Consider the following 57671-nt stretch of genomic DNA (forward strand, 5'->3'; position numbering starts at 1 on the left):
CCCGGTCTCCGGGTCGGCGGCCTCCGTCGCTCAGCGGCGATCGTCGTTCACAGGTCCAGGTGCGGGAAGGCCTGGGCGAGCAGCGTCTCCAGCTCCTTGGCGTGACGCCGGGCCTGACCGACGGACGTGGCCGCGGACTCCCCGCGGGAGACCAGCTGAAGCTCCTGGTCGAGCAGCGGCACCAGGCTGAGCCCCAGGAAGGGCCAGGGACCCTGGTTGACGGGCTCGTCCTGCGCGTAGATGAACTCGGCGTCGGCGGGGTAGGAGTCCAGCTCCTCGCGCAGCTGGTCCACCGGCAGGGGGTAGAGCTGCTCGAGCCGCACGATCGCCGTCGTCTGGTCGTCGTGCTTGGCCCGCGTGGCCACGAGGTCGTAGTACAGCCTCCCCGAGGTGATCAGCACGCGCTTGACCTCGGACTTGTCGACGCCGTCGTCTCCGATGACCTCACGGAAGGTGCCGGTGGTGAAGTCCTCGACGGAGTTCGCGGCGGCCTTGAGACGCAGCAGCTGCTTGGGGGAGAACACCACCAGCGGCCGGCGGGGCCGTGCCACCGCCTGACGGCGCAGCAGGTGGAAGTAGTTCGCACCGGTGGAGGGCATGACCACGGTCATGTTGTCCTCCGCGCACAGCTGCAGGAAGCGCTCCGGCCGACCGGAGGAGTGGTCCGGGCCCTGGCCCTCATAGCCGTGCGGCAGCAGCATCACGACCGAGGAGCGCTGGCCCCACTTCTGCTCGGCGGTGGCGATGAACTCGTCGATCACCGTCTGCGCGCCGTTGACGAAGTCGCCGAACTGGGCCTCCCACAGCACCAGGGCCTGGGGGTTCTCCACCGAGTAGCCGTACTCGAAGCCCAGGGCCGCATACTCGGAGAGCAGCGAGTCGTAGATGAAGAACCGCGCCTGGTCCTCGGTCAGGTTCTTCAGCGGGTACCACTCGTCGCCGTTGACCCGGTCGTGGAACACCGCGTGCCGCTGGACGAAGGTACCGCGCCGTGAGTCCTGACCGGCCATGCGGACCTCGATGCCCTCCATCAGCAGCGAGCCGAAGGCCGCGATCTCGGCGAAGCCCCAGTCGATGCCGCCTTCGCGGGCCATCTTCGCCCGCTTCTCCAGCAGGGACTTCAGCTTCGGGTGGGCGGTGAAGCCGTCCGGGATGTTGGTGTGCACCTCGCCGATGTGTGCCAGCGACTCCTCGGAGACCGCGGTGTCGTCCGCAGCCCGGATCGGGGTGTCCTCCTCCAGCTCCGAGGCCGTCGGGGCGACGATGTCGCCGCCGCCGCTGGGCACGCTGACGGTCGAGACCGGCTGGGTCTGGGCCGCGTGAGTCTCGGTGAAGACACGCTCCAGGCGCTGGCGGAAGTCCTGCAGAGCCTGGTCCGCCTCGTCCTGGGTGATGTCGCCACGACCGACCAGATTCTCCGTGTAGAGCCGACGGGTCGACCGCTTGGCCTCGATGAGGTTGTACATCTTCGGCTGGGTCATCGCCGGGTCGTCGCCCTCGTTGTGGCCACGGCGGCGGTAGCAGACGAGGTCGATCACGACGTCCTTGTTGAACCGCTGCCGGTACTGGAAGGCCAGCGAGGCCACACGCGCGACCGACTCCGGGTCATCCCCGTTGACATGGAAGATCGGGGCCTGGATGGCCTTGGCCATGTCCGTGCAGTAGGTCATCGAACGGCCCGACTGCGGCGCGGTGGTGAAGCCGACCTGGTTGTTGACCACCACGTGGACGGTGCCGCCGGTGCGGTAGCCGCGCAGCTGGGACAGGTTCAGCGTCTCGGCGACCACGCCCTGCCCGGCGAACGCGGCGTCGCCGTGCACCAGCAGCGGCAGCACCGAGAAGGAGCTCAGGCCGTCGGGTCCTCTGTCCAGGCGGTCCTGCTGGGCACGCACGATGCCTTCGAGCACCGGGTTGACCGCCTCCAGGTGGGAGGGGTTCGCAGCCAGGTAGACGCTGGTCGAATTGCCACGGTCAGAGGTGAACGAGCCGCGCGTGCCGAGGTGGTACTTCACGTCGCCCGAACCGATGCCCGCCTCGCGGCCCTCGAACTCGCGGAAGATCTGCGCGTACGTCTTGCCCGCGATGTTGGCGAGGACGTTGAGACGACCTCGGTGCGCCATGCCGATGGCCACCTCGTCGAGTCCCTCGTCGGCGGCTTCGGAGAGGATCACGTCCATCAGCGGGATCAGCGACTCGCCGCCCTCCAGGGAGAAACGCTTCTGCCCGACGAACTTCGTCTGTAGGAAGGTCTCGAAGGCCTCGGCGGCGTTGAGGCGTCCCAGGATGCGGAACTGCTCGTCACGCGACGGCTTCGAGTAGGGGTGCTCGATCTCGTCCTGGAACCACTGGCGTTCCTCCGGAGACTGGATGTGCATGTACTCGATGCCCGTGTTGCGGCAGTAGGTGTCCCGCAGCACGCCGAGGATGTTGCGCAGCGGCAGCATCTGCTTGCCGCCGAACCCTCCTGTGGGCCAGTCGCGGTCCAGGTCCCACAGGGTCAGGCCGTGAGACTCGATCTCGAGGTCCGGGTGCTCCCGCATCCGGTACTCCAGCGGGTCCACCGAGGCCATGAGGTGGCCGCGCACCCGGTAGGCGTGGATCAGCTGCTGGATCCGGGCGACCTTGTTGATCTGGTCCTCAGGGTTGACCTGGATGTCAGCCGACCAGCGGACGGGACGGTACGGGATGCGCAGCGCTTCGAAGATCTCGTCGTAGAAGCCGTCCTCGCCCAGGAGGAGCTGGTGGATGGTCTTCAGGAACTCGCCGGAGCCGGCGCCCTGGATCACCCGGTGGTCATACGTGGAGGTCAGCGTGATGACCTTGGAGACGGCGAGCTTGTTCAGCGTCTTCTCCGAGGCGCCCTGAAACTCGGCCGGGTACTCGAGGGCACCGACGCCGACAATGCAGGCCTGCCCCTGGGAGAGCCGGGGCACCGAGTGCACGGTGCCGATGCCGCCGGGGTTGGTCAGGGAGACCGTGGTGCCGGCGTAGTCGTCGGGCGTGAGCTTGTTGTCCCGGGCGCGCTTGACGACGTCGTCGTAGGCCGCCCAGAAGTCGGTGAAGCTCATGTCCTCGGCGCCCTTGATGTTGGGCACCACCAGGGCGCGCGTGCCGTCGGGCCGGGGCATGTCGATCGCGAGCCCGAAGTTCACATGCGCGGGCTGCACGGCGGCGGGCTTGCCGTCCTTGACGGTGTAGGTGACGTTCATCGACGGGTGGGCGCGCAGCGCCTTGACCATGGCGTAGCCGATGATGTGGGTGAAGGAGACCTTGCCGCCCCGGGTGCGCTTGAGGTGGTTGTTGATGACCACGCGGTTGTCGATCAGCAGCTTCGCGGGCACGGCCCGCACCGTGGTCGCCGTCGGCACGGACAGGGAGGCGTCCATGTTGGCGGCGATGGCCTTGGACATCCCCTTCAGGACGGTGACCTCGTCCTGCTTCGTCTCCTTCGGCGCCTCGTCGCCCCGCGAGTCGGAGGGCTCGGAGGGGATGGGAGTGGTGCCGGAGTCCTTGGACTTCTTGGTGGTGGGCTGCTTGGGCGCCACGGGGCGGGTGCCGGTGGGGGACTTCTCCGTGGCGGGCTTCTGCTGGTGCTCCGGCTCGGCGGGCGTGGCCGTCATCGGGGTGCTCTCCTGCCGGGAGTTCTGCTGGTTCGTCGCAGCGGCCCGACGTTCGGCTGCGGTGCCGTTGCCGGAGCCGCCGGCCGGGGTCGACGAGGCGGAGGAGGCGGAGGCGGAGCTTCCGGAGGCGCCGTTGCCTGCCTGAGCGTCTTCGGCGGGGGACTCGCCCTCGAGTCGACGGAAGATGTCAGCCCACTTGCGGTCCACGGAGTCCGGGTCCGCCTTGTACTTGTCGTATATGTCGGCGACCAACCATTCGTTTCCGGGGAACTCCTCCGCGAGACGGCTGGACGTTAGCTCTGGCACTGTGGATACGCCTCTTCCATATGTGTTGTGTCGGTTCGCCGCACCGTGCGCGTGCATGTCCGGCCGAGATGCTCGGCCGGCGGTGCGATATTCCCACCAGGAGGGTCACGACGACGGCGTCCTCGCCGTCCGCCGGGCTCTCGCCCCGGCTGGCCGGAGACCCTCTCGGTCACCTCGTCCCAGCATAGTGACTTTCCTGACGGAGCCGCCACCGTGCGCGGTATCGTGTCTGATGCCGTGCGACACGTCCTCTGAGGGGCGGTGTCCCCGCGGCGCGAGCGCGAGACCCCGAAGGGCGGACGACCACCCCCATGAAGTTCCTCAACGAGCCCACCACCGACCTGACGTACGCCGACGTCTTCCTCGTCCCCTCCCGGTCCGAGGCGATGTCGCGGATGGAGGTGGACATCTCTGCCGACGACGGCACCGGATCGACCATTCCGCTGGTCGCGGCGAACATGACGGCGGTGACCGGCCGGCGCATGGTCGAGACGATGGCGCGCCGCGGCGGACTCGGAGTGCTGCCTCAGGACATCCCGCTGGAGGTGATCCGGCAGGTCACCGAATGGGTGAAGTCCTGCCACCCGGTCTTCGAGACGCCGCTGAAGGTCGGCCCCCAGGACACGATCCTCGACGTGCTGCACCTGTTGGACAAGCGGAACCATCGTTCGGTCTGCGTGGTGGACGAGGACCTGCGCCTGGCGGGGATCGTCACCGCCGAGGACGGCGAGGGACGCGACCGCTTCTCCTCCGTCGGTTCGGTGATGCGCATGCCGCAGGTGCGGTTCACCACGGCCGAGCTGGGGCTTCAGGAGCAGGCCGGCGCCCAGGACGCCGAGGCTCTGGACGCCGGGCTCCGGCAGGCCTTCCTGGCCATGGACGAGCTCGGCTGCGACTACGCGCCGGTGACCACCTCCGACGGCACCCTGGCCGGCGTGCTGACGCCGCGCGGTGCGCTGCGCTCCACCCTCTTCGCCCCCAACCTGGACTCGGCGGGACGGCTGAAGGTCGCCGCCGCCGTCGGGATCAACGGGGATGTCGCGGGGCGGGCGGAGTCGCTGCTCGACGCTGGTGTGGACGTGCTGGTGGTCGACACCGCCCACGGCCACCAGCGCAAGATGTTCGAGGCGCTGCGGGCCGTCCGCGCCGTGGTGGACTCCCACGCCGAGGGCGGTCCTACGGTCCCCGTGGTCGCGGGCAATGTGGTGACCCCTGAGGGGGTGCGCGACCTGGTCGCCGCCGGCGCGGACATCGTCAAGGTCGGGGTGGGGCCCGGGGCGATGTGCACCACCCGCATGATGACGGCCGTGGGGCGGCCGCAGTTCTCCGCGGTGCTCGAATGTGCGGCCGCGGCCCGCGAGCTGGGACGGCACATCTGGGCGGACGGCGGTGTGCGGCACCCGCGGGACATCGCACTGGCGCTGGCCGCCGGTGCCTCGCAGGTCATGGTCGGCTCCTGGTTCGCCGGGACGTTCGAGAGCCCCGGTGATCTCATCGCCGAAGCCGACGGGCGCCGGTACAAGGAGAGCTACGGCATGGCTTCCGCCCGGGCCGTCCAGCATCGCACCGCCGGTGAGGACGCCTTCTCCCGTGCTCGGAAGAGTCTCTTCGAGGAGGGGATCTCCACCTCGAAGATGTACCTGGACCCGCAGCGGCCGGGTGTGGAGGACCTGCTGGACTCGATCACCGCCGGGGTGCGTTCGTCGATGACCTATGCGGGCGCCCGGGATCTGCCGCGCTTCCGCGAGCAGGCGGTCGCAGGTGTGCAGTCGGCGGCAGGCTACGAGGAGGGCAAGCCGGTCCCCACGACGTGGTGATCCGGGCGGCGGAGGCGCAGCGCCGGGGGACGCAGTGGTGCGGCCCCGGCGTCCCGCGCTACACTGCGAAGTCTTATGGAGTGTCGACAACCGGGCTCGCGCCTGATTCTCACTGTTCCTGCTCGCCTTCCGGTCCCGTCCACCGGTTGCAGGGCCTCGGCCCGCAGCCGTTCCGGACCACCCCGCCTCCCCGACCGTGCTCCGGCGTCCGTACGCCGGTCCGCGGAGTCGCGGAGGTGCAGCTGACCCCGTGGAATGGATTCTCCTGGGCGTCGGACTCCTGCTCATCCTGGGCACCGGATTCTTCGTCGCCGTCGAATTCTCCCTCGTAGCCCTCGACCAGCCGACGGTCCAGCGCGCCATCGACGACGGCGATCACCGGGCGGTGCCGCTGATGCGCTGCCTGAAGTCGCTGTCCACGCAGCTCTCGAGCTGCCAGCTGGGCATCACGCTCACCACGCTGCTGACCGGGTATGTGGCCGAACCGGCCCTCGGGGCCCTGCTGGCCGGTCCGCTGGACGTGCTGGGCGTACCCGACCAGGCGGTCGGTGCCGTCTCGCTGACGATCGCCATGACGGTCGCGACCCTGGTGACGATGCTCATCGGCGAGCTGGTCCCGAAGAACCTCGCGATCGCCGAGTCCTTCGTGATCGGGCGCGCACTGGCCCGCCCGCAGCTGGTCTTCACCGCGATCTTCCGCCCGCTGATCGTGGTGCTCAACGGATTCTCCAACCAGGTCCTCCACCGCTTCGGCCTGGAGGTCAAGGAGGAGCTCTCGGGAGCCCGCACCCCGGAGGAGCTGTCCTCGATGGTGCGCCGCTCCGCCATGCTGGGCACCCTCGACGAGGGCACCGCGGCCTATCTGGACCGGACCCTGCGGTTCTCGGAGCGCACAGCCGCGGACGTGATGTCGCCGCGGCCGCGTATGGTGACCGTGGACGCAGAGGCCCCGCTGACCGAGCTCATCGATGTCGCCCGGCGCACCGGCTACTCCCGGTTCCCCGTGCTGGGGGAGTCCGTGGACGACGTCCGTGGCATCGCCCATCTGAAGAAGGCCGTGGCCGTGCCGCGTGACAAGCGCGCCGGGTTGGTGGCCGCGACCGTGATGACCGAGATCACGCGGATCCCTGAGACCATCCATCTGGACTCGCTGCTCTCGGTGCTCCGGGAGGCTCCGCTGCAGGTCGCCGTCGTCGTCGACGAGTACGGGGGCACGGCAGGCGTCGTCACCCTGGAGGACCTGATTGAGGAGATCGTCGGTGAGGTCGCCGACGAGCATGACCGGCTCACGCCCGGAGTGCTCCAGGCCGCTGACGGAGACTGGTACTTCCCGGGGCTGCTCCGCCCCGATGAGATCAACCCCCAGATCCTCGAACTGGACATCCCTGAGGGCCCGGCCTACGAGACCGCTGCGGGTTTCATGCTCGACCGCCTGGGCCGCGTGGCGGGCGTGGGTGACGAGACCGAGGTCGAAGGGGGCAGGCTCGTCGTCGCGGGGGTCGACGGGCGCCGGATCGACAGGATCCGTTTCGTCCCCGATCCCGAGGCCCGGCGGATAGCCGCCGAGGCCGCCGCTGAGCGTGTCCGGCGGGCAGCGGCGGAGCGTGCGGAGCACATGCGCGCCGCCGCCGACCGGAACGGAGGTGACCCGCGATGATCTCCGACGTGATGGGGATCGTCTGGCTGGTCCTCCTGCTTGCGGGCAATGCCTTCTTCGTCGCCGGCGAGTTTGCGGTGATGAGCGCTCGACGCAGCCAGATCGAACCGAAGGCGGAGGGCGGTTCCACGGCCGCGCGGACCGCTCTCTATGCCATGGAGCACGTCTCGCAGATGCTGGCGATCGCTCAGCTGGGCATCACGGTCTGCTCGCTGCTGATCCTGCAGGTCTCCGAGCCTGCCATCCATCATCTGCTCACCGAGCCGCTGATGTGGCTGGGCCTGAACCCGACGGCGGCCTCCGTGGCGGCCTTCCTGGTGGCGCTGGTGATCGTCTCCTTCCTCCATGTGACGCTGGGGGAGATGGTGCCGAAGAACTTCGCCGTCTCCGTGGCGGACCGCGCGGTGCTCATGCTGGCGCCTCCGATGGTCGTCCTCTATCGGATGCTCAAGCCGGTGATCGTCCTGCTCAACGTCTCGGCGAATCTCGTGCTGCGTCTGTTCGGCGTCACCCCCCGTGACGAGGTCGTCTCGACGTTCACGCTGGAGGAGATGCAGTCGATCGTGGCCGAGTCGACCCGCGGGGGGACGGTCCATGACGACGCCGGCGTCATCGCCGGTGCCCTGGTCTTCGGCGACTACACGGCGGAGTCTGTGATGGTTCCTGTCGAGGATGTGGTCACCGTGCCGGCCGACGTCACACCGCAGCAGGTGGAGAAGGCGGTGGGACGCACGGGCTTCTCGCGCTTCGTCGTCGTCGACGGGGGCGGTGAGATGACCGGGTACGTCCACCTCAAGGACGTGATGAGCCTGCCCGAGTCCCAGGTGGGGGAGCCCATGCCGGTGACGGCGGTCCGATCGCTGGGCAACATGGCCCCGGCGGACGAGATCGAGGACTGTCTGGCCCAGATGCAACGCACGGGCTCACACCTGGCCCGTGTCATCGACGCCGGCGGCGAGACGCGGGGTGTGCTCTTCCTGGAGGACGTCCTGGAGGTGCTGGTGGGGGAGATCCACGACGCCACCCAGTCTCGGGATTCACGCCGCCGGCACCGGGTCGGCGAGGACGGCTGAGGGCGTGCGGGCGGACCACAGAGGACGGCACTCAGTGCGCAGATGAGATTTGTTCTCAACATCGAGCAGGCGTACGCTGTAGTGCGCCGCGGGCGTGCAGCCGCCCGTCCGGTCCATGCCGCGAGACAGAGAGCCCGACCATGACTCAGAGCCGTTCCGCAGACGTCGTCCCCGTCGTGACAAGCCCCCACCGTCGACGTCGGCTCCGGTGCCGCGGGGCGCTGGCCTGGTTGGTGGTGCTGACGGCGACGTCCTTGACGTTGACGGCCTGCGGGGGCGGCGGCGAGACCGCTGACGACGCTGGCTCCAGCGACGGTGAGGACACGGGCCTGGTCATCATCGCCTCCACCGACGTGTACTCCGACCTGGCGGAGAAGGTCGTCGGTGACACCGCCGAGGTGGATGCCATGGTGGACAACCCGGCCATGGACCCGCATTCCTATGAGGCCACTCCCCAGGACCGCCTGAGCATCGAGCAGGCGGACGTGATCATCGCCAACGGTGGGGGCTACGATCCCTTCATCACCCGGCTGGCCTCCTCCGCCGACAAGGACGACCTCGTCTATCAGGTCATCGACGGGGAGAACCATCACGACCATGAGTGGACGGGGAACTACGAGAACGAGCACGTCTGGTACGACTTGGCTCTGATGGCCGACGTCGTCCGCGACTTCGGCGAGCACATGGGTGAGCTTGCCCCGGAGAACGCCGAGCTCTACGCGGACAACGCCGAGTCGACCGCCCAGCAGATCGAGGAGCTGGATGAGCGGAACCGAGCCCTCGACGCCGACGGGCTCAGCTACCTGGCCACGGAGCCCGTCTCGCAGTTCCTGCTGCTCGACGCCGGTTTCGAGGACCTGACCGAGGAGCAGTTTCTCGCGGCCGTCGAGCATGGTGACGACGTCGCTCCGCGCCTCTACCAGGATGCCCTCGACACAGCGACCGGTGAGGACATCGACATGCTGGCCTACAACGAGCAGACTGAGACCAACCAGTCCCTGCAGATCCGCCAGGCGGCGGAGGAGGCCGGTGTCCCGGTGCTTGAGTTCTCCGAGACGCTGCCTGACGACATCGATGACTTCTTCGAGTGGATGGAGCACAACATCGACCAAGTCCAAGAGATCGTGGAGGCCGCCGGTGAGTGATCGCGCCGGGGTCACCCCGGCACTGTCCTTGGGCGGCGCCGGAATCGCCTTCCACGGCCGCACGCTGTGGGAAGGGCTCGACCTCGATCTGGCTCCGGGAGAGTTCCTCGCCGTGCTCGGCCCCAACGGGGCCGGCAAGTCCACGCTGCTGAAGGTCCTGCTCGGGCTGCAGCGCCTCACCGCCGGGGACGTCCGGGTGGCCGGCCGTCCCGTACACCGGGGCAGCAGCGACGTCGGCTACATCCCCCAGCAGCATGCCCTGCCCGCGGAGACGCCGCTGCGGGCTCGCGATCTGGTCGCCCTCGGGTTGGACGGCCACCGCTTCGGCTTCCGGATGCGCCCGCGCGAGCAGCGCCGCGAGGTGGACCGCCTTCTCGAGCAGGTCGGCGCCACCGACTACGCCGAGATGCCTGTCGGGCTGCTGTCCGGGGGTGAGCAGCAGCGTCTGCGTGCGGCCCAGGCCCTGGCGTCCGACCCCGCCGTGCTGCTCTGCGACGAGCCCCTGCACTCCTTGGACCTGCATCATCAGCAGGCGATCACCGACCTCATCCAGCGCCAGGCGGCGGAGCGCGGTGCGGCGGTGGTCTTCGTCACCCATGAGATCAACCCGGTCATCGAGCATGTGGATCGGGTCCTCTACATCGCCCGCGGCAGGCACCGCATCGGCCCGACCCGCGAGGTCATGCGCTCCGAGGTGCTCAGCGAGCTCTACGACGCACCCATCGACGTCATCGAGCATCAGGGACGGCTGGTTGTGATGTCCCATCACCTGGAAGGGCATCACTGCGCTCCTGGGCACGGTGCGGACGCCACGGTCGAGCACGCGGCCGGCGGCGCCGGCTTCGCACCGGAGGACCCGCGGGTCGGGGTCGGGCCGCACGTCCACGACGACGATCATGAGACGCACCGGCACGCCGCCTCGCACGCCGCCTCGCGCGACGGAGCCGCCGACGTGTCACGAGACCGGAGCACAGGGGCCGCCCGATGATCGAACAGATCACCTCCTCGTTCAGCGTCGACGGCTACTGGGAACTGTTCGGTCTGGTCCGGAACTCCGTCATCACCGCGGCCGTCCTGGGACTGATGGGCGGCGTCATCGGTGTGCTGATCATGCTCCGGCGCACCGCCCTGGTGGTCCACGGGATTGCGGAGATCTCCTTCGCCGGAGCGGCGCTCTTCCTGCTCATCGGGCTCGACGTCGTGCTGGGCTCCGCCATGGGTGCGGTGGGCACGGCTCTGCTGATCGGCGTGCTGAGCCTCAAGGACAAGGACACCAGTGCAGTGACCGGTGTCCTGATGCCCTTCGGTCTCGGCTTGGGAATCCTGTTCCTGTCCCTCTATCAAGGCCGGTCAGCCAACCGGTTCGGCCTGCTGACCGGGCAGATCGTCGGTGTGGACGACATGCAGACCCGCACGCTGGTCACCGGGGCGCTGGTGATCACCGCCGTGGTGGCGTTCCTCTGGCGTCCCCTGCTGTTCGCCTCCATCGATCCGCAGCTGGCGCAGGCCCGGGGAGTGCCGGTGAACATCCTCTCGCTGGTGTTCATGGTGCTGCTCGGCGGCGCAGTGGCGATGTCCGTCCAGGTCGTGGGTGCCCTGCTGGTGCTCTCTCTGCTCGTGGTCCCCGCTGCGGCGGCCCTGAAGGTCACCGCTCGCCCGGGGCTGGCAGTGGCGCTCTCGATGGTCTTCGCGCTCGTCTCCGCCGTCGGCGGAATCATGCTGGCTGTCACCGGTCAGATCCCGATCAGCCCCTACATCACCACGATCTCGTTCCTGATCTATCTGGTGTGCCTCTTCGTCGGCCGCGGGCGACGCCTTCGACGTCAGCAGCAGGCGGCGCGCGTCATGGCGGCCCCGGACGGCGGCCGTCCCGGAGGCGGCGGGGCGATCGGTGAGGAGCCTGCCTCGACGTCGCCGGCGGCTCCTGTGCGGGCCTGACGCTCACTCCTTCTGAGGTGCTCAGTGCGGCGACGCTCTGGGGCGTGTCAGGCCGTGCTGGCCTGCTGCGCCTGCCGTGCCGCGCAGGTCTCGCACAGGCCGAAGATCTCGAGGGTGTGCCGCACGTCGGTGAACCGGTGGTGCTGCGCGAGCGCCTCCGTCCAATCCTCGATGTCGGGCGCCTCGAACTCCACTGCCAGCCCGCAGCCGCGGCAGACCAGATGATGGTGGTGCTCGTCGCGGGCGCAGAGCCGATACACCGCTTCGGTGTCGTCCGGGCGCAGGACGTCCACCAGGCCCTCCTCCTGATGGGCCTGCAGGATCCGATAGACGGTGGCCAGAGAGACCTTCTCGCCGCGGTCCTCTAGGATGCGGTGCAGGTCCTGCGCGCTGACGAAGTCCTCGAGCGAGTTCAGTGCGGCCCAGACGGCCCGCTTCTGGCGGGTGGAGCGCCCCCGCACAGGGGGCGTCGTCGCGTTCTCAGCAGTCACAGGTCTCGTCCTCGCTCGGGTGAGGTGGTCTCAGGGATCCCTCCAGCCTAACAGCGGCTCACGGGGCGTCCGGGTGGCGCCGGGCGGACGAGCTGACTCCCTCGCACCCTTGACTCCGGTATGTGACCTCCAATACTTTATCGATAAATCATTGTGGTCTGCACAACACGTCGGAGGGAAGCTCATGAGACGACGATCCCGCCTGGCCGGACTCGCCGCCGCAGCCCTGGTGCTGCCGCTGGCGGCCTGCGGCGAGGGAGAAGGCGAGGAGCCGCTCCAGTTCTGGAACCTGCTCAGCGGGGACGACGGTCGCTTCATGCAGCAGATCGTCGCCGACTACAACGCCACGGACCCGGAGATTCCGGTCTCCTTCCAACCCGCGCCGCGGGACGACATGTACATGCGGATGTACTCGGTGGCCCGGGCTGGTGCTGACATCCCCGATGTCGTGCTCGTCCACAATCTGGCCATTGCGGAGCTGGCGAGCAACGAGATCCTCACGCCGATCGAGCCGCTCCTGGAGATGGAGTCCGGGCTCACCGCGGAGAACTACCTGGAGCCGGCCTGGCAGGCGGGGGAGTATGACGGGGCGCAATGGGCGGTGCCGTTGGACCTCCATGGCCTGGTCACGTATTACAACGATGAACTCCTGGAGGACCTGGATCTCGAGCACATCCTCGATGACGATCTCGTCACGGTCGAGGAGATCATGGATCTCGAGGGCCAGCTCCCTGAAGGGGTGTACGCGACGACGACCTTCTTCGCCCCCCTGCTGGTCTACAACTGGCAGTACAACATCGGCGAGGGCGTCGGGGACGGCGCCGAGGACATCGACTTCTCTGCGGAGCCCTATGTGCAGGCCCTCGAAGCCATCCAGGGCATGCAGGAGGCCGGGCTGATGGCCCCGGAGGACGCTGACTCCGCCCAGGTCTTCCGCAGCGGACGTGCGCTCTTCCACCCCTCCGGGACCTGGGAGATCAGCGGCCACGACGACGTCGAGGGTTTCAGCTGGGATCTGACGCACAGCATGCAGATCGATCCGGTGAACGCCGTGAACCACTTCGAGTCCCATGCCTTCGTCCAGATGGCCGACGACGACCGCGATCCCGAGCGGGATCGAGCAGTCGCGGACTTCCTGGAGTTCGTCCGCACCCATTCGCTGGGCTGGGCCGAGGCGGGGCAGATCGTGGCCAGTCGGGACACGTTCGACAGCGAGGCCTACCAGGATCACCCCCAGTCCTTCTTCACCCGTCCGGAGAACGAGGAGCTGCTGGTCACGGACAACTTCGAGTACGCCCCCTACGTCGGGGAGGCGATCTGGGACGAGACGCCGAACGTGGCCTTCGGACGGCACAGCATCGAGCAGGCCGTCGAGCGGATGAACGAGACCACCCGGGCCCGCATCGAGATGGTGGAGGCACCATGACCATGACCACGACCACGACCACGACTGCACGAGCGCAGCGCGGCGGAGACCGCCGCGCGACCCGGCCGCCGAGCCGTCTCCCGCAGGGCCTGCGGGCCTGGTTCCGCGTGATTCCCTTCATGGGGCCTCACCTGGTCCTCTTCGCCGTCTTCGGGCTCTTCCCGGCCTGCTTCGGCATCTACGTGGCCTTCACGCAGTGGAACCTCATCGGGGATCCGCAGTGGGTCGGCCTGGACAACTTCCGGGTTCTCTTCGACACCGACCACGCCTTCCACCGCATCTTCATGAACGGCCTGTGGAACACGATCCTCTTCGTGGTCGTGGGCGTTCCGCTGCTGATCGCTGTGCCCCTGGTGCTGGCTGTCATGCTGTCCCGCAAGGACCTGCGGGGAGCCAATGTCTTCCAGGGCATCTTCTTCGTGCCCGGCCTGATCGCGGTCTCCGCCGCGGCGATCGCCTGGAACCTGGTGTTCAACCGCGAGTTCGGGCCGATCAACCACTATCTGGGCACGGACATCAGCTTCACGACGACTCAGCCCTGGGCCTGGACGACGATCTTCGTGCTCACCGTCTGGGCCGGCATCGGGGGCAACCTCATCATCTATCGCTCGGCGATCTCCGCCGTGCCCCAGGAGCTCTATGAAGTGGCCTCCATCGACGGCGCCGGGGCGGTGCGCTCCTTCTTCAACGTCACGCTGCCCTCGATCCGGCTGCCGCTGCTCTACACCACGGTGATGACCACCACCGTCTCCTTCAACGTCTTCGCCCAGCCGCTGATGCTCACGAACGGCGGTCCCGCCGACAGCACCACGGTGCTGATGATGGAGGTCCGCGACCTGGCCTTCGGCGGCGGTCCCTCGATTGCGGGCGTCGCCTCCGCCATGGCCGTGCTCCTCGGGCTGGTGCTCATGGCGATCTCCGCGATCCAGTTCTTCATCATGTACAGGAGGACCGATGTCTGACACGGCCGTCATCCAGACCGACCAGCGGGCGCCCGGACGTGGCGGCGCCGATGGCGTCCCCGGGCAGCCGCACCCGGTGACGGGGCGTCCTCGGCCGGGGAAGGGCTCGAACCTCGGCAGCCCCATGCGCTCCAAGCTGGCCCTGACCATCACCTACGTGGTGCTGCTGGCGCTGGCCCTCATCTGGCTCCTGCCGGTGGTCTTCGCCCTGTCCACCTCCTTCAAATCGCCCACCGAGTTCGCCTTCGAGTCCTTCCGGCTGCTGCCGGCCCAATGGGTGGCCGACAACTACGTCTCGCTGCTCAACGATGTGGCCGGGTACCCGGTGCTGCGGTGGTTCTGGAACTCCATGTTCATCTCCACCATGCATGCGCTGCTGACCGTCGTGGTGGTGTCCATCGCCGGCTACGGATACTCCCGTCTGGACTTCCCGGGCAAGGACGTCCTGTTCTTCACGCTGCTGGCCATCTCGCTGTTCCCGGTCATCGCGAACCTCATTCCCCTCTACGAGATCGTGTCCCGACTGGGATGGGTGAACTCTCCGTGGGCGATGATCGTCCCCGGCCTGGCGGGAGTGGCGAACATCTTCCTGGTGCGGGCCTTCCTCGCCGGGATCCCCAAGGAGATGGACGACGCCGCGCGCATCGACGGTGCCGGCGACTTCCAGATTTTCTTCCGGATCGTGCTGCCGATGATCCGGCCGATCCTCATCGTCATCTTCCTGTTCGCCTTCACCGGCTCCTGGAACGACTTCCTCTGGCCGTTGATCGTGTTCAACGACGTGGACCAGATGCCCATCACGGCAGGGCTCCAGCTGCTGCAGAACATGCTGGCAGAGTACGACCGAACAGGGCAGCTCATGGCCTCGGCGGTGATGGCGATGATTCCGACCCTGATCCTCTTCCTGGTGGCCCAGAAGTACTTCGTCAGCTCGCTGAGCATGTCCTCCGGGATCAAGGGGTGAGCGCCATGGGCCTGCTCCGCCGCTCTCGGCCTCCGGTGACGGACGCAGCGGGTGCGCCGTGTGATCCCTCGGACGGGCCCGCGGCGCATGAGGCACCTGTCCGTGGTGACCGTCCGCCGCGCCGCCGCGCAGAGCGGGCGCTGCTGGCCGTCGCCGCCGGGTGGAACGGACTGTTGGCCGTGCTGACGCTGTTTCCGTATCAGTATTGGTTCGCCTCCAGCGGCTACCAGGGGCTGGAGGACGCCGAGGCCCTCGGCTCGGCGTCCATGGTCACCGAGGTGGCCGCCGTCGTGCGCACCTACGGCATCGCCGTGCTCCTCGGGGCGCTGCTGACCGCCGTGGTCGCATGGCGGTTGAAACTCCAGCACAGCCGCGCGGTCACCTGGTGGCTGATCGCCTGTGTGGTCGGGACATTCCTGACCCGGGATGTGGTCAGCGTGCTGCTGTTCAGCGTCTGCCTGGCCGTCTACCTCTCGAGGTCCCGGGCGCTGCGACTCCACGCCCAGGCTCAGCGGCAGGCGGACGTGACCGCCTCTCACCCACTCACCCCCGACCAAGGAGACCGATGACCTCCCCCGTGACCTCTCCCGCGACCACTGCGGCGGGACCTGCCGACGTATCCGCACCCGACCCTGTGCCGGCCCCCGCCCTGACGGCTGTAGTCGACGTCGACGTCCCAGGCCCCACCATCAGCCGCCATGTCTACGGGCACTTCGCCGAACATCTGGGCAGGTGCATCTACGACGGGTTCTGGGTGGGGGAGGACTCGGAGATCGAGAACATCGGCGGCATCCGCGCCGATGTGGTGGAGGCGCTGCGCGCCATCGCGATCCCGAATCTGCGGTGGCCCGGTGGATGCTTCGCCGACGAATACCACTGGACCGATGGGATCGGCCCCCGTCGTGAGCGCCCGCGGATGGTCAACACTCACTGGGGTGACGTGGAGGAGAACAACCACTTCGGCACTCATGAGTTCATGGCGCTGTGTGAACTCCTCGGCACCGAGCCCTACATCTCCGGCAACGTCGGCTCGGGGACCGTGAAGGAGACCAGCGACTGGGTCGAGTACCTGACCCGCGCCGGGGACTCGCCGATGGCCCGACTCCGGGGTGAGAACGGGCGTCAGGAGCCCTGGAACGTGACCTTCTTCGGCATCGGCAACGAGCCCTGGGGCTGCGGAGGAAACCTCACCGCGGACCAGTTCAGCACCCTGGCCCGGCAGCATGCCACCTATGCCCGGGACCACGGGAAGGACCGTCTGTATCGGGTGGCCGCCGGGGGCAACGAGGCTGACTATGCCTGGACCGAGGTGCTCATGAAGCAGCTCGCGAGCGGGCTGGGAGACCCCGCACCGCGGGACCTGTACCAAGCGATCTCCTTCCACTACTACACGATGTCCGGCTCCTGGATGGACAAGGGCTCGGCCACGGAGTTCACAGACCGGGAGTATTGGGCGACGATGGCCCGCGCCCACCGGGTGGGGGAGCTGATCGCCGGCCATGCCGCTGTGATGGACGCCTATGACCCGACGAAGAAGGTCGGGCTCGCCCTGGACGAGTGGGGGACGTGTTGGAACGTCGAGCCCGGCACGAATCCCGGCTTCCTGCACCAGCAGAACACGCTGCGCGACGCGCTCGTGGCGGCAGTCCACTTCGAGGCCTTCCACTCTCACGCCGATCGTCTGCGGTTGGCCAACATCGCCCAGACGGTCAACGTGCTGCAGTCGATGGTGCTCACCGACGGGCACCGGCTGGTGCTCACCCCGACCTATCACGCCTTCGCGATGGACGTGGGTCATCATGACGCCGCCCATCTGCCCGTGCGTCCGGTCGGGGACGTCGCGCAGCGAGAAGCGGACGGGCGGGTCGTGCCCACGGTCACCGCCACGGCTTCCACGAAGGCAGGAGCCGTGACCGTGACCGCTGCGAACCTTGATCCTGATGCCGGTGCGACGGTGGAGCTGCGGCTCCGGGGCCATGGGCCGCTGGAGCTCGGCCAGGCGTCGGTCCTGACCGCAGGAGACCCTCGGGAGCACAACACGGCCGAGGAGCCGGAGCGGGTGGCGCCCGTGCCCTTCGAGGGGGCGACCTGGTCGGGAAGCACGCTGCGTCTGGAGCTTCCTCCCACCTCCTATGTGAGTCTTCGTCTGGTCGGCTGAGGCCCGGGTCCGATGAGCCGAGGCGGCGGATCTCTGGATCGAGGGATCCGCGTCGACCCCTTGACGCTGTGAAACGATTCAAATACTGTCACGATAAACCTGTGATGCACGCCACAGGAGCTCGGGCCCTCCTGGCGGGGAAGGCCGCTGCAGGAGGCCCGGGCCGAGACCAGACGCACCGCATGAGCGGTCCGCGCCGTCCGCACGGTCGGCGTCGGGAATCGAAGGGGAGAAGCACATGACCACCAGGAACTCTGCCATCGACACCGGCCCATCGGCGCCTCGGCCCCGCTGGACGCGCCTCGCCGCCGTCGGCTGCGCCGGCGTCATCGCCCTCACCGCCTGCGGGGGCGACAGTGGGGCAGCCTCGGGGGAGGGCGGCGACGTCACGCTGCGGTTCGCCTGGTGGGGCGCAGAGCACCGCAACGCCCTCACCGAGGAGATCGTCGCACTCTACGAGGAGCAGAACCCGCATGTGACGATCTCCACCGAGTACTCGGACTGGGAGGGGTACTGGGATCAGCTGGCCACGCAGACTGCCGGAGGAGGCGCGCCCGACGTCATCCAGATGGACGACACCTACCTGCGTGAATATGCCGACCGCGGTGCGCTGCTGCCGATGGACGACCTCGACACCTCCGGGTTCGAGCAGGACGTGGTCGACAACGGCACCACCGAGGACGGCCTGATGGGCATCACCACCGGGATCAACACGATGGCAGTCCTGGCCAACCCGGACCTCTTCGAGGATGCGGGGCTGGAGATCCCCGACGACACGACGTGGACCTGGGAGGACTACGCCGACCTCACCTCCGAGCTCAATGAGACGCTCGGTGACGGCTACTGGGGTGATGGTGGCGTCCCGCAGACGGTGGACCTGCAGATCTGGCTGAGGCAGCAGGGCAAGAACCTGACCACCGACGACGGAGAGCTCGGCTTCACCGTCGAGGACGCCGAGGAGTACCTCGAGTTCCAGCAGGAGCTCGTGGAACGGGGATCTTACCCGCCGGCCTCGATCATGCAGGAGGAGTCCAATGCGGCCCCGGGGGAGTCGATCTTCGAGCAGAGCGAGCAGGCCGTCGGTCGGTGGTGGAGCAACATGGTCCCGGGACTCTCGGATCTCGCCGGCGTCGACTTCGAGCTGCTGCGCTACCCCTCGGCCACCGGAAGCAGTGAGGACAACGGCCTGTGGTTCAAGGCCACGATGATGTTCTCGGTGACGTCCCAGACGGAGCACCCGGAGGAGGCGCAGGCGTTCGTGGACTTCCTGGTGAACTCCGAGGAGGCCGCGGAGATCACGGGCATGGATCGTGGTCTGCCGGCCAATGAGGTCAGTCGGGAGGTGGTGCTCGACCAGCTGGAGGGCCAGGAGCTGGCCGTGGCAGAGTTCATCGAGGAGGTCGAGGATGAGATCGGCGAGGCTGAGCCCGTGCCGGCCCTGGGATTCTCGGGTCTGCAGGACATCGCCTACCGCTACTGCGACGAGGTCTTCTTCGACCGGTTGAGCCCGGCGGAGGCGGCGGAGCGGATGCACGCAGAGATGCAGGACGCGATCAGCTGACCGCAGGGCCTCGGCGGGGGCAGCGCGGGAGATTGCTAGCATGCCAAGTGCGCGCGGCTCCGGCCCAGGAGCGTGATCGGCGGCAGGACGGCGAACAGGAGGCACTGCGGTGGCCACGGTGAGGATGAGCGACGTCGCGCGGGCCGCAGGGGTCTCCACCATGACGGTGTCCAACGTCGTCAACGGCCGGCCCGGGGTCAGCGAGGAGGTTCGGCGGCGGGTGCTGCGGCAGCTCGCCGAGACCGGCTATCGGATGAACGTCTCGGCACGGAATCTGCGGTCCGGGCACAGCGGCGTCATCGGGCTGGCCGTCCCCGGCCATGATGTGCCCTACTTCGCCGCGCTGGCGACCCACGTCGCCCAGGAGGCCGAGCGGCGCGGATATCGGGTGGCCGTCGAGCAGACCGGGGCCAAGGAGGCGGGCGAGGTCGCCGCCATCCGCTTCTCGCAGGCGATGGACTATGACGGACTCATCCTCAGCACCGTCGGCATGGACCTGGAGAAGCTCGACGTCGGCCAGGCGTTCCCGATCGTCCTGCTGGGGGAGCGGGAGAATCCCACCGCGGCAGACCATGTCAGCATGGCCAACCATGCCGGCTCACGGGCGGCGGTCGAGCATCTGGCAGCTCAGGGTGCGGGCCGCATCGCCTTCATCGGAGGGCCGGAGACGGCCGAGCAGACGATCCACAGCCTGCGTCTGGGAGGCTGGAGGGAAGGGCTTCAGGATGCGGGCCTCGCCTGCAGTCCTGAGCTGATCTTCGAGGCCCCCGAGGTCACGATGGAGGCCGGACGACGCGCAGGCCGGAGGGTCGCCGAGAGGATCCTCGCCGATCGTGCCGCGGGCCGGGACCCGATCGAGGCGGCGTTCGCGATCACCGACTCGGTGGCTCTCGGTGCGGTCCGTGGCCTGGCCGACGGAGGGCTCCGCGTGCCGGAGGATCTGCTGCTGGTCGGCTTCGACGACATCCCTGAGGCCGCGATGGCGGTGCCGTCGCTGAGCTCCGTGGCCCCTGACATGTCGTGGACTGCGCGGCGCGCTGTGGAGCTGCTGCTGGAGCGCCTCGCAGGTCAGGACGGTCCGACGGCAGGCTCCCCGCCGGCCGGGCGGGAGGAGACCATCCCGTGGATCCTCCAGGTGCGAGAGTCCTCCTCGCCGGTACGATCGAAGCAGGAGCGTCAGCCGACCGACCCGACAGGAGCCGCATCATGAGCACCGTGTTCACCAAGATCATCCAGGGAGAGCTGCCCGGTCGCTTCGTCTGGCAGGACGAGGTCTGCGTGGCGTTCCTGAGCATCGCTCCACTGGCCTACGGGCATACGTTGGTGGTCCCGCGTCAGGAGATCGACCGGTGGACCGATGCCGACGCCTCGTTGGTGGCCCATCTGATGCATGTCGCCCACCGCATCGGCAAGGCCCAGGTGGAGACCTTCGGCTCGCAGAGGGCCGGTCTGACGATCGCCGGATTCGAGGTCGATCACCTTCACGTGCATGTCTGGCCCTCGAACTCGATGGCGGACCATGACTTCGACCGGGCGATCAGTGCACCCGACTCCGAGGCCATGGATGAGGCCGCAGAGAAGCTGCGTGTGGCCCTGCGCCTGATGGGCGATGCCGACTCCGTGCCCTCCGACTGAGCGCCACGCCCATGGCGAGCAGCTCCCGGCGCCCCTCCGGGCGGGCGCCGTCGATGATCGACGTGGCCCGGGCGGCCGGGGTCTCGCATCAGACGGTCTCTCGGGTGCTCAACACCCCGGACGCCGTCCGCGAGGACACCCGACGTCGGGTCGAGCAGGCGATGCGCGGCCTGGGGTATCGGCGCAACAGCACGGCACGGGCCCTGAAGACCCGCCGGACCGGACTCATCGGCGTCGTGAGTCCCGGCGACTCGACCTTCGGTCCCAGCCGTATGACGCTCGCGATCGAGGAGGCCGCCCGCGAGGCCGGCTATGCGACAGCGCTGAGCGTGGTCCGGGACCCGGATCCGACCTCCGTGGACGAGGCGCTCGAATTCTTCCTCGACCGCGGCATCGACGGAATCGTCGTCATCGCCCCGGTGGTGGCGATGGCCGAGGCGGCCCGGCAGATCTCCCGGACCGTCCCGGTGGTCGTGCTGGCCTCCGCCGCCGAGCAGACCCCCGACATGCAGGTGCTCGGGATCGACCAGGTCGCCGGGGCGCGGATGGCCGTGCGGCACCTCCGGCAGGGCGGACGGGAGCGCATCGCCCATGTCTGCGGCCCGGAGGAGTACCACGACGCCCAGGGACGGATCATCGGATGGCGCGAGGAGCTGCGTGACGCCGGGCTGCCGCTGCTGCCGCTGGCTCGGGCCGGGGGATGGTCGGCCGCCGACGGTCATGCCGCCGCCCGCAGGGTGCTCGCCCGCAAGGGCGGCGATCAGGGGGGAGGCGAGGCCCCTGATGCGATCTTCGCGGCCAATGACCACCTCGCGCTCGGCGTCGTGCAGGCAGTGCGGGAGGCTGGGCTGAGCGTGCCCGAGGATGTCGCGGTCGTCGGCTTCGACGACGTCGACGGCGCCGACTTCTTCTCCCCTCCGCTGACCACGGTCCGCCAGCCCTTCGAAGAGGCCGGGGCCGCGGCCCTCGGGTCGCTCTTCGGAGCAGGCGCGGGGGGCCCCGACGGCGCCACCGTGCCCCTGGTGCGTCGAGAGGCGTCCTCCGGATCGAGCCGCGGGCCGTCTCTGATCCAGCCGCGCCTGGTGGTCCGCGCCTCGGGTTGAGGCCGACCGCCGGCGCAGGGTGGGGTGGCGCAGGCCACATCACAATGTTAACGTTAACATCGTCGTGTCCGGCGTCACCCGCCTCGAGACGCCGTCTCGGGTGGCCGATGCGCCCTCCGCGGAGGGGCCGGACGTCCTGACCTCACCCGCCCACCTGATCCTGAAGGAGCGCACACTCGATGACCTCCCCCGACTCCGTGGTGATCGGCGTCGACTTCGGCACCCTCTCCGGCCGCGCCCTCGTGGTGCGCGTCTCCGATGGCGCTGAGCTCGGCACCGCCGTCCATGAGTACCGTCATGCGGTGATGGACTCCGCCCTGACCGCCCACCAGGGCGAGCCGCTGCCTCCGGACTGGGCGCTGCAGAACCCTGCCGACTACGTCGACGTGCTCAAGGACGCGGTGCCGGCCGCGCTGCGCGCCGCCGGCGTGTCCGCCGAGCAGGTGATCGGGATCGGCACCGACTTCACGGCCTGCACCATGGTGCCCACCACGGCTGACGGTACGCCGCTGAATGAGGTCCCCGAGTTCGCGGGACGGCCCCACGCCTACGCGAAGCTGTGGAAGCACCACGCCGCACAGGGTCAGGCCGACCGCATCAACGACCTCGCCCATTCCCGTGGCGAATCGTGGATCAGCCGCTACGGAGGCTTCATCTCCTCCGAGTGGGAGTTCGCCAAGGGCCTGCAGATCCTCGAGGAGGATCCGGAGGTCTACGCCGCCGTCGACCGCTGGGTGGAGGCCGCCGACTGGATCGTCTGGCAGCTGACCGGACGCTACGTGCGCAACGCCTGCACCGCCGGCTATAAGGGCATCCGCCAGGACGGGCAGTATCCGTCGAAGGACTTCCTCGCCGCGCTCAATCCGGAGTTCGCCGACTTCGTGGAGACCAAGCTGGACCACCAGATCGGCCAGCTGGGTGACCGGGCGGGAGGCCTCAGCGCGCAGGCCGCCGCCTGGACCGGACTGCCGGAGGGCATCGCGGTGGCCGTGGGCAATGTGGACGCCCATGTCACGGCTCCTGCCGCCGACGCGGTCGAGTCCGGTCAGATGGTGGCCATCATGGGTACCTCCACCTGTCATGTGATGAACGCGGACGTCCTGGCTGAGGTGCCGGGCATGTGTGGAGTCGTCGACGGCGGCATCCTCGCCGGCGCCTGGGGATACGAGGCCGGCCAATCCGGCGTGGGAGACATCTTCGCCTGGTACGTGGCCAACCAGGTGCCCGGTGAGTACGCAGAGGAGGCCGAGTCCCGCGGACTGAGCCTGCACGAGCTGCTCACAGAGAAGGCCGAGGTCCAGCCCGTGGGGGCCCACGGGCTGGTGGCGCTGGACTGGCACTCCGGCAACCGATCGGTCCTGGTCGACCATGAGCTCTCCGGAGTGGTGGTGGGCCTGACCCTGGCCACACGGTCCGAGGACGTCTACCGCGCGCTGCTGGAGTCCACGGCCTTCGGCACGCGCACCATCATCGAGGCCTTCGACTCCTCCGGAGTGCCGGTGCGCGAGCTCGTCGTCGCCGGAGGGCTGCTGAAGAACCGCTTCCTGATGCAGCTCTACTCGGACATCACGCGGCTGCCGATCTCCACGATCACCTCCGACCAGGGGCCGGCGCTCGGCTCGGCCATCCATGCCGCCGTCGCCGCGGGAGCCTACGAGGACGTCCGGGCGGCGGCACCGATCATGGGCGGGCGCATCAAGGAGGCCTACACCCCGGACCCCCAGGCGGCGGCCGCCTACGACGCGCTCTTCGCGGAGTACAAGGCCCTGCACGATCACTTCGGGCGCGTCGGGGACGACATCATGCGGCGCCTCAAGCGCATCCGCCGAGAGGCCCATGCCGGGGCGCGGGACGAGGCCGGGCCAGCAGCACGGCAGAGGGCACAGACCCAGGAGGTGACGGCATGATCCGCCTCGCCGAGCAGAGCGTCCGAGTCCAGGAGGCCGTGGCGCGTGCGCGGGAGCGGGTCGCCGCGCTGCACGCGGAGCTGCCCCGCAACGAGCTGGTGGTCTGGACCGCCGGCAATGTCTCAGAGCGCGTCGTGCTGCCTGACGCGGCGGAAGGCGCGCCCGAGCTGTTCGTCATCAAGCCCTCGGGGGTCTCCTACGATGACCTCTCCGCCGACACCATGGTCGTCTGCACCCTGGACGGGGAGAAGATCGACGACGGCACCGCCGACGCGCTGGGCCCCTCGTCCGACACGGCCGCCCACGCCTACGTGTACCGGCACATGCCGGAGGTCGGAGGGGTCGTCCACACGCACTCCACCTTCGCCACCGCCTGGGCGGCGCGCTCCGAACCGATCCCGTGCGTGCTTACCATGATGGCCGACGAGTTCGGCGGGGACATCCCGGTGGGTCCGTTCGCGCTCATCGGCGACGACTCTATCGGCCGGGGCATCGTCGAGACGCTGCGCGAGTCCCGCTCGCCGGCGGTGCTGATGGCCCAGCACGGACCCTTCACGGTGGGGCGGAACGCCCGCGCCGCGGTGAAGGCCGCCGTGATGTGCGAGGAGGTGGCCCGCACGGTGCACTTCGCCCGGGCCCACGGGGAGCCGCCCCGCATCGACCAGGCGCAGATCGACTCCCTCTACGACCGCTACCAGAACGTCTACGGGCAGGCCTCAGGGTCCTCCCGCTGAGTCGGCAGGACCCGTACCCGCCGCCTGACCACGCCTTCACACCATCAGGAGAACCCCACCCATGACCTCACCCTTCACCGGCAAGACGATCTGGTTCCTCACCGGATCCCAGGACCTCTATGGGGACGAGACGCTGCGCCAGGTCGCTGAGCAGTCCCAGCGCGTGGCCTCCACCCTCGACGCCGCCGACGACATCCCCGTCACCATCGAGTGGAAGCCGGTCCTCAAGGAGCGCGACGCCATCCGCCGGGCGGCACTGGAGGCGAACTCTGACCCGGACTGTCTGGGGGTGATCGTCTGGATGCACACCTTCTCGCCCGCGAAGATGTGGATCCAGGGCCTCGACGCTCTGGACGTGCCGCTGCTGCACCTCCACACGCAGGCCGACGCCGCGCTGCCCTGGTCCGAGATCGACATGGACTTCATGAACCTCAACCAGGCGGCCCACGGGGACCGCGAGTTCGCCTACATCGCCAGCCGCATGGGCACGGCGCGCAAGACGGTGGTCGGCCACGCCTCGGACACCCGCGTGGCCCGGCGCATCGGCACCTGGGCACGCGCCGCCGCCGGATGGGACGCCCTGCGGAATCTGCGACTGGCCCGCTTCGGGGACAACATGCGCAACGTCGCCGTGACTGAGGGGGACAAGACGGAGGCCGAGATCAGGCTGGGCGTCTCGGTGAACACCTGGGCCGTCAACGACCTCGTCGAGAGGGTGGAGTCGGTCTCCCCGGCTGAGGTGGACGCGCTGCTGGCGGAGTACGACGAGCGCTACGACGTCGCTGCGGAGCTCCGTGCCTCCGGTGAGCGCCGCGAGTCGCTGGCCTACGCCGCGCGACAGGAGATCGGCATGCGCTCCTTCCTCGAGGAAGGCGGCTTCGGCGCCTTCACCACGAACTTCGAGGACCTCGGGGGTCTGCGACAGCTGCCGGGCCTGGCCGTCCAGCGGCTGATGGCCTCCGGCTACGGATTCGGCGCCGAAGGCGACTGGAAGACAGCGCTGCTGGTGCGCGCCGCCAAGGTCATGGGCCACGGCCTGCCCGGAGGAGCCTCCCTCATGGAGGACTACACCTATGAGATGACGCCGGGGAAGGAGAAGATCCTCGGGGCCCACATGCTGGAGATCTGCCCGAGCCTGACCTCCGCGACACCTCGGGTGGAGGTCCATCCGCTGGGCATCGGCGACCGCGAGGATCCGGTGCGGATGGTCTTCGACACCGACCCTGGACAGGGCGTGGTGGTGGCCATGGCGGATCTGCGCGAACGATTCCGGCTCACCGCCAACGTGGTGGACGTCGTCGAGCCGGACGAGGAGCTGCCGAACCTGCCGGTGGCGCGCGCGGTCTGGGAGCCCCGCCCGGACTTCGCCACCTCGGCGGAGTGCTGGCTCACCGCCGGTGCGGCCCACCATACGGTGCTCTCCACGGCTCTGGGTCTGGAGGCCTTCGAGGACTTGGCGGAGATCGCGCAGATGGAGCTGGCCGTCATCGATGAGAGCGTGACCACCCGCGGATTCGCGCAGGAGCTGCGGTGGAACGCGGCATACCACCGGCTGGCTCAGGGACTGTGATAGACAACACCTAGGACGATCCAGGTTCGACACTCACACCGGCTCCCATCAGGGCCACGAATGGAGGAGACATGCGTTCCACTGCGACGACCATCCTGGGGGCGGGAGCTGCACTCGCCCTGCTGCTCACCGCCTGTGAGGGCGAGGGCGCCGGAGGCGGCGGAGGCGGGGGAGATGCCGACGCCGCACCGGAGGACATGACGGTGGGTGTGGCGATGCCCACCCAGACCTATGAGCGGTGGCTGCAGGACGGGGGCAACATCGAAGAGGGGCTGGAGGACCTCGGCTACACCGTCGACCTCCAGTACGCCGACGACGACATCCCCACGCAGTCCCAGCAGATCGATCAGATGATCACCCAGGAGGTCGACGCCCTGATCGTCGCCTCGATCGACGGCTCCGCACTGACCAGTCAGCTCGACGCCGCCGCGGCGGCAGGAATCCCCGTGATCGCCTATGACCGGCTGCTGACCAACTCCGAGGACGTGGACTTCTACGTCACGTTCGACAACTACGAGGTCGGCGTCAACCAGGCCCGGTCCCTTCTCTACGGGCTCGGCATCCTGGATGAGAACTTCGACGAGGCCGATGATGCGCCCGAGGGCCCGTTGAACATCGAGCTGTTCGCCGGCTCGCTGGACGACAGCAACTCCCACCACTTCTGGCAGGGCGCGATCGACACGCTCGAGCCCTATCTGGAGGACGGCACGCTGGAGATCCCCTCCGGTCAGGACACGATCCAGCAGGCCGCCACGCAGCGGTGGGAGCAGGAGACGGCCCAGGAGCGCATGGAGAACCTGCTGACCACCCACTACAGCGGAGACACCGAGCTGGACGGCGTGCTCGCCCCGGCCGACCCGCTCTCCCGGGGGATCATCACGGCGCTGCGCAATGACGGCCAGGGTCCCACCATCGAGGAGGGCATGCCCATCGTGACGGGCCAGGACGCCGAGATCGCCTCGATCTCCCTGATCGAACAGGGCATCCAGCACTCCACGATCTTCAAGGACACCCGCCTGCTGGCCGAGGAGGCCGTCCGAGCCGCCGAGGCCTACCTCCAGGGGGAGGAGCCGGAGCCCAACGACACCGAGACCTACGACAACGGCGAGATCGTCGTGCCCTCGTACCTCCTCGACGTCGAGATGGTGCTCCAGGACAACTACGAGGAGATCCTGGTGGACTCCGGCTACTACACCGAGGAGCAGGTCGAGTCCGGCCAGCTCTGATCCGGTGAGGTCCCGGCCAGGAGTCTGGGTCCTGGTCGGGACGTCGTCGTCGCAGGGCACCGTCCGGGGCTGCGGCCCCGGACGGACCTGCCGGGGACGATTCCGATGGCGCAGAGAGGGAGACCAATGACAGTACGGACCCATGTGGAGGATCCCATCCTCCAGATGCGCTCGATCACGAAGCGATTCCCCGGAGTCGTGGCGCTCTCGGATGTGTCGCTGACCGTCCAGCGCGGGGAGATCCACGCCATCTGCGGGGAGAACGGCGCGGGGAAGTCCACCCTCATGAAGGTGCTCTCCGGGGTGTACCCGGCGGGGAGCTATGACGGCGAGATCCTCCTGGAGGGGGAGCCGGTCTCCTTCAGCGGGATCAATGATTCTGAGGCTCGGGGTATCGTGATCATCCACCAGGAGCTGGCCCTCGTGCCGCATCTCTCGGTGGCGGAGAACATCTTCCTCGGCAATGAGCAGTCCACCGCCGGGGTGATCAACTGGCACGAGACCAACGTGAAGGCTGTGGAGCTCATGGAGCGGGTCGGCCTCAGGGAGAACCCGGTGACACCGGTGGGAACCCTCGGGGTCGGCAAGCAGCAGCTCATCGAGATCGCCAAGGCGTTGTCGAAGAACGTGCGACTGCTGATCCTCGACGAGCCGACCGCCGCGCTGAACGATGACGACTCCGAGCACCTGCTGGGGCTCATCCGGGACCTCCGCGAGGAAGGGGTCACCTGCATCATCATCTCTCACAAGCTCGGCGAGATCGCCGCCGTCGCGGACTCCACCACGGTGATCCGGGACGGCAGCACCATCGAGACCCTCGACATGCACGACGGCTCCACTCCTGAGCAGACCACCGCGCGGATCATCCGCGGCATGGTCGGCCGGGACGTGGAACACATGTACCCGGAGCGGGAGGTGGAGATCGGCGAGGAGATCTTCCGGATCGAGGACTGGCACGTCACCCACCCCACCCAGCCGGATCGCGTCGTCGTCGACGGCGCGTCCCTCTATGTCCGGGCCGGAGAGGTCGTGGGCATCGCCGGGCTGATGGGAGCCGGGCGGACGGAGCTCGCGATGAGCGTCTTCGGACGGTCCTGGGGCCGGGAGATCACCGGCACCGTGTCCATGCACGGGAAGCCGGTGCAGATCCGTGACGTCTCCGACGCGATCGAGCACGGCATCGCCTACGTCAGCGAGGACCGCAAACAGTATGGTCTCAACCTGATCGAGGACGTCCGGCGCAATGTCACCGCCGCGGGCCTGAAGAAGCTGGCTCCGGCCGGCTGGGTGAACGCCAACGAGGAGATCGCCGTCGCCGAGCGGTATCGCAGCTCGTTGAACATCAAGTCCCCCTCCGTGCTCTCCGTCGTGGAGAAGCTCTCCGGGGGCAATCAGCAGAAGGTGGTGCTCAGCAAATGGCTCTACACCGAGCCGGAGCTGCTCATCCTCGATGAGCCCACCCGAGGCATCGACGTCGGCGCGAAGTTCGAGATCTACTCGATCATCAACGAGCTCGCCGCGGCAGGCAAGGCGATCCTGGTGATCTCCTCCGAGCTGCCCGAGGTCCTCGGACTCTGCGACCGCATCTACACGCTCTCCGTGGGACGCATCACCGGCGAGGTGGATGCCGCGGAGGCCACCCAGGAGGGGCTGATGGAACTCATGACCAAGGAGACCGACCGATGACGGGCACGTCGAACCTGCGGGAGCTGCTGACCCGCAACATGCGCCAGAGCGGCATCTACATCGCCTTCGTGTTCATCGTGCTGCTGTTCACGGTCCTCACCGGAGGCACTCTGCTGAGCCCAGGCAATCTGACCAACCTGGTGCTGCAGTACTCCTACATCCTGATCCTGGCGATCGGCATGGTGATGATCATCGTCGCCGGCCACATCGACCTCTCCGTAGGGTCGGTGGTCGCGTTCACCGGCGCGGTCTCGGCGGTGGTCGTGATCCGAGAAGGCATGCCCTGGTGGGTGGGCGTCCTCGCCGCCCTGATCACCGGGGCGCTCGTGGGCGTCTGGCAGGGCTTCTGGGTGGCGGTGGTCGGGATTCCGGCGTTCATCGTCACGCTGGCCGGCATGCTGATCTTCCGCGGCCTGACCATGCAGACGCTGGACAACGTCTCGCTGTCCCCGTTCCCCTCGGAGTATCAGTACATCGCCGGCGGGTTCCTCAACGGGCTGCTCGGCGGCCCCGGCTATGACGTCTTCACCCTGGTCATCGGTGCTCTGGCGGCGGTGGGCTTCGCCTGGTCCCAGTGGCGGAATCGGATGCGCAAGCTGGAGTACCGGCAGCCCGTGGAGGCCCTGTGGCTCTTCGCTGTGCGGGTGCTGCTGGTGGCGGCCATCATCATGGCCTTCGCCTGGCGCCTTGCGAACGCCCGGGGGACGCCGGTCGTGCTGATCCTGCTCGCCGCGCTGGTGCTGCTCTACGGGTTCGTCACCCAGCGCACCGTCTTCGGCCGGCACATCTATGCGATGGGCGGCAACCTGCAGGCCGCCAAGCTCTCCGGTGTGAAGACCCGCCGGGTGAACTTCCTGCTGTTCATCAACATGGGCCTGCTGGCTGCGGTGGCCGGGATCGTCTACTCCGCTCGCTCCAACAGCGCCCAACCCGGTGCCGGCTTCATGTTCGAGCTCGACGCGATCGCTGCAGCCTTCATCGGCGGCGCCGCCGTCACAGGAGGCGTCGGCAAGGTGCAGGGCGCCATCATCGGTGGTCTGATCATGGCGGTGATGTCCAACGGCATGCAGATCATGGGCATCGACCAGTCCACGCAGAACGTGGTGCGTGGTGTGGTGCTGGTGCTCGCGGTGGCCTTCGACGTCTGGAACAAGAAGCGGGCCACTGCCGACCGCTGAGCACCGCCGTCGCGCTGAGGAATGCCGCGCAGGGCGGCATTCCTCAGCGCGCCCCCCGAGCGATGGCCCGGCGGATGCGTTTGGCGGAGACGGTCTGGGCCGTGCCCAGCTGCTGGGCGAAGAGGTTCACACGCAGCTCTTCCAGCATCCACTTCACCGCGGCCAGGTCGGCGGGCACCGGAAGCTGCGAGGGCACGGCCTCCACGGCGGCGTCGTATTCGTCCTCCAGCTGCTGGACCGTGGCCATGTCCTGGGCGTCCCGGGTGATCGCCTGACCGGCTTCGAGCCGATCCAAGCGCAGTGCCAGGGCACGCAGGTAGCGGGGCAGGTGCCGCAGCTGGGCTGCCCCGGTGCCGGTGACGAATCCGGGGTGCACCAGCACCTCCACCTGTGCCTGCATGTCGCTCACAGCGGGCTTCAGGGCCGGAGAGGTCGCTGCGTCCAGGCGGGCCTGCAGCTCGGCGGCGGCACCGAGCACCTGGGCGATGACGTCGGTGAGCTCCAGCACCGTCTCGATCAGCTCGGCCCGGGCGTGACGAGAGATCCGGTCGAAGGCCTCTGCGGTGAACGGCAGCTCCTCGGGGACCAGATGGTCCAGGGCCGCCGTCGTGCAGTCGGCCACCAGGGACTCCACGGTCCCGTGGGGCGAGCGGCCGAAGGCCAGCCGTTCCCGATTGCTCAGGTGCTCGACGACGTAGCGCTGGGGAGAGGGCAGCACCTCCTGCAGCAGGGCGACCACGCCGTGTCGGTGGATGCGCAGCTGATCGGCGGCAGAGTCCTGAATCGTGCAGCGGACCCCCCGGCGACCGGGCTCCTCAGCGGTCAGGGCGGGATAGCCGGTGACCTCGCGCCCTGCCACCTGTCGGGTGATCTCACGAGGGAGGTCGCCGAAGGTCCAGGTGGTCTGCTCGCGCTGCGTGGGCACCGGGGAGGCAGACTGCCTCGTGTCGGCCCGCCCACGGGGTCGAGGGCCTCCCGAGGGCGTGTTCTTCGGCCCGTGGCCTCTGTGGCCTCCGTGTCCAGCGGGGGAGCCGTCGGACGGGTGGGGAGCTTGAGCCCCTGCCGCCGTCGACGCCGTGGCGTCACCTGCTGCCAATGAACGAGCGATGGCCTCGCGGTTCTGCTCGGCGAAGCGCAGCTGCAGCTCTCCCAGGTCCTGCGAGGTGTCCAGCACTCGGCCGCGCTCGCTGACCACGGCGTAGGTGAAGCGAAGATGGGCGGGAAGCTGGTCGAGCCCGAGGTCCGAGGCCTCGACCCGGACCCCGCGGAGGCGCTGGAGCACTGCGGCCAGCGACGGCGCCAGCGGATCCTCGCCGGCGCTGAACTCCTCCTCGAGCCGCTGCCGGGCCTGGGCGGCGACGTCGGGTGCGGGTACGAAGTTCTTCCGCAGCTGTTTGGGCATGGAGCGGATCAGCTGGGTGATCAGCTCCGTCCGGAGGCCCGGGATCAGCCAGTCGAACTGCTCGGGCCGCAGCTGGTTGAGGAAGAGGACCGGCACCTTCACGGTGATGCCGTCGGCCGTGGTGCCGCGTGCGTCGTCGGTGAAGGTGGCGGGGTTGAACTCGTAGCGCAGCTCGAGGGGAAGGCCGTCGAGCTCCAGGTGCTCCGGGAACTCGTCGACGTCGACCTGCTCCGCGGTCTCGGCCAGGAGCCGGTCCTGGGGGAGGTCGAGGAGCTCGGGCGTCTCGTGGCGCTGGGTCTTCCACCAGGAGTCGAAGTGCCTCTGCGAGACCACGTCCTGCGGCAGGCGTTCGTCGAAGAAGGCGAAGAGCTCGTCGTCGGAGGCTCTGAGATCGCGCCGCCGGGTGCGGTTCTCCAGCTCCTCGATCTCCTGGAACCGCTGACGATTCCGCCGGTCGAAGTGGTGGCGGGTGGTCCAGTCGCCCTCGATGAGCGCATGCCGGATGAAGAGCTCGCGGCTGAGCTCCCGGTCGATGCGGCCGTAGAGCACCTGCCGGTCCGCGACCACGGGCACCCCGAACAGCGTGACCTTCTCGGTGGCGACGGCGGCGCCCTTCCTCGCCGACCAGCGCGGCTCTGAATGGCTGCGCGTGACCAGGTGCGGAGCCTGCTGCTCGATCCAGGCAGGATCGATGCGTGCGACCGTGCGGGCCCACAGCCGGGAAGTCTCCACCAGTTCGGCGGCCATCACCCAGTCGTGGTTCTTCTTGAACAGTCCCGACCCGGGGAAGACGGCGAAGCGGGTGCCCCGGGCGCCCTGGTAGTCACGGGTGCGCGGGTTGTACAGTCCGATGTGGCTCAGCAGACCGGACAGCAGGCTGCGGTGGACGATGTCGTGTCGGGCGGCGGGATCCACGGGCATCTGGCTGCGTCGACGGGGTCGGGCGATCGGGCCCAGGTCGGCCTGTCGGGCGAGATCGGCGAGCTGGACCACCAGGTCCTGCCATTCGCGCACGCGCAGGTAGTTGAGGTGCTCGCGGCGGCACATCTTCCGGAACTGATTGCCGGAGAGCTCCTGCTGCTGCTCGAGGAGGTGCCGCCACAGGTTCAGCAGGGCGGAGAAGTCCGAGGTGTCGTCCGCGAAGCGGCGATGCATCTCGTCGGCCTGCTGGCGGGTCTCCGCGGGCCGTTCGCGAGGGTCCTGGATCGACAGGGCGGCCACGAGCACAGTGACCTCCTCGAGGCAGCCGTGGCGCCCCGCCTCGACCATCATGCGTCCGAGCCGAGGGTCCACCGGCAGTTGGGCCAGGGCGCGTCCGACGTCGGTGATCGTGCCGCGGCGCGGCCCTCGCGAGGACCCGCCCGTGCCGGCGGCGTGGAGTGCTCCCAGCTCGGTCAGGAGGCGGACGGCGTCGTTGACGGCCTTCGCGTCGGGCTGCTCGACGAACGGGAAGTCCAGCAGCTCGTCCGGGGTGCGCGTGATCCCCATGGCGGACATCTGCAGCAGCACCGATGCGAGCGAGGTGCGCAGGATCTCGGGGTCGGTGAACTCCGGGCGGGATTCGAAGTCGTGCTGCGAATAGAGGCGGATGCAGATGCCGTCGCTGGTGCGGCCGCAGCGTCCTGCGCGCTGGTTCGCGCTGGCCTGCGAGATGGCTTCAATGGGCAGACGCTGCACCTTGGTGCGCGTGGAGTACCGGGAGATCCGCGCCGTGCCCGTGTCGACGACGTACTTGATGCCCGGCACCGTGAGCGAGGTCTCGGCGACGTTGGTGGCCAGGACGATGCGTCGTCGGCCTCCGGGGGTGAACACGCGTTTCTGCTCCGCCAGGGAGAGCCTGCCGAACAGCGGGAGGATCTCGGCGCCCGCCAGGCGACGGTCGCGGCGGACGACGTCGGCCAGCGCGTCGGCGGCGTCGCGGATCTCCCGTTCGCCGGGGAAGAAGATCAGGATGTCGCCGTCCGGCTCCTCGGCGAGCTCCTGCACGGCGTCCCCGACGGCGTCGATCATGTCGCGCTCCTCGGAGGAGCCTGCTCCGGCGGACGCATCGTCGAACTCGTCCTCGGGCTCCGGGTCCTCGGCGTCGCGCAGGGGCCGGTATCGGACCTCCACCGGATAGGTGCGTCCGGAGACCTCGATGATGGGGACTGTCGGATGCTCCGGATCCGAGCTGAAGTGCGTGGCGAACCGTTCCGGGTCGATCGTCGCGGAGGTGATGATCACCTTCAGGTCCGGCCGCTTCGGCAGGATGGACTTCAGGTAGCCGAGGATGACGTCGATGGTGAGGCTGCGCTCGTGGGCCTCGTCGATGATGAGCGCAGAGTAGCGGCGCAGCAGCGGGTCGCGACGCAGCTCGGCGAGCAGGATGCCGTCCGTCATGAGCTTCACCGCGCTGGTCTCGGAGACCTCTGAGGTGAAGCGCACCTGGTAGCCGATGTCGGCGCCGATGCTGGTGTCCAGCTCGTCAGCGAGCCGTTCCGCCACGGTGCGAGCCGCGAGTCGGCGGGGCTGGGTGTGCCCGATGACTCCGCGGTGCTGCAGCCCCAGCTCCAGGCACATCTTGGGCAGCTGGGTGGTCTTCCCGGATCCGGTCTCACCGGCGACGACGATCACCTGATGTTCTCGCAACGCCTCCAGAAGCGTCTCCCGTTCCCCGGTGACGGGCAGGGCGGCGGGATAGTTGAGCTCCTCGACCGAGAACTGTCGGCGCTCGACGGCGGGACGGGGGCCCCTGCCCCGTGCGGAGGATCGCGAGGGGCGTCGTGAGGAGGTGCGCGTGGATTCAGGCATGACGACTCGAGTCTATCGAGTCTGATCGACCCGGACCGTCAGCGGTCGGCGCCTGCACAGGTCGGCGATCCTGCCATCCGTGGGAGCATATGTGCTGATCACTGGGTCGGTCTCGTGAGGGTCAGGGAGCGCAGGCTCGTTCCAGACTCTGGACGATCGACCTCCGTCGGAGCAGAGGAGGACCAGGATGCGCGGAACCGGGCGCAGAATCCGAGCACGCAGGAACGGCAGGGTCGGCGGATCGACGGGCCCTCGGGCGGCGGGATCGACGGGCCTGACTGTGCTCGCCCTGCTGATGGGCGCCTGCGGGGCGACCAACGCCGGTGACGCAGGAGGCGCCGGTGACGCAGACGGCTCGGCGGAGGAGAGCTTCTCGATCGGTATCGCCCAGCCGGTCGCGCATCCCTCCCTGGACGCCACGCGCGAGGGCTTCAAGGAGGCGTTCGAGGAGGCCGGAGTGGAGGTGGACTGGGAGGAGCAGAATGCTCAGGGGGACGCGTCCACCGAGGCGACGATCGCCGCGCAGCTGGCGGGCGGGGGCCATGACCTCATCGCCACCATCGCCACCTCGCAGTCGCAGCAGGTGGCGACAGCCACTCAGGGCGGCGACACCCCGGTCCTGTTCATGGTGATCACGGATCCCGAGGCGGCGGGTCTGGTCGACTCCTGGGAGGAGCCTGGGGGACACATGACAGGGACCTCTGACCTGAACCCCGTGGATGATCAGCTCGAGCTGATCACCCGGGTCGACCCATCGGTGGAGACCGTGGGAATCCTCTACGCCTCGGGCGAGACGAATTCGCAGGTGCAGGTCGACCTGGCCGAGGAGGCCGCAGAGGAGCTGGGGCTCGACCTCCGGACGGCCACGGTGACGAATTCGGCGGAGGTCCAGCAGGGTGTCGAGTCGCTCGACGGGGTCGACGCGCTGTGGATCCCCACGGACAACGTGGTGGTCTCCGCCCTGGAGTCGGTGGTCCAGTTCAGCCAGCAGCGGCAGATCCCGCTGTTCTCCGCCGACGCCGATTCGGTGGAGCGGGGAGCGGTGGCCACCTATGGGGTCGATCACCACGCGATCGGACGGCAGTCCGGCCAGATGGCGCTGCGCATCCTGCTCGACGGCGAGGACCCGGCTGTGATGCCGGTGGAGACCGCAGAGGACCACGAGCTCCACGTCAATCCGGAGGCTGCTGAGTCGATGGGGCTGGAGATCCCGGCCGAGATCCTGGAGTCCGCGGGCGTCGTCGTGGGGGAGGGCTGACGCCCTGGTCAGCGCGATGAGGCCCCTTCGTCCTCAGCTGCTGAGGAGGTCTCGGCAGGCCCGCTGACAGGTGGGTCGACGGCGTGTCAGGCGTCACATCATCTCGATTAGGCGATGGGCCACGCTTGTGGTTAGGATGGATATCGCTGTTCGACGGAGTGAACGGAACGAGGCCCGCCGGTGACGGTGGGATAACGGGCCGAGAAGCTTCCTGGATGGCAGCTCGCGCGAGTGGCGGAATTGGTAGACGCGCTGGCTTCAGGTGCCAGTGCCTTCACGGGCGTGGGGGTTCAAGTCCCCCCTCGCGCACGAGCCGAGAGAAGGGCCCCGGAGGAATCTCCTCCGGGGCCCTTCTGCGTCTGCGAGGCAGAGAGACGGAACTCTGTGATGGTTGACACAGGGGCTTGCCATAAATAGTCTCTTGGGAAGACAAAACATGGGGTGGATCACATCGCGCCGACGAGGCGGGCCCGGCTCAGGTCGCCGCTCAGTGAGAGCGCTCCACTCCTGGATGTCTGACCGAGCACTCGATCTCAGGAGGAAACTCATGCCATCGCAGACCACCACGCGGCGACTCGCCGCCGCCCTGTGCACCGGGCTGTTGACGGTGTCACTGGGCGCGGCTGCCGCGCAGCCGGCTGCGGCCTACAGTCCGGACGGTGCGCAGGAGCAGAGCGCCCCGGGCAACTCCGGCAACGCCGGGCGCCCCGACAGCCCGGGCAACTCCGGCAACGCCGGGCGCCCCGACAGCCCGGGCAACTCCGGCAACGCCGGGCGCCCCGACAGCCCGGGCAACTCCGGCAATGCCGGACGCCCCGAGAATCCCGGCAAGCCGGACAATCCTGGGCGGCCTGGCGGTGACGACGCCGGGGCCGCGGAGTGCGCCTTCGCTCCGGAGGGCGGACGCACCGACTACGACGCCGGCCGGGACTCGCTGCGCGCCCACAGCGACGACGGCATCCGCATCGGCAATGTGGCGGCCGGCGGTGGCCACTTCGACGATGAGGGGAGCACCGACCCGTTCTTCGGGGAGGACGGCTACCAGGAGCATCTGGCTGCGGAGTACTCCTCGATCACTCATGAGAACTACCTCAAGTGGGAGTTCGTCCACCCCGAGGAGGGGGTCTACGACTTCGAGGCCGCCGACGCCGTCGTGGAGTTCGCCCAGGCTCATGACATGGACGTCCGAGGTCATGCGCTGTCCTGGCATTCGCAGAACCCCGACTGGCTGGAGGAGGGAGACCACAGCCCCGAAGAGCTCCGCGGGATCCTGGAGGACCACGTGCGGACTGTGGTCTCCCGCTATGCCGGCTGCATCCAGCAGTGGGATGTCGCCAACGAGATCTTCGGAGACGACGCCGACGCCACGATCCGCGACGAGGAGAACATCTGGATCCGCGAGCTCGGCGTCGAGGTCCTCGACGACGTCTTCCGCTGGGCCCACGAGGAGGATCCTGACGCGCTGCTGTTCTACAACGACTACAACGTCGACGGCGTCAACGCGAAGTCTGACGCCTACTACGACCTCGTCCAAGGTCAGCTGGAGCGCGGCGTCCCGGTCCACGGCTTCGGTGCCCAGACTCACCTGAGCATGAACTATGGCTTCGACGAGACCTACCAGGAGAACCTCGAGCGTTTCGACGCCCTGGGACTGTATACGGCCGTCACCGAGATCGACGTCCGCGGAGACGTCGGCGAGGACGACAGGATGAATGATGAGGACCGCGCCGGCGCTGCCGAACGGTTCGAGACCGTCCTGCAGGCCTGCCTGGAGGTGGATAACTGCAACTCGTTCACCATCTGGGGCACCTTGGACGCCCACAGCTGGGTGCCGGGGACCTTCCCGGGTGAGGGCGACGCGACCCTGCACGAGGGGGACTACGAGCGCAAGCCGACCTACTGCGTCATCCAGCGCACGCTGGTGGAGCATCAGGAGGGTGGAGACTCCTGGGCCGAGGACGCGGCCTTCGAGGAGTGCCGCGGCATCCTCGAGGAGGCCGGCGTCTGACGGACGCCGTGATCATCGGCCGACCCGAGGGCGTCTGGCCCGAGGATGACCGGCCGCCGAGCGCCGCTCGTGCGACGACGCCGGGGGGGCCCCACAGGGCGTCCCCGGCGTCGTCGTGTCGGCGTCGTCGTGTCGGCGTCGCCCAGACCAAGGACCGGTACGGGGCCCTGGTGTCAGCCTTTCCCAGACTCCATGCGCCGCTTCACATCGGCCGCATACTTGTCCACGTACTCCTGCCCGGAGAGGCGCATGATCTGATACATGATCTCGTCGGTCACCGCCCGTTGGGCGAAGCGGTCCTCGGCGTTGTCGTGATAGGCCTCGAAGGTCAGCGGCTCCCCGATGATCACGCCCACCCGGCGGATCGACGGGAGCTTCTTGCCGATGGGCTGGACCTTGTCCGTCCCGATCATCGCCACCGGGATGACCGGGGCCTGGGTCCGCAGGGCGAGACGGGCGACGCCGAGCTTGCCCCGGTACAGGCGTCCGTCCGGGCTGCGCGTACCTTCCGGATAGATGCCCAGCAGGGCGCCCTCGCGCAGGGCGCGCTCTCCGGCGTTGAGCGAGTCCTGGCTGGCTCGCCCTCCGGAGCGGTCCATGGGAATCTGCCCCGTGATGTCGAAGAACTTCCTGGTCACCCAGCCGGTGGGCCCCTGCTTGACGAAGTAGTCCTTCTTGGCGAGGAAGCGCACCGGTCGGGGGACCTTCACCGGCAGGAAGACGGAGTCCGAGAAGGACAGGTGGTTCGAGGCGAGGATCGCCGCACCCTCCGCCGGAATGTTGTCCAGCCCCTTGACCCAGGGGCGGAAGACGGCGTTGACCGCCGGGCCGACGGCGAAGGTCTTCGCGACGTAGTAGAACACGGGCCGAGGAGTCCTTCCTGGGCGGACGGGGGCAGTGACGACCGGAGAGGGCGGACCGCGCAGGGGCCCCGTCCTCATCCGAGCTCCACTGTAGTGCGTGGACCAGCGGCTACTGTGGTGCCATGCCTCACACGCGTGATGATCCCGAGCGGCCCGAGCCGGGCGCACCCGGAGTCCTCCTGCTCCACGGCTTCACCTCCACGCCCGCCTCGATGGAGCCGGTGGCCCAGGTGCTCCGAGAGGCGGGGTACGCCGTCGAGGTGCCCCTTCTGCCGGGGCACGGCACGCGATGGGAGGACCTGAATGCTACGTCTGCGGGGGAGATTCTGCGCGCTGCCCTCGCGGGCTGGGACCGCCTGGCGGCGCGACGGTCGCACGTCGCCGTCGTCGGACTCTCCATGGGTGGTGCGCTGGCGATGCATGTGGCCGCCCGGCGCGCGCCCTTCGCGGCCGTCACCATCAATCCCTGCCTGCGGCTCAAGCCCCTGCAGCTCGGGTTCGCTCGACTGGCCGGGGGAGTCCTGCCCTCAGTGGCGCCCGTGGCGGGCGACATCGCCAAACCTGGGGTGGTGGAGGAGGCCTATGACCGCACCCCCGTACGCGGCGTGGCCGTTCTCGGGCGGATCGTCGCCCACGTTCGTCGGGAGCTCGACCTCGTCCGCGCACCGGTGCTGCTGCTGAGATCGGCGACGGACAATGTCCTTCCTCGGGCCTCAGCCGATACTCTGGTGCACAGGATGGATCCGGGGAACCTGACCCAGGTGGTGCTGGAGCGCTCGCTCCACGTCGCCACCCTGGACCATGACGCCGACGCCGTCGGTCGGCTGACGCTCGAGTTCCTCGCCGCCGCGCGACGGGGCGAGGCGGAGGCGGGCCAGCCTATGACGCCGACACTCTCAGGGGAGGACGCATGACCCGACACCGTGATGACGAGCCCAGTGCCATCTTCAGCCGTGGAGGAGGTTCCCGGCCCGTGGGCCGAGCAGGCCAGGGGCCGCGCGACTGGTCCGTGGACCACGAAGCGCTCGAGGAGATCGACGACTTCCGGCCGCCCAATCCACGCAATCCGCTGGCCGGCGCCAAACCGGGGGTCGTACTCGGCGCCGTGCTGGCCGTCGGAGGACTCGTGGCTCTCCTGGTGCTGACCTGGCTGCCGGCGACGATGCCGTCCTGGACGGCCCCCGTGCTGATCGGTGTCATTCTGGCCGGCCTGGTCACCCTGTTCCTGCAGATGCCGCGCCACCGCAGCGGATCCGGCGACGGCGCGCAGGTGTAGTCGGACGCCTGAGGCCCGGACGCGCAGCGGGTCCGGAGCCCACGTGGACAGGACCCCGGTCGACTCATTAGTGTGAGTCGCACCACAAGGTCGTTACTACCTAGTAGAAATACCGGTCGGGGGCAGGCAACGAGCTCCCGGCCCGCCCCGGTCCGTCGACAGAGACAGAGGAGTCCCGTCGTGAAGGAAAACGTCGTTCCCCCGGCCATCGAGGTCCCTGCGGAGCTGAACACCACTGACCTGCTGGAGCGCCAGGTCGAGCAGGACCCGACCAACGTGCTCTTCGGGCGACAGCTGTCCCCGGGGGAATGGACCGACGTGACGGCCCGGGAGTTCCGCGACGACGTCGTGGCCCTGGCCAAGGGTCTTGTCGCTCGGGGCATCGATGAGGGCGGGCGGGTCGCGATCATGGCCCCGACCCGCTACGAGTGGACTCTGCTCGACTTCGCGATCTGGTACGCCGGCTGCATCACTGTGCCGATCTACGAGACGTCCTCGCCGGCGCAGGTGGCCTGGATCGTCGAGGACTCCGAGGTCAGCCTCGTCGTCGTGGATTCGGCCTCCCATGAGAAGGTCGTCGATCGCGCGGTCTCGCAGGAGAAGCTGCAGATCCCGGCCGGCGTGCTCCGCCTGGACAACGACGACCTGAATCAGCTGCGGGCGGCCGGGGCCGAGGTGGAGGACGCGGAGATCGAGCGACGGCGCTCGCGGGCGGGCCTGTCCGATCTCGCCACGATCATCTACACCTCCGGGACCACCGGCCGTCCGAAGGGCTGCGAACTCACCCATGGGAACTTCACCGAGCTGTCTCTGCAGACCACGCACTCGTTGGGGCACGTGGTCAACAAGGACTCCTCCACGGTGCTGTTCATCCCGCTGGCCCACGTCTTCGCCCGGTTCATCTCGGTGCTGTCCGTGGCGGCAGGCACCAGAGTCGGCCATACGGCCGACATCAAGGAGCTGGTGGACGACCTCGGCACCTTCCGGCCCACGTTCCTGCTGGCCGTGCCGCGCGTGTTCGAGAAGATCTACAACGCCGCGATGATGAAGGCCGAGTCCGAGGGCAAGGGCGGAATTTTCACCAAGGCGGCGCAGACGGCGATCGACTGGTCGAAGGCTCAGCAGGCCGGCAAGGTCCCCTTCGGGCTGAACTTGAAGCACAAGCTGTTCTCCAAGCTGGTCTACTCCAAGCTGCATGCCCGGATGGGAGGGCGGGTGACGCATGCCGTCTCGGGCGGCAGTCCGCTCGGGGCGCGGCTGGGGCACTTCTTCCACGGCATCGGGGTGATGATCATGGAAGGCTACGGTCTCACCGAGACCACCGCCCCGATCACGGTCAACACGCCGGAGAACTACAGGATCGGCACCGTCGGAGTTCCCCTGCCGGGCTGTGCCGTCCGGATCGCCGACGACGGCGAGGTGCTGGGCAGGGGCGTCTGCGTCTTCAGCGGCTACCGCAATCGCCCTGAGCTCAAGGACGAGGCCTTCACCGAGGACGGCTGGTTCCGCACCGGCGACCTGGGGTCGCTGGACGATGACGGCTTCCTGACCATCACCGGGCGGAAGAAGGAGATCCTGGTGACGGCGGCGGGCAAGAACGTCGCCCCGGCCCAGCTGGAGGACCAGATCCGTGCGGACGCGATCGTCTCCCAGGTGGTCGTCGTCGGCGACGGGCGACCGTTCGTCGCCGCTCTGGTGACCTTGGACGGAGAGACGCTGCCGCAGTGGCTCGAGCGGCACGGGATCGACCCGGAGACGCCCATGGGAGAGCTCATCCGGCGGGAGGAGATCGTTGCGCACGTCCAGTCGGTGGTGGATCGGGCCAACGAGTCGGTCTCCCGCGCGGAGTCGATCCGCACGTTCCGGCTCCTGGAGGAGGACTTCACGATCGAGTCCGGCCATCTGACGCCGTCGATGAAGATCAAGCGTCCGAGCGTCATGAAGGACTACGCGGAGGTCGTCGACGACCTGTATGCCCAGGCGGCCGCCGACCGGAAGGACTGACCCGGGGATCGGCGGGCGCGGCGGTCGGCCCAGGGCTGTGGCGCGTCAGTCCAGAATCTGGACTGCCCATGGTCGCATTGGGCCGGCCGCCGACGCCGGGCTAGGCTGGTGACGTGACTACTACGCCAGAGAAGACCCCCGTCCAGACCCCGTTGACCGCGCCCGGAGAGATCCTCCACACCGGTGCCGCCGACTATCCGGGTCTCGACGAGTGGCGCCGACTGCCGATCAGACAGCAGCCGGACTGGCGTGACCACCCGGACTTCGACGCCGCCGTCGGTGAACTCTCCTCGAACCCTCCGCTGGTCTTCGCCGGTGAGGTGGACAAGCTGAAGCGACGGCTGGCCAAGGTGGCTCAGGGCGAGGCATTCCTCCTGCAGGGCGGTGACTGCGCCGAGACCTTCGCGGGTGCGACCGCCGACAAGATCAGCGCTCGGGTGAAGACTCTGCTGCAGATGGCCGTGGTGCTGACGTACGGCGCTTCATTGCCCGTGGTGAAGATGGGCCGCATGGCCGGCCAGTTCGCCAAGCCCCGTTCCTCGGACATGGAGACCCGGGGGGAGGTGACCCTGCCGAGCTTCCGTGGGGAGATCATCAACGGGTTCGACTTCACCGAGGAGAGCAGGCACCCGGACCCCAAGCGGATGGTGCAGGCCTACCACACCTCTGCGGCCACGCTGAACCTGGTGCGGGCCTTCACCGAGGGCGGATTCGCCGACCTGCGGGCCGTCCAGCAGTGGAACAAGGGCTTCATGGAGAACCCTGCCCACGCGCGCTATGAGTCCATCGCTGGCGAGATCGACCGCGCCGTGAGGTTCATGGAGGCCTGCGGGGCCGACTTCGACGGTCTGAAGCGCACCGAGTTCTACGCCGCCCATGAGGCGCTGCTGCTCGACTATGAGCGCGCACTGACCCGTATCGACTCCCGCACCGGCGAGCCGTATGTGACCTCCGGGCACTTCGTGTGGATCGGAGAGCGCACCCGCGAGCTCGACGGCGCACACGTGGACTACCTCTCCCGAGTGCACAACCCTCTGGGCGTGAAGCTGGGCCCGGGCACCACCCCGGAGGACGCCCTCGCACTGATCGACAAGCTCGACCCGCAGCGCGATCCGGGTCGACTGACCTTCATCACGCGGATGGGGGCCAAGAACATCCGGGAGAAGCTTCCGCCGCTGGTCGAGGCCGTCCGGGACTCGGGGGCGAAGGTCGTCTGGGTCACCGACCCGATGCACGGCAACACCATCACCGCCAAGAACGGCTACAAGACGCGGCAGTTCGACGATGTCATGGACGAGGTCCGCGGCTTCTTCGAGGTGCATCGCTCTCTGGGCACCTACCCCGGTGGCCTGCACGTGGAGATGACCGGTGACGACGTCGCCGAGTGTCTCGGCGGTTCGGACATCATCGACGAGTCGGCCTTCGACTCTCGCTACGAGTCGCTGTGCGACCCCCGACTGAACCACAAGCAGTCCCTTGAGATGGCCTTCCTGGTGGCGGAGGCGCTCACCCAGGTGAAGTGATCTGATCCCTGCCGTCGCCACCTCGCCCGGCCTGCCCGTGTGGGCGGGCCGGGCGTCTCAGTCGCCCCGGAGCAGCTCGGCCAGCAGCGCCGAGGGCTCGGGGGCGTCGCCGTCTCCGAGGCTGGGGATCAGGTCCGGACTGAGCCCCAGATACCAGGCGAAGAGCACCAGCAGAGCACCGCAGATCATGATCACGGCGATCGTCAGCCAGGTGCGTGTGGGCGTCGGCCGGTCCAGGTCCACCAGCGGTCGCTGGCGTCTGCGCCGATCATCGCCGGACGACTCCGTGCGTCGACGCAGCCAGGTGGCCGGTCCACGCGCGAAGGTCCCGTCCTCGTGATCGGCATCCCCCGCCTCCGGGTCTCGAACGGGCCGTGGAGCGCCGACCGCGGAGAACTCAGACGTCGGCTCGGCCGGCCCGTGGCCGGAGGAGGTGGGCCGTACCGGCGACATCACCGACGTCGCCTCGTCATGCTGGCCGGAGGTGAGGACCTGCTCACCGTCCTGGCCGGCGCCCGAGAGGTCCTCAGTGCCTACGTCGCCCGCGCCGGTGGCCTCCGGCAGGCGGAAGGCCTCGGTGGGAACCTCGGCCACGGTCTGTCGTTCGTCCTCATCGAGGGTGGCACCGGAGCGGGCATGCAGCAGGGCTGCGGCCACGTCGTCGTCCCAAACGTCCGATTCCACGCGGGTGGGGAACTCTTCCTGGGCGCTGAGCGCGACGGTGGCGTCAGGATCCTGGGGAGTGGGGCCTGCGCCGGCGTCCGTCGGTGAAGCGTCCGATCCCGTCCGAGTCTCGGCCCCCTCGCCCGGTGCGGAGGGGAGCGCAGATCCCGCGGCCCCGGGGATGACCGCCGTGCCGGCGGGATCGGCCCCCGGGCGCAGCTCTTCGGCGGGGTGGTCTGCGCCGACCGGCTGATGGTCCAGCTCCTCGTTGGTCAGTCCTTCGCGGCACCTGACCACCAGTGCGAGCAGCCCGTCGGCATGCTTGGGCCGTTCCTCGACGGCGGGGCGTGTGGCCGCCCGGACGATCTCGTCCAGGGCGGAGGAGAGCCCGGGCACCGTGGATGAGGGCGCAGGGACGGTGGAGTTCACGTGCTGGAAGGCCACCCGGACCGGGGAGTCCCCGGTGTAGGGCTGCACGCCGGTGAGCATCTCATAGAGCAGGATCCCCACGGCGTAGATGTCCGCCCGTTCGTCGGCGCCCTCCCCGGAGAGGAGCTCGGGGGAGATGTAGGCGACTGTGCCCATGAGCGTGCTGGTGCCCGAGTGGTGGGTGGCGGCCCGGGCGAGCCCGAAGTCGGCGAGTTTGATCCGTCCGTCGCGGGAGACGAGCACGTTCTCCGGTTTGATGTCGCGGTGCACCAGCCCCGCCCGGTGGGCGGCGCCGAGGCCCTGCAGGATGGCTTCCGCGTAGGTCAGTGCCAGCCGAGGAGTCATGGGGCCGCGTTTGAGCAGCGTCCGCAGCGTCGCTCCGGGGACGTGCTCCATGACCAGGTAGGCGGTCTCTCGGGTCTGGCCCTGGTCCAGGACCTGGACGACGTTCGGATGCGAGATCAGGGCAGCGTTGCGAGCCTCCTGTTCGAAGCGCTCGACGACCTTGCGGTCCTCCGCCATGTGCGGGAAGAGCACCTTGAGGGCGACGTGACGGCCCAGGCGGGCGTCGCGCGCCAGATAGACCGTGGACATGCCGCCGCGGGCCACCCGGTCTTCGATCTCGTAACGTCCGTCGACGGTGGTGCCGATCCACGGATCCGACTGTTCGGTGCTCACTGGGTCCAGCCTAGCGAAGTCCCGGCGGTGCTCATCGGTTGCGCCGCACCAGTCGGTCGCTGACCTCCTGGAAGTCGTCGAGCACGTCCTCGGCGACGCCGGCACCTCGCAGCCTGGCGACCTCTGCGGCGCTGGTCTCCAGCAGGCCGTCGATGGTGCGCTCCACCTCGGCGACGGCGCCCGAGCCGGTGAGGATCTCCCGTGCCCTGGCCACGGCGTCCGCGGAGAGCTCAGGGTCACCGAGCATGGTCTCCAGCTCGGCCGCGTCGTCCGCGGAGGAGCGGAAGAGGCCGTAGGCGACGAGCTCGGTCCGTTTGCCCTCACGGAGATCGTCTCCCACGGGCTTTCCGGTGGTCTCGGGATCGCCGAAGACGCCGAGCAGGTCGTCGCGCAGCTGGAACGCCTCGCCCACGGGCAGCGCGGCGGCGGCCAGACCGCTGCGAAGGGCCTCAGGCGCACCAGCCAGCGCTGAGCCCAGGACGACGGGGTGCTCGGTCGAGTACCGGGCCGCCTTGTAACGCACGACCCGGCGAGCTCGGTCGATCGCCTGGGCCTCATCGGGGGCGGGCCCGGCCACTTCGGCCAGGACATCGAGGTACTGGCCGGAGATCACCTGCGTGTGCATCTGCTGGAAGCTCCGGCGCGCCGCGTGCAGAGGTTCCTCGGCGCCGTGGAGCGTCGTGGCCTCGACGAGTGCCCCGGCGAAGGACTCACCTGCCCAGGACAGCGCCAGATCGCCGGTGAGGATGGCGGCCGCGGTGCCGAAGTGCCCCTCGTCCCCGGCCAGACGCTCGTCGCGGTGCAGGGTCTCGAACCGGCGATGCGTGCTGGGCAGTCCCCGGCGGGTGTCGGAGCGGTCGATGACGTCGTCATGGACGAGGGCGGCCGCCTGGAAGAGCTCCAAGGACACACAGAGGCTGTCCAGCGCCGGGTGGGAGGCCGCGTCACCGCCGGCGGCCCGCCATCCCAACCACGCCAGCACGGGGCGGAGTCGTTTGCCGCCACGTGCCATCGCCTCCAGGGAGTCGGCCAGCGGGGCGGCCTCCGGAGCGATGGCGGCCACCTCGGACCTGTGGGAGCTCAGCCGGGCGGCGACGCAGGCGGTGACGTGGGCGATGAAGTCCGAAGTCCGCACGCGGGAGACCTCCTGGTGGTGGGGCGATGGGGCCGGTGACGCCGGGTGGCCGGCGCGGCGGATGCCAGCCTATCCGGTCCGCCGAGTTCTGCCAGGGTCTGTCGGGAGGCGGCCGGTGCGCTGTCGGGGACTCGGCTGGGGGCGGGAGCTGTGGGGCGGCGGAGCGGGTGGGGCGACGGGCGTCACGTGTCGGAGGACCTGAGTACTCTGGGAGCATGCAGGCACAGCAAACCCGGCAGCCGGAGCGGACGCCCCGGGTCCTGGCCCATGTCGACATGGACGCCTACTTCGTCGAGGTGGAGTTGCTGGATCGCCCTGAGCTGCGCGGCCGCAAGCTCATCGTGGCCCAGGGCTCTGGACGCTCGGTCGTGCTCTCGGCCTCCTACGAGGCCCGCGCCGACGGTGTCCGCTCCGCAATGCCGCTGGCCCGCGCAAGGCAGCTCAGCCCGCAGGCGCTGGTGCTGGCCCCGCATCAGTCCCGTTACCGTGAGATCTCCCAGGAGATCATGACGTACTTCTCTACGGTGACGGACACGGTGGAGCAGCTCAGCGTCGACGAAGCCTTCCTGGACCTCACCGGCGCCCGACGGCGACTGGGGTCTCCGGCAGAGATCGGAGCCCGGATTCGGCGAGAGATCCGGGAGATCTTCGGGCTCCCTTGCACGGTCGGCATCGCGGACCGCAAGTTCATCGCCAAGATCGCCTCCACCAGGGCCAAGCCGGACGGAATGCTTGTGGTGCCGCCGGCGCGGCGCCTGGAGTTCCTGCACAGCCTGCCGGTGAGGGCGCTGTGGGGAGTGGGCGGACGCACGGCAGAAGTGTTGGAAGGCCTGGGGATCACCACCGTACGACAGCTGGCGGAGACGCCTGAGGACCTGCTTCGTCGGCGGTTGGGCGTCGCCGGCGCACAGCTGAGACGCCTGGCCTGGGGAGACGACGAACGCGAGGTGGAGACTCAGCGCGAGGAGAAGAGCATCGGTGCGGAGGAGACGTTCGCTGAGGACGTGTCGTCGACGGAGGCGCTGCACGAGGAGATTCTGCGGCTCAGCCATCGCATCGCGGCCCGGCTCCGCGCGGCAGGGCTGTCGGCGCAGGGCGTCAGCCTGAAGCTGCGGTATCGCGACTTCGAGACTCTGACTCGCAGCACCACACTGACTCACCCGACGCAGTCGGCGCTGACCATCCGTACCCGGGCTGCGGGCCTTCTGGATCGTCTGGGAGCCCGCCCCCAGCCGGTCCGGCTCATCGGTGTGCGGGCTGAGCGGCTCAGCCGCGAAGGGGGTGCGCTGCAGCTCAGCTTCGACCGCGCGGAGACCAACTGGATCGATGCGGAGAACGTCCTGGATGCGGTGGCGCGCCGGTTTCCGGGGGCCGCCGTGGGTCCTGCCTCGCTGCTGCGTCCCGAGGGGCACGGCAGCGAGGAGGGGACCAGCCAGGGCAGACCGAGCGGCCGTGACGCGGGCACGGAGTGATCCCTGCTGAGCCGGCCCGGCGGCAGTGTGACAGCCTCTCAGCGGCACCTCTGGGCCGTGTGCGACGCGAAGGCCCTCGGCGCCGCGGTGCAGCAGCCGCTCCGGTTCGCACCCGCTCCGACTTGGGAGGGGAGCGAGTCTGAACGCCCGCTGGACGGACGGTCACAGCACGGTCACGGGGCGGATCACAGCTAGGTCTCGGGCGTGGCGAGACGGTAGAATGAGATTCCAGGCGAACCAGCTTGGACGCTGGGCGAAGAAGGACGTCCAGGGACAGCGACCGCCGGCGACTGCAAGGAGCCTCACGATGCCACTCTCGGAGCGAGAACAGCGCATGCTGAAGGAACTGGAGGAGCAGCTCCAGTCTGAGGATCCCAGCTTCGCGACCTCGATGCAGGAAGTCCCCACCGGGAAGGTGAACATCCGGAACCTGGTGCTGGGCCTTCTCGTGGCCGTGCTGGGTCTCGTCGTCCTGCTCTTCAGCATCTACAGCCAGTGGATTCCGGTCGGCGTCGTCGGATTCCTCGTCATGGGTGCGGGTGTCTACTTCGCGACCACCGGTGGGGCCAACAGTGGCGGGTCATCCCGCGGCGGCTCCGGCGGCGACGGCGGCGGGGGAGGCGGAGGCGGCCCCCGCGGCACGACTCCGAGCCCGTCGGGCTCGTTCATGAGCGGCCTCGAGCAGCGCTGGGAAGAGCGGCGTCGTCAGGAATGACGCCGCGTCACCGGTCACGGCCGTCGCCACGGCGTCGGCCGTGAGTGAGGCGTGAGCGACCGTCCCGCGGGACAGCGGCTGATCCGAGCGACTCCGCGACCTCCGCAGCTCACCGTGTGAAGGCACATTCCGCGCGGGACGGTGCCCCGTTCGGCGGCGTCGCGTGAGATGGCTGTGATATCGCAAGCCCTCCTGGGAACTCTCCCGGGAGGGCTTTCCTGTGCCTGCGGGCCACGCGGCGGGGTGGCAGACGCGCGAGGTGATCGGGGCCCTGGGTGAACGAGGCCCTGGGTGAATGAGTCCGTGGGTGAATGAGTCCGTGGGTGAACGAGGTGCTGGGTGGCACTGGATCATGCCCTGGGTGACCTGCGCTGCTCGTGCATGGTCGCGATCCGCCGTGTCCCGTCCCGGTGACCGGCGCTCTTCGCCGTCCTCCTCCACTCTCCTCCACCTTTCCTCCACTGTCGCGGTCTCAGGACCCCCGCGCCGTGGTCTCCGGCGCGTCAGATGCCGGCTCGAGCCCGTGTCCGGGCTGCTGCGTCCCGTCCGCGGGGGTGGGGGAGCGCAGGGTCCTCCACCTCCCTTCACCGTGCCCCACGGCTCAGATCCTCACGAAACTGCAGGTCAGAAGGGTTCATGGGTTGCTCGGCGCCGTCGGTGGGGGTTGTCGAGGCGACGCGTGGGGGCGATTGGGTTGAAAGTGGGGGAAAGTGGGGTAAAGTGGAGGGCGTCAGAGGGAAGAGGGTTCCTGGAGGGCGAGACTGCACGGACATGTGAGGCGGTGGGCGCTGTGTTCCTCGGCACCTACACCCCGCGCATGGACGAGAAGGGTCGTCTGATCCTGCCCGCGAAATACCGTGACGAGCTGGCTGACGGCCTGGTCCTCACCCGCGGGCAGGAGCGGTGCATCTACGTGTTCAGCACGGACGAGTTCCGGAACGTGCACCGGCAGATGCGACAGGCCCCACTGACCTCTCGGCAGGCACGTGACTACATCCGCGTGTTCCTGTCCGGAGCTTCGGATGAGGCTCCGGACAAGCAGGGCCGCATCACGATCCCGGCGGCGCTGCGGGAGTACGCGGGACTCGATCGTGATGTCACGGTGATCGGTGCGGGGGACCGTGCCGAGATCTGGGACAGCGCGGCATGGAACTCCTACCTGGAGGAGAAGGAGTCCGAGTTCTCGTCGACCGACGAGGAGGCGATCCCCGGAATCTTCTAGGAGCACGGTCCAGGTGCACGGCGTCCCGATGGCGCCGCAGCGGACCGAGCACCGTGCGAAACGACGAACAGGCGAGAGGGTCCTTGGGCGAGTTCTCCAGCCGCTCCGAAGGCATCCTGACATCTCTTCCCCGGTGTCAGGCGGCCTCGGCGCGGAGGGGGAGCTGGATCAAGGATCCTCTCCGGCATCTGGAGGCGAACATGGCTGAGCGGGCCACCGGCGACCGGCACGTCCCGGTCCTGCGCGACCGCTGCATCGAGCTGCTGCTCGGCGGCGTGGCTGCGGTCCGTGCCGCCGGCAGTCGGCCCGTGGTCATCGACGCGACGCTGGGCATGGGCGGGCACGCCGAGGCGCTCCTGGCGGCCGACGAGGACGTCCGGGTCATCGGTCTCGATCGCGACACCGAGGCGCTCGCGCTGGCCGGTGACCGCCTGGCTGTCCACGGCGACCGGTTCCGCGGCGTCCGTACCGTCTACGACCGTGCGGACGAGGTCGCCCGTGAGCAGCTGAGCTCCGACGAGGGTCTCGCCGGGATCCTGTTCGACCTCGGCGTCTCCTCCCTGCAGCTGGACGAGGCCGATCGTGGGTTCGCCTATTCCTACGATGCCCCGCTGGACATGCGCATGGACGCCGCCGAGGACTCCGCGGATGAGACCGCCGCCGAGCTCCTGGCGCGGATCCCCGAGCCGGAGCTGCGCCGGATTCTCAAGGAGTACGGCGAGGAGCGCTTCTCCGGGCGCATCGCCGGGCGGATCGTCGCGCGCCGCGCTGAGCGCCCCTTCCTGACCACCGGTGACCTGGCCGCCGTCGTCGATGCCGCGGTGCCCGCCGCGAGCAAGCGAACCGGCGGACACCCCGCCAAGCGGACGTTCCAGGCTCTGCGCATCGCCGTCAACCGGGAGCTCGACGTCCTCGAGGACGCGGTCCCGCGAGCCATGGACGCGCTCGACCTCGGTGGTCGCCTCGTGGTGCTCAGCTACCACTCTCTGGAGGACCGGCTGGTCAAGCAGGCCGTCGCCGCACGGACGAAGTCCTCCGCGCCGCCCGGCCTCCCGGTGGAGCTGGAGGAACACCGACCGACATTTCGGGCGGTCACCCGGGGCGCGGAGGTCCCGGATGCCACAGAGATGGCGGAGAACCCGCGAGCCGCCTCCGCGAAACTGCGATCAGCTGAGAAGATCAGGGCGAGGAGGACCACGCGATGAGCACACAGGCTGTTCCCGAGTGGGAACTGTCAGCGACGCCCTCACCGGACAAGAAGCCGTCGTCTCTGGGCACCGCAGCACCGACCCTGCGGGCCCTGCCCAAGGTGCGTCGGCACCACCGCGGTCTCACTGCGGGCATCATCGCTCTGATGGTGGCTGCCCTCGCCGTCGTCCTGGCGATCAACATCCACGTCTCCAACACCCAGTACCGCGTGGTGGAGCTCACGCAGCAGCACCAGCTCCTCACCCAGCAGAACCAGGCTCTCGAGCAGCAGGTCCTGCACCTGCAGTCACCCCAGGTGCTCTCTGACAACGCCGTCTCTCTGGGCATGGTCATGCCTGCGGCAGCGGGCGCCTTCGAACTGGACGGCGGGACCGTCACTGGTCCCGCAGAGGCCGCCGACTCGTCCGACCGGCCCTCGAGCTTCGTCTCCACCCCGGTCCAGCCGGGAGATGAGGCCGCGCCCTCCCTGGACGTCGCAGAGGAGGCCGGCGGGGCGCCTGCCGGCTTGCTCGGCTCCGGCGCGTTGAACACCCTGACCCAGCCGACCCCGGGGCACAATGGTCAGCAGGCGGACAGCGAGTCCGCCGCCGACGACGGACGCGGGTTCAGCCCCGACCGGCTCAATGGCGGGACGATCCCCGCGCCCGGCCTCGACTGACCAGCCGGCCGGCCGTCTGTCCCGCCGGCGTCCTCACCGGACGCCGACCGACGAGCAGATCCCGGAGGTCCGCAGCAGCGATGGTGACGACTCAGAGCGTGGACGATCGTCGCACGCGTGATGGACGACTCATGTCCCAGCGCATGCGCATCGGACTCGCCGCCCTCGTCGCTCTGCTGCTCGTCCTCGGGGTGCGCCTCTTCCATGTCCAGGGGCTCGATCCCTCGGGCCATGCGCAGGCCGCTGTGTCCGAACGCCTCCGCAGCGTGCCCCTTCCCGCCGAGCGCGGTGAGATCCTCGACGTCGACGGGCGCACCCTGGCGACCAGCGTCCAGCGCTACGACCTGGTCGTCGATCAGCGGCTCATCGATGACTTCCGGGTCCGGGACGAGGTCACCGGGCTGTGGACGACGATGCCGTTGGAGACTGCGATCTCCGACCTGGCCTCGATCCTGGATGCGGAGCCGGAAGACCTGGCCGAGCGCATGGAGGGAGATCGGGCCTACTCCGTGGTCGCCCGGTCCGTGACCCCCGACGAACGCAGCAGGGCCTTGGATCTGGACATCCCTGGCCTGTACGCGGAGCCGGTCTCCCAACGGACCTATCCTGCGGGTGCCGTCGCCGGATCGATCCTCGGGTTCGTGGGCTCCGACGGCACTCCGCTGGACGGCATCGAGCTCGCCCAGGACTCGGCGCTGTCCGGCACGGACGGTGAGCGCACGTTCGAGATCGCCGGCGACGGGGTGAGGATCCCCACGGCCACGTTCGAGGAGATTCCGGCCGAGGACGGGCAGGACGTGCGCCTGACCATCGACCAGGACCTGCAGTGGTTCGCCCAGGAGGCCATCGCTCAGAAGGCCAACGAGTACAGCGCCCTGTGGGGCAATGTGACCGTGATGGACGTGCGGACCGGAGAGATCATGGCCATGGCCGACTCCGAGACGGTGGACCCGGCCGATCCCGGGGCCACGGACGAGCTGTTCCGCCGACCGCTGGCCCTGACCCAGGACTTCGAGCCCGGCTCCACAGGTAAGGGGATCACCTTCGCTGCGGCGCTCGAAGAGGGAGCGGTGGCGCCCACCGACGCGTTCACGGTGCCGAACCGGCAGGAGTTCGACGGCCAGGTGATCAACGACTCGATGCGGCACGAGACCTTCGACATGACGGCGGCCGGCATCTTCGCCCGTTCCTACAACACCGGCACGGTCATGATCGGCAACGAGCTCACGGAGCAGGAGCGCTATGACTGGATGCGGCGAGTCGGCATCGGCGAGGACATCGACGTCGGCCTGACCTCGTCCGCGACTTCGGTCCTGCGCTCCCCGGAGGAGTGGGACGCCAGGCAGCCCTTCACGACCCAGTTCGGCCAGGGGTACACGACGACGGTCCTGCACAACATCAGTCAGTTCCAGACCTTCGCCAACGACGGCGTCCGCGTGGACCCCCAGCTCATCGACGCCTACATCGATCCGGACGGATCCGAGCACCCCGTCGAGAGCGGTTCGGAGAGGATCTTCTCCTCGGAGACCTCGCAGGAGATGCTCAGGCTGATGGAGGGCGTGGTGGACCACGGGACCGCCACGGGCGCCCAGATCCCGGGCTATCGTGTGGGCGGGAAGACCGGCACCGGGCAGGCGGCCGGAGAGGGCGGCGGCTTCGACGGGCATACGACGTCCTTCATCGGGGTCGCCCCGTTGGACGACCCGCAGTATCTGGTGGCCGTCACAGTGCATCGGCCCCAGGGCGAATGGCGGGACTGGACCGTGGTGGACACGTTCTCCGAGGTGATGTCCCACGTCCTGAGCACGCGGAACGTCCCGCCGTCGGGCGAGGAGTCGGAGTCCTACGACGCCTTCACCGGTGACGACCAGGACCGGCCATGGTGACTCGGTCCGACGGCGCCTGCGTCCCCCTGCAGGGCGCTGACGGGGCATCACGGCGGGTGTCATGCATATCGCATCGTGCCGGCGAGGCCGTCGGCGCCGAGCCGTGATACAACTTTCAACGGTCCGGCCCACAGGCGGAACCACCCCTCATCCCCCCATGATCATCGACCGACCGGAACGAGAGGCCCGATGCCCAGCTCACACACCCCGCTCTCCGTCGCGGAGCAGGACAGCGTGTTCAGGCCCCGCCACGTGGCGGGAACCACAGTGGGTCGACTGGCCGAGGAGCTTCAGGCGACGGGCCATGAGCCGCTGCTGACTCCGGTGGGTCGGCGCGAGCACGAGACGCTGCTCACGGGCGCGGCGATGAATCCCCACGCCGTGGGGGAAGGTGACCTCTTCGTTGCCGTCAGCGGCGCCCGCGCCCACGGCGCGGACTTCATTCGTCAGGCGGTGGAGGCCGGGGCGACGGCCGTGCTGACCGACGCCGTCGGCGCGGACAAGGTGCGTGAGCAGGTCGGGTATCGGCTCCCGGTGCTGCAGGTGGAGGACGTCCGCCAGGCCGCGGGCCCCGCCGCCGCGGTGATCTACGGAAACACGCAGGACTCGGGGCCGTCCCTGTTCGGTGTGACCGGAACGAACGGGAAGACCACCACCACGTACTTCCTGCGCTCCCTGCTCGATACGCTGCACGGGAGGCGAGGACGGCGCACCGGGCTCATCGGCACCATCGAGATCGGTGCCGGCCAGGAGACGATCCCCTCGCAGCTGACCACGCCGGAGGCGGTGCAGCTGCACAGCCTCATGGCGCTCTTCCGGGAGCGTGACGTCGCCGCGGCCGCCATGGAGGTCTCCTCCCATGCGATCAGCTATCGGCGCACGGCGGGGCTCCATTACGACGTCGCCGGCTTCACGAACCTCACCCAGGACCACCTGGACCTGCACGGGTCCATGGAGGAGTATTTCGCCACCAAGGCCGAGCTGTTCACCCGCCGCAGGACGAGGACGTCCGTGATCACGGTGGACGACCCGTGGGGCCATCAGATGGCCTCGGTGGCCACCGGCCGGGTCGTCACCCTGGCCACGGCGGGCCAGGCCGCGGAGGTGGACTGGGAGGTGGTCGACGTCGTGCCCGACGGCATGGGGCACCGCTTCACCCTCCATCACGCCCGCAGCGGGGCACGCATCAGAACCCGTACCGGCCTGCCGGGACTCTTCAACGTCTCCAACGCCGCACTGGCGGCTGTCATGGTCCTTGAGGCTCCGGATGTGCCCTTCACCCGCGAGGAGGTCGTCGACGCCCTTGAATCGGACCCGTTCACCATCTCCGTGCCGGGCCGGATGCAGGTCATCTGCGAGTCGCCGGCGGCGATCGTGGACTTCGCCCACAACCCGGATGCGATGATCCGCACCCTTGACGCAGTGGCCGCCACGAAGGGGGAGGGCCGGATCATTCTGGTCATCGGCGCCGCGGGGGATCGGGACCGTTCGAAGCGTCCCACCATGGGTGCGATCGCCGTCCGCATGGCCGATCATGTCATCGTCAGCGACGACGACCCCCACGGCGAGGACCCGGCACAGATCCGGGACGACGTCATGGCGGGGGCCCGCGAGGCCGTGGAGTCCGGTGGGCTGACCACTGTTCTGGAGGAGATCTGGCCGCGGGCCGAGGCGATCGAACGGGCCGTGGCCTCGGCGTCGCCGCGGGACACGGTGATCCTGGCCGGGCGCGGCCATGAGATCCACCAGGACTTCGACGGCGACCACCGACCGATCGACGATCGCGTCGAGCTCCGCGAGGCGCTGCTGCGCCATGGTCACCGGCCTCTGGAGATCCAGGACAGCACGGTCCAGGACAGCACGCCGTCCGGCCGTGCCCACGCGCCGGACGACGCCGGCTGAGCCCGCCCGCCGCCCGCGGCGCCTTCCGGGCGCGGTGGGCGCGCTTTCGACCTGACCGCCACGACCCCCACAGATCGGACCCGAGACAGCATGATCGAGCTCTCTGCGGCGGAGATCGCCGAGATCACCACCGGCCGCCTCGTCGGCATCGACGACCCGCAGGCGGTGATCGCCTCGGCGGCAGACACCGATTCACGCGCCATGGAGCCCGGCGCCCTGTTCATCGCCAAGCCGGGCGAGACCACCGACGGTCATCTCTTCATCGATGCTGCCCTGGCCGCCGGCGCGGTGCTGGTGCTGGCCGAGCGAGAGACGACTGACCCTCACGGCCGGACCCACCCTGCGGTCATCGTCGACGACGTCGTTGCGGCGATGGGCCGGCTCGCCGCGGAGATCGTCCGCCGGATCCGCGCGCATTCGCCGACCACCGTCATCGGCATCACCGGATCGGCGGGCAAGACCACCACCAAGGACCTGCTCAAGGGGATCCTCGAGGAGGAGGGGCCCACCGTCGCCCCGCAGGGCTCCTACAACGGCGAAGTGGGTGTGCCCCTGACGGTGTTCACCGCCTCGCTGGACACTCGGCACCTCGTCGTGGAGATGGGGGCCGACGGCCCAGGGAACATTCGGTATCTGGCGCAGATGGTGCGTCCCGACATCGGGGTGGTCCTGATGGTCGGTTCGGCCCATGCCGGCAAGTTCGGCGGGGCCGACCGGATCGCGGAGGTCAAGCAGGAGCTGGTGGAGGAGGTCGGCCCCGAGGGGACGGTCGTGCTCAACGACGACGACGCCCAGGTGCGCCGGATGGCCGACGCGTCCTCCGCGCCGGTCACCTGGTTCTCCTCCGACTCGATGGATGCGCTGCCGGGGGCGGTGACAGCACGGGACGTCCGCCTGGACGAGGAGGGGCACCCCCATCTGACCTTGGCCTTCGGTGAGGAGGTCCACGAGCTCGCCAGCGGACTGACCGGCGTCCACCACGTGACCAACATCTTGGCCGCCGCCGCGGCCGCCCGTGCGGCGGGCGTGGCCCCTGCGAGCATCGCGGCCCGTCTTGAGGGCCGGGGCCCGGGGAGCCGGTGGCGCATGGAGCGCACCGAGCGGCCCGACGGCGTGACCGTCATCAACGATGCCTACAACGCCAACCCGGAGTCGATGCGCGAGGCGCTGCGCACTCTGGCGATGATCACCCGACCTACGGGTCGACGGTCCGTGGCCGTGCTCGGCGCCATGTTGGAGCTGGGTGAGGAAGCGATCATCCGCCACACGCAGCTCGGGGAGACGGTGGTCCGGCTCAACATCGATCGCACCCTGGTGGTCGGCGAGGAGGCCTATCCGCTCTACCGCGGGGCCGTTGCGGAGGGAAGCTGGGGCTCCGAGGTCCACTGGGTGGCCACGGTCGAGGAGGCCGAGGCCCATCTGGACCAGGAGCTGAGCGCCGGGGACGTCGTGTTGTTCAAGTCGTCGAACAGTGCAGGACTTAGACTGCTGGGAGACCGGATCGCCGCGAAGGGGTCCGCGGACGTCGACGGCGGGAAGGCAGGTGGCTCGTGGTAGCAGTGGTGATCGGCTCTGTGCTGGGCCTTGTCCTGACTCTTCTGGGCACCCCCTTGTTCATCCGGCTGCTGGTCAAGCGCGGCTACGGACAGTTCATCCGCGACGACGGCCCGACGTCCCACCACGTCAAGCGCGGCACCCCCACCATGGGCGGTGCGGTGATCCTGATCGCGGTGGTCGTCGCCTACTTCCTGGCGCACCTGTTCATGCTGCTCACCCGGGAGCAGACGTCGGGGCCCAGCGCCTCAGGGCTGCTGCTGCTCCTGCTGATGGTCGGCATGGGACTGGTGGGCTTCGCGGACGACTTCGCGAAGATCTCCCGGAAGCAGTCCCTGGGGCTGACTCCCTGGGCCAAGATCACCGGCCAAGGCGTGGTGGGCGTGCTGTTCGCCGTCCTGGCCCTGAACTTCCCGGACCACCGGGGCATCACGCCCGGGTCCACGGCGATCTCCTTCGTGCGGGAGACGGTGATCGATCTGGCCTTCGCCGGCCCGGTGCTCGGGGCGATCCTGTTCGTCATCTGGGCGAACCTCATCGCCACCGCCACCACCAACGGGGTGAACCTCACAGATGGGCTGGACGGCCTGGCCGCCGGTGCGACGGCGATGGTCACGGCGGCCTATACGATCATGTCGATCTGGCAGTCCAACCAGACCTGCGGTGCCGTGCGCGCCGTGGACAGCGTGTGCTACCAGGTCCGCGACCCCATGGACATGGCGCTGCTCGCCGGGATCATCACGGGCGCCCTGATCGGGTTCCTGTGGTGGAACACCTCGCCGGCGAAGATCTTCATGGGCGACACGGGATCGCTGGCACTGGGCGGCGCTCTCGCCGCCTTCGCGATCCTGACGCACACGCAGCTGC

At 68.9% G+C, this 57671-nt stretch carries 42 protein-coding genes and 1 tRNA gene (1 of these 43 running past the window's edge); 37 read left to right on the forward strand and 6 right to left on the reverse strand.

Annotated features, from left to right (window positions below; all coding sequences use genetic code 11):
• Positions 1–47 precede the first annotated feature (47 nt).
• Positions 48–3926, reverse strand: coding sequence for a multifunctional oxoglutarate decarboxylase/oxoglutarate dehydrogenase thiamine pyrophosphate-binding subunit/dihydrolipoyllysine-residue succinyltransferase subunit (locus tag ABD658_RS00890; RefSeq protein ID WP_344683517.1), 3879 nt, complete (start codon positions 3924–3926; stop codon positions 48–50).
• A gap of 311 nt (positions 3927–4237) precedes the next feature.
• Here ABD658_RS00890 and guaB1 point away from each other — a divergent pair, with 311 nt between their 5' ends.
• From guaB1 to ABD658_RS00920, 6 genes are all read left to right on the forward strand, one after another.
• Positions 4238–5743, forward strand: coding sequence for a GMP reductase (gene guaB1, locus ABD658_RS00895; protein WP_344683515.1), 1506 nt, complete (start codon positions 4238–4240; stop codon positions 5741–5743).
• Between the two features lie 250 nt (positions 5744–5993).
• Positions 5994–7400, forward strand: a complete 1407-nt coding sequence (locus ABD658_RS00900; protein WP_344683513.1) for a hemolysin family protein — start codon at positions 5994–5996, stop codon at positions 7398–7400.
• Positions 7397–8473, forward strand: a complete 1077-nt coding sequence (locus ABD658_RS00905; RefSeq protein ID WP_344683511.1) for a hemolysin family protein — start codon at positions 7397–7399, stop codon at positions 8471–8473. Before ABD658_RS00900 ends, ABD658_RS00905 begins: the two co-directional genes overlap by 4 nt.
• A gap of 140 nt (positions 8474–8613) precedes the next feature.
• Positions 8614–9618: a metal ABC transporter substrate-binding protein gene (locus tag ABD658_RS00910; RefSeq protein WP_344683509.1), complete on the forward strand. Its 1005-nt coding sequence runs from the start codon at positions 8614–8616 to the stop codon at positions 9616–9618.
• Positions 9611–10606, forward strand: a complete 996-nt coding sequence (locus ABD658_RS00915) for a metal ABC transporter ATP-binding protein (protein WP_344683507.1) — start codon at positions 9611–9613, stop codon at positions 10604–10606. The genes ABD658_RS00910 and ABD658_RS00915 overlap by 8 nt, the downstream gene beginning before the upstream one ends.
• Complete coding sequence (locus tag ABD658_RS00920; protein ID WP_344683505.1) at positions 10603–11556, forward strand: metal ABC transporter permease; 954 nt, start codon at positions 10603–10605, stop codon at positions 11554–11556. Before ABD658_RS00915 ends, ABD658_RS00920 begins: the two co-directional genes overlap by 4 nt.
• A gap of 47 nt (positions 11557–11603) precedes the next feature.
• Here ABD658_RS00920 and ABD658_RS00925 read toward each other — a convergent pair whose 3' ends face one another.
• Complete coding sequence (locus ABD658_RS00925) at positions 11604–12047, reverse strand: Fur family transcriptional regulator (RefSeq protein ID WP_344683503.1); 444 nt, start codon at positions 12045–12047, stop codon at positions 11604–11606.
• 184 nt (positions 12048–12231) lie between these two features.
• Between ABD658_RS00925 and ABD658_RS00930 the strand changes: the two genes are divergently transcribed.
• From ABD658_RS00930 to mmsB, 15 genes are all read left to right on the forward strand, one after another.
• A complete protein-coding gene (locus ABD658_RS00930; RefSeq protein ID WP_344683501.1) occupies positions 12232–13473 on the forward strand; it encodes an extracellular solute-binding protein in 1242 nt (413 codons plus the stop codon).
• 2 nt (positions 13474–13475) lie between these two features.
• Positions 13476–14435, forward strand: coding sequence for a carbohydrate ABC transporter permease (locus ABD658_RS00935; protein ID WP_344683499.1), 960 nt, complete (start codon positions 13476–13478; stop codon positions 14433–14435).
• Positions 14428–15399 (forward strand): carbohydrate ABC transporter permease, encoded by a 972-nt coding sequence (locus ABD658_RS00940; RefSeq protein WP_344683497.1) that lies wholly within the window; start codon positions 14428–14430, stop codon positions 15397–15399. The genes ABD658_RS00935 and ABD658_RS00940 overlap by 8 nt, the downstream gene beginning before the upstream one ends.
• Before the next feature lie 5 nt (positions 15400–15404).
• Positions 15405–15968, forward strand: coding sequence for a hypothetical protein (locus tag ABD658_RS00945; protein ID WP_344743617.1), 564 nt, complete (start codon positions 15405–15407; stop codon positions 15966–15968).
• Positions 15965–17557 carry an alpha-N-arabinofuranosidase gene (locus tag ABD658_RS00950; RefSeq protein WP_344683493.1) on the forward strand — a complete coding sequence of 531 codons (1593 nt, stop codon included), beginning with the start codon at positions 15965–15967 and terminating at the stop codon, positions 17555–17557. The genes ABD658_RS00945 and ABD658_RS00950 overlap by 4 nt, the downstream gene beginning before the upstream one ends.
• Before the next feature lie 238 nt (positions 17558–17795).
• On the forward strand, positions 17796–19118 hold the full coding sequence (locus ABD658_RS00955) for an ABC transporter substrate-binding protein (RefSeq protein ID WP_344683491.1): 1323 nt from the start codon (positions 17796–17798) through the stop codon (positions 19116–19118).
• Between the two features lie 109 nt (positions 19119–19227).
• Complete coding sequence (locus ABD658_RS00960) at positions 19228–20328, forward strand: LacI family DNA-binding transcriptional regulator (protein WP_344683488.1); 1101 nt, start codon at positions 19228–19230, stop codon at positions 20326–20328.
• Positions 20325–20753, forward strand: a complete 429-nt coding sequence (locus ABD658_RS00965) for an HIT family protein (protein ID WP_070161728.1) — start codon at positions 20325–20327, stop codon at positions 20751–20753. The genes ABD658_RS00960 and ABD658_RS00965 overlap by 4 nt, the downstream gene beginning before the upstream one ends.
• Positions 20754–20764: 11 nt before the next feature.
• The gene (locus ABD658_RS00970) at positions 20765–21856 is read left to right on the forward strand and encodes a LacI family DNA-binding transcriptional regulator (RefSeq protein ID WP_344683485.1); all 1092 of its coding nucleotides are present in this window, start codon (positions 20765–20767) and stop codon (positions 21854–21856) included.
• Positions 21857–22035: 179 nt separating this feature from the next.
• Positions 22036–23763, forward strand: coding sequence for a ribulokinase (gene araB, locus ABD658_RS00975; RefSeq protein WP_344683483.1), 1728 nt, complete (start codon positions 22036–22038; stop codon positions 23761–23763).
• Positions 23760–24497 (forward strand): L-ribulose-5-phosphate 4-epimerase, encoded by a 738-nt coding sequence (locus ABD658_RS00980; RefSeq protein WP_344683481.1) that lies wholly within the window; start codon positions 23760–23762, stop codon positions 24495–24497. Before araB ends, ABD658_RS00980 begins: the two co-directional genes overlap by 4 nt.
• Positions 24498–24558: 61 nt before the next feature.
• Positions 24559–26067, forward strand: a complete 1509-nt coding sequence (araA, locus tag ABD658_RS00985) for an L-arabinose isomerase (protein ID WP_344683479.1) — start codon at positions 24559–24561, stop codon at positions 26065–26067.
• A 71-nt stretch (positions 26068–26138) separates the two neighbouring features.
• Positions 26139–27293: a multiple monosaccharide ABC transporter substrate-binding protein gene (chvE, locus tag ABD658_RS00990; RefSeq protein WP_085437120.1), complete on the forward strand. Its 1155-nt coding sequence runs from the start codon at positions 26139–26141 to the stop codon at positions 27291–27293.
• 126 nt (positions 27294–27419) lie between these two features.
• Positions 27420–28979, forward strand: a complete 1560-nt coding sequence (gene mmsA, locus ABD658_RS00995) for a multiple monosaccharide ABC transporter ATP-binding protein (protein ID WP_344683476.1) — start codon at positions 27420–27422, stop codon at positions 28977–28979.
• Complete coding sequence (gene mmsB / locus ABD658_RS01000; RefSeq protein WP_311023869.1) at positions 28976–30157, forward strand: multiple monosaccharide ABC transporter permease; 1182 nt, start codon at positions 28976–28978, stop codon at positions 30155–30157. Before mmsA ends, mmsB begins: the two co-directional genes overlap by 4 nt.
• A gap of 43 nt (positions 30158–30200) precedes the next feature.
• On the opposite strand, the gene hrpA is transcribed toward mmsB, so the two are convergent.
• The gene (hrpA, locus tag ABD658_RS01005; RefSeq protein WP_344683473.1) at positions 30201–34349 is read right to left on the reverse strand and encodes an ATP-dependent RNA helicase HrpA; all 4149 of its coding nucleotides are present in this window, start codon (positions 34347–34349) and stop codon (positions 30201–30203) included.
• Positions 34350–34629: 280 nt separating this feature from the next.
• Between hrpA and ABD658_RS01010 the strand changes: the two genes are divergently transcribed.
• The 3 genes from ABD658_RS01010 to ABD658_RS01020 all read left to right on the forward strand — a co-directional run bounded on the left by ABD658_RS01010 (position 34630) and on the right by ABD658_RS01020 (position 37615).
• Positions 34630–35607, forward strand: a complete 978-nt coding sequence (locus tag ABD658_RS01010) for an ABC transporter substrate-binding protein (protein ID WP_344683471.1) — start codon at positions 34630–34632, stop codon at positions 35605–35607.
• A gap of 225 nt (positions 35608–35832) precedes the next feature.
• Positions 35833–35916, forward strand: a tRNA-Leu gene (locus ABD658_RS01015).
• 238 nt (positions 35917–36154) lie between these two features.
• Positions 36155–37615, forward strand: a complete 1461-nt coding sequence (locus ABD658_RS01020) for an endo-1,4-beta-xylanase (RefSeq protein ID WP_344683469.1) — start codon at positions 36155–36157, stop codon at positions 37613–37615.
• A gap of 173 nt (positions 37616–37788) precedes the next feature.
• Here ABD658_RS01020 and ABD658_RS01025 read toward each other — a convergent pair whose 3' ends face one another.
• Complete coding sequence (locus tag ABD658_RS01025; protein WP_344683467.1) at positions 37789–38478, reverse strand: lysophospholipid acyltransferase family protein; 690 nt, start codon at positions 38476–38478, stop codon at positions 37789–37791.
• Positions 38479–38600: 122 nt separating this feature from the next.
• On the opposite strand from ABD658_RS01025, the gene ABD658_RS01030 reads away from it, so the two are divergent.
• The 4 genes from ABD658_RS01030 (at position 38601) to ABD658_RS01045 (ending at position 43281) form a co-directional block, all read left to right on the forward strand.
• Positions 38601–39392 (forward strand): alpha/beta hydrolase, encoded by a 792-nt coding sequence (locus ABD658_RS01030; RefSeq protein WP_085437117.1) that lies wholly within the window; start codon positions 38601–38603, stop codon positions 39390–39392.
• The gene (locus tag ABD658_RS01035; RefSeq protein ID WP_070161713.1) at positions 39389–39754 is read left to right on the forward strand and encodes a hypothetical protein; all 366 of its coding nucleotides are present in this window, start codon (positions 39389–39391) and stop codon (positions 39752–39754) included. The genes ABD658_RS01030 and ABD658_RS01035 overlap by 4 nt, the downstream gene beginning before the upstream one ends.
• Positions 39755–39934: 180 nt before the next feature.
• On the forward strand, positions 39935–41758 hold the full coding sequence (locus tag ABD658_RS01040; RefSeq protein ID WP_344683464.1) for an AMP-dependent synthetase/ligase: 1824 nt from the start codon (positions 39935–39937) through the stop codon (positions 41756–41758).
• A 152-nt stretch (positions 41759–41910) separates the two neighbouring features.
• Positions 41911–43281, forward strand: a complete 1371-nt coding sequence (locus ABD658_RS01045) for a class II 3-deoxy-7-phosphoheptulonate synthase (RefSeq protein ID WP_344743658.1) — start codon at positions 41911–41913, stop codon at positions 43279–43281.
• Between the two features lie 57 nt (positions 43282–43338).
• Here ABD658_RS01045 and ABD658_RS01050 read toward each other — a convergent pair whose 3' ends face one another.
• Both ABD658_RS01050 and ABD658_RS01055 read right to left on the reverse strand, forming a co-directional pair.
• Entirely contained in the window at positions 43339–45051 is a 1713-nt protein-coding gene (locus ABD658_RS01050) for a protein kinase domain-containing protein (RefSeq protein ID WP_344683462.1), read from the reverse strand.
• Positions 45052–45082: 31 nt separating this feature from the next.
• Positions 45083–46186 (reverse strand): polyprenyl synthetase family protein, encoded by a 1104-nt coding sequence (locus ABD658_RS01055; protein ID WP_344683460.1) that lies wholly within the window; start codon positions 46184–46186, stop codon positions 45083–45085.
• A 215-nt stretch (positions 46187–46401) separates the two neighbouring features.
• On the opposite strand from ABD658_RS01055, the gene dinB reads away from it, so the two are divergent.
• The 9 genes from dinB to mraY all read left to right on the forward strand — a co-directional run.
• The gene (gene dinB, locus ABD658_RS01060) at positions 46402–47658 is read left to right on the forward strand and encodes a DNA polymerase IV (RefSeq protein ID WP_344683458.1); all 1257 of its coding nucleotides are present in this window, start codon (positions 46402–46404) and stop codon (positions 47656–47658) included.
• A gap of 307 nt (positions 47659–47965) precedes the next feature.
• The gene (locus ABD658_RS01065; protein ID WP_085437113.1) at positions 47966–48373 is read left to right on the forward strand and encodes a DUF3040 domain-containing protein; all 408 of its coding nucleotides are present in this window, start codon (positions 47966–47968) and stop codon (positions 48371–48373) included.
• A 790-nt stretch (positions 48374–49163) separates the two neighbouring features.
• Positions 49164–49595, forward strand: coding sequence for a division/cell wall cluster transcriptional repressor MraZ (gene mraZ / locus ABD658_RS01070; protein ID WP_344683676.1), 432 nt, complete (start codon positions 49164–49166; stop codon positions 49593–49595).
• Between the two features lie 200 nt (positions 49596–49795).
• The gene (gene rsmH, locus ABD658_RS01075) at positions 49796–50800 is read left to right on the forward strand and encodes a 16S rRNA (cytosine(1402)-N(4))-methyltransferase RsmH (protein WP_344683456.1); all 1005 of its coding nucleotides are present in this window, start codon (positions 49796–49798) and stop codon (positions 50798–50800) included.
• Positions 50797–51462 carry a cell division protein FtsL gene (gene ftsL, locus ABD658_RS01080; protein WP_344683454.1) on the forward strand — a complete coding sequence of 222 codons (666 nt, stop codon included), beginning with the start codon at positions 50797–50799 and terminating at the stop codon, positions 51460–51462. Before rsmH ends, ftsL begins: the two co-directional genes overlap by 4 nt.
• A 131-nt stretch (positions 51463–51593) precedes the next feature.
• Positions 51594–53348, forward strand: a complete 1755-nt coding sequence (locus tag ABD658_RS01085; RefSeq protein WP_344683452.1) for a peptidoglycan D,D-transpeptidase FtsI family protein — start codon at positions 51594–51596, stop codon at positions 53346–53348.
• A gap of 189 nt (positions 53349–53537) precedes the next feature.
• Positions 53538–55250 carry a Mur ligase family protein gene (locus ABD658_RS01090; protein ID WP_344683450.1) on the forward strand — a complete coding sequence of 571 codons (1713 nt, stop codon included), beginning with the start codon at positions 53538–53540 and terminating at the stop codon, positions 55248–55250.
• Between the two features lie 90 nt (positions 55251–55340).
• On the forward strand, positions 55341–56807 hold the full coding sequence (locus tag ABD658_RS01095; RefSeq protein ID WP_344683447.1) for a UDP-N-acetylmuramoyl-tripeptide--D-alanyl-D-alanine ligase: 1467 nt from the start codon (positions 55341–55343) through the stop codon (positions 56805–56807).
• Positions 56801–57671 carry the 5' portion of a phospho-N-acetylmuramoyl-pentapeptide-transferase gene (mraY, locus tag ABD658_RS01100; RefSeq protein WP_311023921.1) on the forward strand. Its footprint extends 236 nt past the window's final position, so only the first 871 of its 1107 coding nucleotides appear in the window; its start codon is at positions 56801–56803; its stop codon lies off the right edge, out of view. The genes ABD658_RS01095 and mraY overlap by 7 nt, the downstream gene beginning before the upstream one ends.

Origin of the sequence: Nesterenkonia aethiopica (assembly GCF_039534665.1) — a bacterium.
Classification (GTDB): domain Bacteria; phylum Actinomycetota; class Actinomycetes; order Actinomycetales; family Micrococcaceae; genus Nesterenkonia; species Nesterenkonia aethiopica.

Bases quoted from the DNA above. Each gene is read 5' to 3' on its own strand.
- guaB1 (WP_344683515.1), top strand. From the start codon at position 4,238: ATGAAGTTCCTCAACGAGCCCACCACCGACCTGACGTACGCCGACGTC.
- ABD658_RS00905 (WP_344683511.1), top strand. From the start codon at position 7,397: ATGATCTCCGACGTGATGGGGATCGTCTGGCTGGTCCTCCTGCTTGCG.
- ABD658_RS00910 (WP_344683509.1), top strand. From the start codon at position 8,614: ATGACTCAGAGCCGTTCCGCAGACGTCGTCCCCGTCGTGACAAGCCCC.
- ABD658_RS00920 (WP_344683505.1), top strand. From the start codon at position 10,603: ATGATCGAACAGATCACCTCCTCGTTCAGCGTCGACGGCTACTGGGAA.
- ABD658_RS00930 (WP_344683501.1), top strand. From the start codon at position 12,232: ATGAGACGACGATCCCGCCTGGCCGGACTCGCCGCCGCAGCCCTGGTG.
- ABD658_RS00935 (WP_344683499.1), top strand. From the start codon at position 13,476: ATGACCACGACCACGACCACGACTGCACGAGCGCAGCGCGGCGGAGAC.
- ABD658_RS00940 (WP_344683497.1), top strand. From the start codon at position 14,428: ATGTCTGACACGGCCGTCATCCAGACCGACCAGCGGGCGCCCGGACGT.
- ABD658_RS00945 (WP_344743617.1), top strand. From the start codon at position 15,405: ATGGGCCTGCTCCGCCGCTCTCGGCCTCCGGTGACGGACGCAGCGGGT.
- ABD658_RS00950 (WP_344683493.1), top strand. From the start codon at position 15,965: ATGACCTCCCCCGTGACCTCTCCCGCGACCACTGCGGCGGGACCTGCC.
- ABD658_RS00955 (WP_344683491.1), top strand. From the start codon at position 17,796: ATGACCACCAGGAACTCTGCCATCGACACCGGCCCATCGGCGCCTCGG.
- ABD658_RS00965 (WP_070161728.1), top strand. From the start codon at position 20,325: ATGAGCACCGTGTTCACCAAGATCATCCAGGGAGAGCTGCCCGGTCGC.
- ABD658_RS00970 (WP_344683485.1), top strand. From the start codon at position 20,765: ATGGCGAGCAGCTCCCGGCGCCCCTCCGGGCGGGCGCCGTCGATGATC.
- araB (WP_344683483.1), top strand. From the start codon at position 22,036: ATGACCTCCCCCGACTCCGTGGTGATCGGCGTCGACTTCGGCACCCTC.
- ABD658_RS00980 (WP_344683481.1), top strand. From the start codon at position 23,760: ATGATCCGCCTCGCCGAGCAGAGCGTCCGAGTCCAGGAGGCCGTGGCG.
- araA (WP_344683479.1), top strand. From the start codon at position 24,559: ATGACCTCACCCTTCACCGGCAAGACGATCTGGTTCCTCACCGGATCC.
- chvE (WP_085437120.1), top strand. From the start codon at position 26,139: ATGCGTTCCACTGCGACGACCATCCTGGGGGCGGGAGCTGCACTCGCC.
- mmsA (WP_344683476.1), top strand. From the start codon at position 27,420: ATGACAGTACGGACCCATGTGGAGGATCCCATCCTCCAGATGCGCTCG.
- mmsB (WP_311023869.1), top strand. From the start codon at position 28,976: ATGACGGGCACGTCGAACCTGCGGGAGCTGCTGACCCGCAACATGCGC.
- hrpA (WP_344683473.1), bottom strand. From the start codon at position 34,349: ATGCCTGAATCCACGCGCACCTCCTCACGACGCCCCTCGCGATCCTCC.
- ABD658_RS01020 (WP_344683469.1), top strand. From the start codon at position 36,155: ATGCCATCGCAGACCACCACGCGGCGACTCGCCGCCGCCCTGTGCACC.
- ABD658_RS01030 (WP_085437117.1), top strand. From the start codon at position 38,601: ATGCCTCACACGCGTGATGATCCCGAGCGGCCCGAGCCGGGCGCACCC.
- ABD658_RS01035 (WP_070161713.1), top strand. From the start codon at position 39,389: ATGACCCGACACCGTGATGACGAGCCCAGTGCCATCTTCAGCCGTGGA.
- dinB (WP_344683458.1), top strand. From the start codon at position 46,402: ATGCAGGCACAGCAAACCCGGCAGCCGGAGCGGACGCCCCGGGTCCTG.
- ABD658_RS01065 (WP_085437113.1), top strand. From the start codon at position 47,966: ATGCCACTCTCGGAGCGAGAACAGCGCATGCTGAAGGAACTGGAGGAG.
- rsmH (WP_344683456.1), top strand. From the start codon at position 49,796: ATGGCTGAGCGGGCCACCGGCGACCGGCACGTCCCGGTCCTGCGCGAC.
- ftsL (WP_344683454.1), top strand. From the start codon at position 50,797: ATGAGCACACAGGCTGTTCCCGAGTGGGAACTGTCAGCGACGCCCTCA.
- ABD658_RS01085 (WP_344683452.1), top strand. From the start codon at position 51,594: ATGTCCCAGCGCATGCGCATCGGACTCGCCGCCCTCGTCGCTCTGCTG.
- ABD658_RS01090 (WP_344683450.1), top strand. From the start codon at position 53,538: ATGCCCAGCTCACACACCCCGCTCTCCGTCGCGGAGCAGGACAGCGTG.
- ABD658_RS01095 (WP_344683447.1), top strand. From the start codon at position 55,341: ATGATCGAGCTCTCTGCGGCGGAGATCGCCGAGATCACCACCGGCCGC.